The sequence below is a fragment of the Haoranjiania flava genome (assembly GCF_025631005.1).
Lineage (GTDB): Bacteria > Bacteroidota > Bacteroidia > Chitinophagales > Chitinophagaceae > Haoranjiania > Haoranjiania flava.
The window spans coordinates 1-57,671 of record NZ_JAOTPL010000019.1; the positions used below are offsets into that span (position 1 = coordinate 1).

At 43.4% G+C, this 57,671-nt stretch carries 53 protein-coding genes (1 of these 53 running past the window's edge); 34 read left to right on the forward strand and 19 right to left on the reverse strand.

The genetic code is table 11. The features are described from left to right. Positions 1-822, reverse strand: an 822-nt coding sequence (locus OD355_RS11435) for a hypothetical protein (RefSeq protein ID WP_263038617.1), incomplete at its 3' end; no start/stop codon positions are given. Between the two features lie 558 nt (positions 823-1,380). Then, positions 1,381-3,291 carry an acetate--CoA ligase gene (gene acs / locus OD355_RS11440; protein WP_263038618.1) on the reverse strand — a complete coding sequence of 637 codons (1,911 nt, stop codon included), beginning with the start codon at positions 3,289-3,291 and terminating at the stop codon, positions 1,381-1,383. A 178-nt stretch (positions 3,292-3,469) separates the two neighbouring features. Here acs and OD355_RS11445 point away from each other — a divergent pair, with 178 nt between their 5' ends. The 7 genes from OD355_RS11445 (at position 3,470) to OD355_RS11475 (ending at position 11,195) form a co-directional block, all read left to right on the forward strand. Continuing rightward, complete coding sequence (locus OD355_RS11445; protein ID WP_263038619.1) at positions 3,470-4,624, forward strand: hypothetical protein; 1,155 nt, start codon at positions 3,470-3,472, stop codon at positions 4,622-4,624. Positions 4,625-4,722: 98 nt separating this feature from the next. After that, entirely contained in the window at positions 4,723-5,826 is a 1,104-nt protein-coding gene (locus OD355_RS11450; RefSeq protein WP_263038620.1) for an acyl-CoA dehydrogenase family protein, read from the forward strand. A 104-nt stretch (positions 5,827-5,930) separates the two neighbouring features. Next, positions 5,931-7,472: a DUF6600 domain-containing protein gene (locus OD355_RS11455; RefSeq protein ID WP_263038621.1), complete on the forward strand. Its 1,542-nt coding sequence runs from the start codon at positions 5,931-5,933 to the stop codon at positions 7,470-7,472. A gap of 239 nt (positions 7,473-7,711) precedes the next feature. Next, positions 7,712-9,049 carry a signal recognition particle protein gene (gene ffh, locus OD355_RS11460; protein WP_263038622.1) on the forward strand — a complete coding sequence of 446 codons (1,338 nt, stop codon included), beginning with the start codon at positions 7,712-7,714 and terminating at the stop codon, positions 9,047-9,049. Between the two features lie 36 nt (positions 9,050-9,085). Next, positions 9,086-9,538, forward strand: a complete 453-nt coding sequence (locus OD355_RS11465) for a DUF4293 domain-containing protein (RefSeq protein ID WP_263038623.1) — start codon at positions 9,086-9,088, stop codon at positions 9,536-9,538. Between the two features lie 22 nt (positions 9,539-9,560). Next, a complete protein-coding gene (locus OD355_RS11470) occupies positions 9,561-10,355 on the forward strand; it encodes a S1/P1 nuclease (protein ID WP_263038624.1) in 795 nt (264 codons plus the stop codon). Between the two features lie 27 nt (positions 10,356-10,382). Then, entirely contained in the window at positions 10,383-11,195 is an 813-nt protein-coding gene (locus OD355_RS11475) for an SCO family protein (protein ID WP_263038625.1), read from the forward strand. On the opposite strand, the gene OD355_RS11480 is transcribed toward OD355_RS11475, so the two are convergent. The 4 genes from OD355_RS11480 to dusB all read right to left on the reverse strand — a co-directional run bounded on the left by OD355_RS11480 (position 11,192) and on the right by dusB (position 13,836). After that, on the reverse strand, positions 11,192-11,608 hold the full coding sequence (locus OD355_RS11480) for a hypothetical protein (protein WP_263038626.1): 417 nt from the start codon (positions 11,606-11,608) through the stop codon (positions 11,192-11,194). The genes OD355_RS11475 and OD355_RS11480 overlap by 4 nt on opposite strands. Before the next feature lie 84 nt (positions 11,609-11,692). Then, positions 11,693-12,340 carry a Spy/CpxP family protein refolding chaperone gene (locus OD355_RS11485; protein ID WP_263038627.1) on the reverse strand — a complete coding sequence of 216 codons (648 nt, stop codon included), beginning with the start codon at positions 12,338-12,340 and terminating at the stop codon, positions 11,693-11,695. A gap of 152 nt (positions 12,341-12,492) precedes the next feature. After that, entirely contained in the window at positions 12,493-12,825 is a 333-nt protein-coding gene (locus OD355_RS11490; RefSeq protein ID WP_263038628.1) for a DMT family transporter, read from the reverse strand. Positions 12,826-12,846: 21 nt separating this feature from the next. Then, positions 12,847-13,836, reverse strand: coding sequence for a tRNA dihydrouridine synthase DusB (dusB, locus tag OD355_RS11495; RefSeq protein WP_382303468.1), 990 nt, complete (start codon positions 13,834-13,836; stop codon positions 12,847-12,849). Between the two features lie 248 nt (positions 13,837-14,084). Here dusB and OD355_RS11500 point away from each other — a divergent pair, with 248 nt between their 5' ends. The 3 genes from OD355_RS11500 to OD355_RS11510 are packed head-to-tail and all read left to right on the forward strand — an operon-like array spanning position 14,085 to position 16,222. Then, complete coding sequence (locus OD355_RS11500; protein ID WP_263038630.1) at positions 14,085-15,014, forward strand: CPBP family intramembrane glutamic endopeptidase; 930 nt, start codon at positions 14,085-14,087, stop codon at positions 15,012-15,014. Positions 15,015-15,072: 58 nt separating this feature from the next. Next, complete coding sequence (locus OD355_RS11505; RefSeq protein ID WP_263038631.1) at positions 15,073-15,345, forward strand: putative signal transducing protein; 273 nt, start codon at positions 15,073-15,075, stop codon at positions 15,343-15,345. Next, entirely contained in the window at positions 15,335-16,222 is an 888-nt protein-coding gene (locus OD355_RS11510) for a phosphatidate cytidylyltransferase (protein WP_263038632.1), read from the forward strand. Before OD355_RS11505 ends, OD355_RS11510 begins: the two co-directional genes overlap by 11 nt. Before the next feature lie 280 nt (positions 16,223-16,502). Here OD355_RS11510 and rsmI read toward each other — a convergent pair whose 3' ends face one another. Further along, entirely contained in the window at positions 16,503-17,171 is a 669-nt protein-coding gene (gene rsmI / locus OD355_RS11515; RefSeq protein WP_263038633.1) for a 16S rRNA (cytidine(1402)-2'-O)-methyltransferase, read from the reverse strand. Between the two features lie 129 nt (positions 17,172-17,300). Here rsmI and OD355_RS11520 point away from each other — a divergent pair, with 129 nt between their 5' ends. Next, the gene (locus OD355_RS11520; protein ID WP_263038634.1) at positions 17,301-18,179 is read left to right on the forward strand and encodes a phosphatase PAP2 family protein; all 879 of its coding nucleotides are present in this window, start codon (positions 17,301-17,303) and stop codon (positions 18,177-18,179) included. Further along, positions 18,176-19,303 (forward strand): hypothetical protein, encoded by a 1,128-nt coding sequence (locus tag OD355_RS11525; RefSeq protein WP_263038635.1) that lies wholly within the window; start codon positions 18,176-18,178, stop codon positions 19,301-19,303. Before OD355_RS11520 ends, OD355_RS11525 begins: the two co-directional genes overlap by 4 nt. A 125-nt stretch (positions 19,304-19,428) precedes the next feature. Here OD355_RS11525 and OD355_RS11530 read toward each other — a convergent pair whose 3' ends face one another. Further along, positions 19,429-20,028 carry a NifU family protein gene (locus tag OD355_RS11530; RefSeq protein WP_263038636.1) on the reverse strand — a complete coding sequence of 200 codons (600 nt, stop codon included), beginning with the start codon at positions 20,026-20,028 and terminating at the stop codon, positions 19,429-19,431. Between the two features lie 94 nt (positions 20,029-20,122). Between OD355_RS11530 and OD355_RS11535 the strand changes: the two genes are divergently transcribed. The 4 genes from OD355_RS11535 (at position 20,123) to OD355_RS11550 (ending at position 24,092) form a co-directional block, all read left to right on the forward strand. Continuing rightward, entirely contained in the window at positions 20,123-21,334 is a 1,212-nt protein-coding gene (locus tag OD355_RS11535; RefSeq protein ID WP_263038637.1) for an S-adenosylmethionine:tRNA ribosyltransferase-isomerase, read from the forward strand. A gap of 73 nt (positions 21,335-21,407) precedes the next feature. Continuing rightward, positions 21,408-21,905 carry a thiol peroxidase gene (gene tpx, locus OD355_RS11540; protein WP_263038638.1) on the forward strand — a complete coding sequence of 166 codons (498 nt, stop codon included), beginning with the start codon at positions 21,408-21,410 and terminating at the stop codon, positions 21,903-21,905. Positions 21,906-22,052: 147 nt separating this feature from the next. Then, positions 22,053-23,318 carry a class A beta-lactamase-related serine hydrolase gene (locus tag OD355_RS11545; RefSeq protein WP_263038639.1) on the forward strand — a complete coding sequence of 422 codons (1,266 nt, stop codon included), beginning with the start codon at positions 22,053-22,055 and terminating at the stop codon, positions 23,316-23,318. A gap of 51 nt (positions 23,319-23,369) precedes the next feature. Next, complete coding sequence (locus OD355_RS11550; RefSeq protein WP_263038640.1) at positions 23,370-24,092, forward strand: 3-keto-disaccharide hydrolase; 723 nt, start codon at positions 23,370-23,372, stop codon at positions 24,090-24,092. Positions 24,093-24,196: 104 nt separating this feature from the next. Here the strand turns inward: OD355_RS11550 and uvrB are convergent, their stop codons facing one another. Continuing rightward, entirely contained in the window at positions 24,197-26,248 is a 2,052-nt protein-coding gene (gene uvrB / locus OD355_RS11555; protein WP_263038641.1) for an excinuclease ABC subunit UvrB, read from the reverse strand. A 142-nt stretch (positions 26,249-26,390) separates the two neighbouring features. On the opposite strand from uvrB, the gene OD355_RS11560 reads away from it, so the two are divergent. The 15 genes from OD355_RS11560 (at position 26,391) to OD355_RS11630 (ending at position 44,590) form a co-directional block, all read left to right on the forward strand. After that, complete coding sequence (locus OD355_RS11560; protein WP_263038642.1) at positions 26,391-27,248, forward strand: phosphodiester glycosidase family protein; 858 nt, start codon at positions 26,391-26,393, stop codon at positions 27,246-27,248. Positions 27,249-27,276: 28 nt separating this feature from the next. Further along, a complete protein-coding gene (locus tag OD355_RS11565) occupies positions 27,277-28,365 on the forward strand; it encodes a DUF4421 domain-containing protein (RefSeq protein ID WP_263038643.1) in 1,089 nt (362 codons plus the stop codon). 426 nt (positions 28,366-28,791) lie between these two features. Then, positions 28,792-31,734 (forward strand): ligand-binding sensor domain-containing protein, encoded by a 2,943-nt coding sequence (locus OD355_RS11570; RefSeq protein ID WP_263038644.1) that lies wholly within the window; start codon positions 28,792-28,794, stop codon positions 31,732-31,734. Positions 31,735-31,755: 21 nt separating this feature from the next. Beyond that, positions 31,756-32,394 (forward strand): response regulator transcription factor, encoded by a 639-nt coding sequence (locus OD355_RS11575; protein WP_263038645.1) that lies wholly within the window; start codon positions 31,756-31,758, stop codon positions 32,392-32,394. Between the two features lie 158 nt (positions 32,395-32,552). Then, positions 32,553-32,999: a hypothetical protein gene (locus OD355_RS11580; protein ID WP_263038646.1), complete on the forward strand. Its 447-nt coding sequence runs from the start codon at positions 32,553-32,555 to the stop codon at positions 32,997-32,999. 337 nt (positions 33,000-33,336) lie between these two features. Next, positions 33,337-33,678, forward strand: coding sequence for a zinc ribbon domain-containing protein YjdM (locus OD355_RS11585; protein ID WP_263038647.1), 342 nt, complete (start codon positions 33,337-33,339; stop codon positions 33,676-33,678). Between the two features lie 78 nt (positions 33,679-33,756). Then, positions 33,757-34,497 carry an MBL fold metallo-hydrolase gene (locus OD355_RS11590; RefSeq protein WP_263038648.1) on the forward strand — a complete coding sequence of 247 codons (741 nt, stop codon included), beginning with the start codon at positions 33,757-33,759 and terminating at the stop codon, positions 34,495-34,497. A 307-nt stretch (positions 34,498-34,804) separates the two neighbouring features. Beyond that, the gene (locus tag OD355_RS11595; RefSeq protein WP_263038649.1) at positions 34,805-35,509 is read left to right on the forward strand and encodes a phosphoadenylyl-sulfate reductase; all 705 of its coding nucleotides are present in this window, start codon (positions 34,805-34,807) and stop codon (positions 35,507-35,509) included. Between the two features lie 82 nt (positions 35,510-35,591). Next, a complete protein-coding gene (gene cysD / locus OD355_RS11600; RefSeq protein ID WP_263038650.1) occupies positions 35,592-36,497 on the forward strand; it encodes a sulfate adenylyltransferase subunit CysD in 906 nt (301 codons plus the stop codon). Positions 36,498-36,600: 103 nt separating this feature from the next. Continuing rightward, a complete protein-coding gene (locus OD355_RS11605) occupies positions 36,601-37,842 on the forward strand; it encodes a sulfate adenylyltransferase subunit 1 (protein ID WP_263038651.1) in 1,242 nt (413 codons plus the stop codon). A 68-nt stretch (positions 37,843-37,910) separates the two neighbouring features. Beyond that, a complete protein-coding gene (gene cobA / locus OD355_RS11610) occupies positions 37,911-38,744 on the forward strand; it encodes a uroporphyrinogen-III C-methyltransferase (protein ID WP_263038652.1) in 834 nt (277 codons plus the stop codon). Between the two features lie 12 nt (positions 38,745-38,756). Continuing rightward, complete coding sequence (locus tag OD355_RS11615; protein WP_263038653.1) at positions 38,757-40,439, forward strand: diflavin oxidoreductase; 1,683 nt, start codon at positions 38,757-38,759, stop codon at positions 40,437-40,439. A gap of 134 nt (positions 40,440-40,573) precedes the next feature. Continuing rightward, positions 40,574-42,232, forward strand: a complete 1,659-nt coding sequence (locus OD355_RS11620) for an NADPH-dependent assimilatory sulfite reductase hemoprotein subunit (protein ID WP_263038654.1) — start codon at positions 40,574-40,576, stop codon at positions 42,230-42,232. Continuing rightward, entirely contained in the window at positions 42,225-43,079 is an 855-nt protein-coding gene (gene epsC / locus OD355_RS11625; protein ID WP_263038655.1) for a serine O-acetyltransferase EpsC, read from the forward strand. Before OD355_RS11620 ends, epsC begins: the two co-directional genes overlap by 8 nt. An 11-nt stretch (positions 43,080-43,090) precedes the next feature. Then, positions 43,091-44,590: a TSUP family transporter gene (locus OD355_RS11630; RefSeq protein ID WP_263038656.1), complete on the forward strand. Its 1,500-nt coding sequence runs from the start codon at positions 43,091-43,093 to the stop codon at positions 44,588-44,590. Positions 44,591-44,963: 373 nt separating this feature from the next. On the opposite strand, the gene OD355_RS11635 is transcribed toward OD355_RS11630, so the two are convergent. The 4 genes from OD355_RS11635 to OD355_RS11650 all read right to left on the reverse strand — a co-directional run bounded on the left by OD355_RS11635 (position 44,964) and on the right by OD355_RS11650 (position 47,187). Next, the gene (locus tag OD355_RS11635) at positions 44,964-45,170 is read right to left on the reverse strand and encodes a CsbD family protein (protein WP_263038657.1); all 207 of its coding nucleotides are present in this window, start codon (positions 45,168-45,170) and stop codon (positions 44,964-44,966) included. A 137-nt stretch (positions 45,171-45,307) separates the two neighbouring features. Further along, positions 45,308-46,093 (reverse strand): TPM domain-containing protein, encoded by a 786-nt coding sequence (locus OD355_RS11640; RefSeq protein ID WP_263038658.1) that lies wholly within the window; start codon positions 46,091-46,093, stop codon positions 45,308-45,310. An 18-nt stretch (positions 46,094-46,111) separates the two neighbouring features. Then, a complete protein-coding gene (locus tag OD355_RS11645) occupies positions 46,112-46,576 on the reverse strand; it encodes a TPM domain-containing protein (protein WP_263038659.1) in 465 nt (154 codons plus the stop codon). Beyond that, a complete protein-coding gene (locus tag OD355_RS11650) occupies positions 46,576-47,187 on the reverse strand; it encodes a LemA family protein (protein WP_263038660.1) in 612 nt (203 codons plus the stop codon). Before OD355_RS11650 ends, OD355_RS11645 begins: the two co-directional genes overlap by 1 nt. A gap of 284 nt (positions 47,188-47,471) precedes the next feature. Here OD355_RS11650 and ggt point away from each other — a divergent pair, with 284 nt between their 5' ends. After that, on the forward strand, positions 47,472-49,184 hold the full coding sequence (gene ggt / locus OD355_RS11655; protein ID WP_263038661.1) for a gamma-glutamyltransferase: 1,713 nt from the start codon (positions 47,472-47,474) through the stop codon (positions 49,182-49,184). A gap of 511 nt (positions 49,185-49,695) precedes the next feature. Here the strand turns inward: ggt and OD355_RS11660 are convergent. The 5 genes from OD355_RS11660 to OD355_RS11680 form a co-directional block, all read right to left on the reverse strand. Next, positions 49,696-50,742 carry an Atu2307/SP_0267 family LLM class monooxygenase gene (locus tag OD355_RS11660; RefSeq protein WP_263038662.1) on the reverse strand — a complete coding sequence of 349 codons (1,047 nt, stop codon included), beginning with the start codon at positions 50,740-50,742 and terminating at the stop codon, positions 49,696-49,698. Between the two features lie 544 nt (positions 50,743-51,286). Next, a complete protein-coding gene (locus tag OD355_RS11665) occupies positions 51,287-51,835 on the reverse strand; it encodes an REP-associated tyrosine transposase (RefSeq protein WP_263038663.1) in 549 nt (182 codons plus the stop codon). Between the two features lie 807 nt (positions 51,836-52,642). Further along, entirely contained in the window at positions 52,643-53,293 is a 651-nt protein-coding gene (gene nth / locus OD355_RS11670) for an endonuclease III (protein ID WP_263038664.1), read from the reverse strand. 38 nt (positions 53,294-53,331) lie between these two features. Continuing rightward, positions 53,332-53,649, reverse strand: a complete 318-nt coding sequence (locus OD355_RS11675) for an FtsB family cell division protein (protein WP_263038674.1) — start codon at positions 53,647-53,649, stop codon at positions 53,332-53,334. A 35-nt stretch (positions 53,650-53,684) separates the two neighbouring features. After that, positions 53,685-54,851, reverse strand: a complete 1,167-nt coding sequence (locus OD355_RS11680; RefSeq protein ID WP_263038665.1) for an RsmB/NOP family class I SAM-dependent RNA methyltransferase — start codon at positions 54,849-54,851, stop codon at positions 53,685-53,687. Positions 54,852-54,935: 84 nt separating this feature from the next. Here OD355_RS11680 and OD355_RS11685 point away from each other — a divergent pair, with 84 nt between their 5' ends. Together OD355_RS11685 and OD355_RS11690 are read left to right on the forward strand one after the other, a co-directional pair. After that, positions 54,936-55,652 carry a copper homeostasis protein CutC gene (locus OD355_RS11685; protein ID WP_263038666.1) on the forward strand — a complete coding sequence of 239 codons (717 nt, stop codon included), beginning with the start codon at positions 54,936-54,938 and terminating at the stop codon, positions 55,650-55,652. A gap of 468 nt (positions 55,653-56,120) precedes the next feature. Then, positions 56,121-56,852, forward strand: coding sequence for an SIMPL domain-containing protein (locus OD355_RS11690; RefSeq protein WP_263038667.1), 732 nt, complete (start codon positions 56,121-56,123; stop codon positions 56,850-56,852). Positions 56,853-56,983: 131 nt separating this feature from the next. Here the strand turns inward: OD355_RS11690 and OD355_RS11695 are convergent, their stop codons facing one another. Beyond that, positions 56,984-57,671, reverse strand: the 3' portion of a protein-coding gene (locus OD355_RS11695) for an MFS transporter (RefSeq protein WP_263038668.1). Its footprint extends 593 nt past the window's final position; 688 of the gene's 1,281 nt are visible here — the last part of the coding sequence; its start codon lies off the right edge, out of view; its stop codon occupies positions 56,984-56,986.

Below are 57,671 nucleotides of genomic sequence, written 5' to 3' on the forward strand. Positions count from 1 at the left end.
GTCGCTGTCTACTACGATCCTGACAGCCACTCTTGCATTCTGGTTAAAATTATCTGTAAACGAGGGGTAGCCGATGATTTTCCTTCCGGAAAGTCCTTCCCGGATGCTAACCCCGGATCTGCCGGTGCCGCCATTGCCTGTATAGCTGTCGGAAGTAAGGTTGCCGCCGGCTCTGCCCTGGTCGCCTCTGCCGCCTGCTATTCCCTGGCTGGTTACACCATTATAGCTGTCTGCATTGTTGCCTCCTGTGCCCGCACCACCGCGGTAAACGGCTTTTGGCATAGCAGTTCTTGCAGTGCCTGTAGCAGCGGTTTTATCAGAAGCAACAGTTTTTTTATTAGTAACCACCGCTGTGGGTGCGGCAGCAGCCTTCTTTTTAGTTTCCGAAACGGTTAATTTCTCAACAGGGGCTGTAGTTTTTGCTACAGATTTTGGCTTTGCTGTTGTACGAATGGCAGCAGCCTTTTTATCATCGTTCTTAACCACCTCTTTATGTACGGCTACTTCATCAGACGCGGTATTGTTGGGTAGTGTGCCTGCTTCTGAAACATCTTCTTCTATCGCCGGTGCTGCGGCATCTTCTGTAGAGGCAGCCACATCAGGTGCTGGCTCACCCGGCACAAGGGGAGCAACATCACCAAAACCTTCATCGCCAAAGCCAAGGTTTACCTCGATGCCATTATCTGCTACAGGCTGGGGCGTACGCTGCATTTCCCAGTGTGTAAAAAAGAATACCAACCCTACCAGCGTACAGGTTGCTGCCGTGAGTAGTGAAGCTTTTACGTTTTTTGTTGTTTCTTCCCGGATGTGTAAATGAGCCATAAGCAACTGTTTTACTTACTTTCGAATGGATGTAGTATTCCAGATTGATCAAAGTAAAGAATTAAAGTTTAAAACCAAAGCGTATGTTACTAAGTTTTGTTATCATGAGAAAGATATGCAGATATGCCCGGATTATAAATCCGGAGATAGGGGTTCGGAATTACAAATTCCGAACAGCAAAGACAAATTCCAAACAACAAAGTATAGATCCTGGGAGAGTTCAGAATAGCAATGTTCAACAGTAAGCTTGGATGATAAAATCCTCGATAAGCGTTCGGAATTACAAATTCCGAACAGCAGAAAACAAATTCTGAACAACAAAGTATAGATCCTGGCAGGTGCGGAATAGCAATGTTCAACAGTAAGCCCGGATTATAAATCCGGAGATAGGGGTTCGGAATTACAAATTCCGAACAGCAGAAAGACAAATTCCGAACAGCAAATACAACTTCCGAACAGCAGAAGACAGCTATTTTAAACTTTGAGATCGGTAATCACCGGGCACGGCTGCAAACAACAGTGCCCGGAAGTTTTTCAGCTTATGTTAAACAACAATCCTTATTCTATTCTGCCGGCTTTTATTTCTTCTACCACTTCAGGGTTCAGAAGTGTAGAGGTATCGCCAAAGTTATTAAAGTCGCCTTCAGCAATTTTTCTCAGGATGCGGCGCATGATTTTTCCGCTGCGTGTTTTAGGCAGGCCGGATACAAACTGTATTTTATCAAGTTTGGCAATGGGCCCGATGGTGTCTGCGATCAGGAAGTTGATCTCTTTTGCCAGGTTTTCCTTTATCCTGGTTTCGCCTGTTTCCTTAAGAATTACAAATCCATACAATGCATTGCCTTTTACATCGTGCGGGTAGCCTACAATGGCGCTTTCTGCCACAGCGGGATGCAGGTTAATGCTGTCCTCGATCGGCGCTGTGCCCAGGTTATGGCCCGATACAATAATTACATCATCTACCCTTCCGGTGATCCTGTAATAACCTACTTCATCGCGCAAGGCGCCGTCGCCGGTAAAATATTTTCCGGGAAATGCTGAAAAATAAGTGTCTATGTACCGCTGGTGGTCGCCCCAGATAGTGCGTGCAATGCCTGGCCAGGGAAAGCGTATACAAAGGTTGCCATCAACCTGGTTGGCGGTGATCTCGTTGCGTTTATCGTCCATCAATACCGGTTGTATGCCGGGTAGCGGCAGCGTGGCGTAGGTGGGCTTTGTGGGCGTTACAAAAGGAACGGGTGATATCATGATGCCGCCTGTTTCCGTCTGCCACCACGTATCTACCACAGGGCATTTTTTCTTGCCCACATGATCGTTGTACCAGTGCCATGCCTCATCATTGATAGGTTCACCCACCGACCCGATTACGCGCAGGCTGCTGAGGTTTCTTTTTTCCACCCAATCGGCATTTTCTTTGGCGAGGCTGCGGATAGCGGTAGGAGCTGTGTAAAACAAAGACACCTGGTGTTTTTCTATCACCTGCCAGAACCTGTCCGGGTTGGGATAGTTGGGCGTGCCTTCAAATATCACCGTAGTTGCGCCGTTAGCCAGCGGGCCGTAGAGAATGTAAGAGTGCCCTGTGATCCACCCTATATCTGCTGTGCACCAGTAAATGTCATTTTCCTGGTAATTAAATACATTTTTAAAAGTATAGGCACAATAAACCATGTAGCCGGCGCAGGTATGCAGCATTCCTTTGGGCTTGCCTGTAGAGCCGGAGGTGTATAGAATAAATAGCGGATCTTCGGCGTCCATGATGGTGGGAATATTGTCAACAGGTGCATTATCCAGCAGCTCCTGCAGCCACATGTCTCTTCCTTCTTTCATGGTTACTTCGTTATTGGTACGCTTTACTACCAGCACTTTTTCTACTGTAGGGCATTTTTCCAGTGCATCATCAACGATGCTTTTCAGGTCAAGCACTTTGTTGCCCCTGTAGCCGCCGTCTGAAGTGATCACCAGCTTTGTCTCACTGTCATTGATGCGCGAGGCAAGCGCTGAGGAGGAAAAGCCCGCAAATACTACCGAGTGTACCGCGCCGATCCTGGCGCAGGCAAGCATGGTAACGGCCAGTTCGGGTATCATGGGCAGGTAAACAGATACACGGTCGCCTTTTTTAATTCCCTGGTCGCGGAGTACATTCGACATTTTGCCCACCCTTTCATAAAGCTCGTTGTAAGAAATGTGTTGTGCCGGTTCGTCGGGATTGTTGGGCTCCCAGATAATGGCGGTCTTCCTGCCTCGGGGCGCCAGGTGGCGGTCAATGCAGTTTTTGGTGATGTTGAGTTTTGCATTCAGGAACCATTCAATCTTAGCTTCATGCATATTGTAGTTAAGGACCTTTTCCCATCGCTGGTACCATACGAAGTTTTCATCAGCAACTTTGTCCCAGAACTTTTTGGGATTTTTGATAGATTTCTTATACTGCTTAAAGTAGTCAGGCAGCGACTCAATCACGTAATTCTTCATGTACAATTAGTTTTTATTTATCCTGATAGGAATAATAAAAATAAAACAAACATTGGTAATGCCCAAACTAAAAAATATTTTTCAGACACAAAGTATAGCCATGGCATGAGTTGTTTATCTTTATTATACGCTAAATGGGATTTAATAATTAATTTACTGGATAGTTCCAGCATAAATTATGAAAAGTATATTATTTACACTTTGCTTATTGCCATTAATTGTTCTTTCACAGAAGATGGACAAGGAATTTGTTTTATTTCTCAATCAGCAGAAAACGTCTGCTAAAGATTACGTCATTAATCAATTTAAAAAATATGATATTGTAATTTTGTGTGAACGAAACCACAAAGAATTTACACAATACGAATTAGTGAAGGAGATTTTAGAAGACCCTTATTTTATAAAAAACGTAGGGCATATATTCACTGAATTGGGATGTGTAAATATGGATGCACGTCTCAATAAATTTTTACAAAGTAAAAACACCACTTCCATAGATTCTGATAATAGATTACTTGCAGTTTACAGAGACATTTTTGATCAGCCATATTGGGAGCCGCATAGCTATCCATGGCTGATAAATACAGTATTTAATATGAATCAAAGGCTACAACCTGCTTTAAAACTTCAGATGCATCCTATAGACCAATCATTTGATTGGGCACAAATAAAGTCAGCCGCAGATTATAGAAGATATTATACGAATAGATCCCACAGAGATAGTTTAATGGGTATAAACGTTGCAGAGAAATTCGACAAATTAAAACTAAAAAAAGCATTGGTTATAATGAACTATAAGCATGCTTTCTTAAAGAGCCATACCTTCTTAAATGAAAAATTACATAATACAGGTGAATATTTGTACAATCGCTATAAAAACAGGGTAGCCGGGATTTATCTGATGGGTTTGGCTATACCACAGATAAACAATTATACAATCGTTCAAAATGGAAAGTGGGATTTTTACTTAGAATCGTTAAATAAAAAAAGTGTTGGTTTTGACTTGAGTAATACACCTTTCGGAAAAGCTGCCTTTGATGTAATTCCTCCTGACAACAATGGAAAATATGAATATAAGTATGAGGAAATGTTTACAGGGCTACTTTATTATAAGCCTTTGAAAGAACATTGCTTAAAAACTGGCTGGAAGGGCTTTGCCTCCAACGATTTCTTACCTGAATTACGCAGACGTATTGAGATTTTTTCTGAAGCGATGGATATGAATTTGTCTTCAGAGCAAAAAGAGCGATTGATGTACGAGCATAACAAAATTGTTTGTTCGAAATATCCCAACTTAAATTCTTTTATGGAAATGATTAATCAATGGAAGTAGTAGCATTTTACAAAACTTATCTTAAAACCAATGCGCACTACTTTTTTTTCTGTAATCTTGTAGAATATTCTAAATCAACTATTACGGCAGCTTAATTCATGTATCTCAAAAATCATCCGTCGGGTCTTTTAAAACAGGAGTGGGTCAGAAACCTGCGTTTATATGCACATGTAGCCGAAGAGAAAAAAGAACTGCGTTATAACCAGCTGAAGCTTTTTCATACAGAAAACTGGTTCAAGGCATTGGTGCCAAAACGCTATGGCGGCGGGGAATGGCCGCTCACGGAACTGGCAGCGTTTGAAGAGGCCGTGGGATGGGCTGATGGCAGTGCAGGCTGGGTGTTTACACTTTGCAGCGGTGCCGGCTGGTTCGCAGGGTTTATGGATGAAGCATTTACACGCCAGTTGATTGAAAACGAAAAATTCTGCATGGCAGGCAGCGGCGAGGTTGGTGGTACGGCTGAGCTGTGCGATGACGGCTCCTACCTGGTGTCCGGCTTGTGGAAATATGCTACCGGTGCACCATATGCAACCTATTTTACTGCCAACTGCCTGATATTGAAAGACGGCATCCCGGTAACCAGCGCATCTGGCGAGCGGTTGATAAAGCCTTTCTGTTTTTTAAAAGAGGAAGTAGAAGTGGTAAATTCGTGGAATACACTGGGATTGCTGGCTTCGGCGAGCCATTCTTTTGAAGTACATGAAAAAAATATCCCTGCCGTAAGAACTTTTGAGATAAACGCAGTAAACACTCCCGACGGCGCTTTGTACAATTACCCTTTTCTGCAATTCGCAGAAATAACACTGGCTGCCACGATCAGCGGCATCTGCATTCACTTTATGGAAGAGTGCCTGGAACTGTGGGAAGAAAAAAAAGATAGGAGCGGACAGAAACTATCGCAAAACTTTATGCTGAAAAATATTTTCAAGAAGCAGATGACCAATCTTGAAAATGCCCGTGAAAACTTCAGGATCACCACACGGATGAGCTGGGATGTATGCAAGGCAGGCAAACCTCTTTCTCAAAACCAGCTTTCACAAGCCTCGTACAACGCCCAGTATCTTGTAGCTACCTGCCGCAAGGTTGTCAACGAACTTTACCCGTACACGGGGCTTACCGGTGCAAATGCCAACTCTTCCCTAAACCAGATCTGGCGCGACTTTCAGACGGCCAGCCAGCATGCCTTGTTTACAAAACTTTAGAAGAAAGGAGATAGCTTATCTTAAAGAAACATTAAACCTTTTGTCATCATACTGTCTTATATACAAGAATGGAAATTCGATTTTAAATCTTTAAAATATATAAGATGAAAAGACTTTTATACATCCTGGCAGTTACCGTATCATTCGGTTTGCTGGTTTCGGGTTGCACTACGCAAAGGATCTATGGCCAGGATGATTACGGATACGGTTACCCTAACAGGAACCGCGACAATGGTTATTACGATGACGGCTACGAAAATTACGGTTATGGAAACGACCGCTATCGCAATGACCGCTACGGTAATGAGCGTTATGGCAATGACCGCTACGGCAGGGTTACTTACGATGATTTCTATAGGGAGTTAAGCCCGCACGGTACCTGGAGAAGACATTCCACTTATGGCAATGTATGGACTCCGCGGATCTCCAACTTCAGGCCTTACGCTACCAACGGCTATTGGGTTAATACCAACTACGGGTGGAACTGGGTTTCCAATTATGATTGGGGATGGGCGCCGTTTCACTATGGCCGCTGGGACTACGACCGCTACATGGGCGGATGGTTCTGGGTGCCCGATTATACCTGGGGCCCTGCATGGGTAAGCTGGGGCAATGGCCCTGATTATTACGGATGGGCGCCGATGAGTCCGGGCGTGAGCGTAGGCGTAAGCATTAACATTGGAAGGATACCTGTGCATTTCTGGAGCTTCCTGCCTCACAGGTACATGGGCTACCGCAATATGTACGATTACTATCTTCCCTACTCACGCAATAATTACTATGTACAAAATACAACCATTATAAATAATTATTATGGCAATGGCGTCAGAGACCGTTACTACACCGGGCCAAATGTCAATGAAGTGCGCAGGTACAGCGGCAGAGACATCAGAACATACAATATTGTAAATACCAACGACCGCTCTTACAACGGCAGAACCACCAACGACAGGCTGGCTGTATACAGGGGTACAAGTGACCGCACTTATACACCAGACAGGGGTTCAGGAGAAAGCGTAAACCGCCAGGGTAGTACACCTTCAAGAAGTTACACTCCTTCCAGGAGCGGCGATGACTATAACAGGAGCAGTTCTGCACCCGGCAGAACCTATACGCCTTCGAGAAGTTCATCAGAGTATGAAAGAAGCAATTCAGCTACAGCGCCCGGCAGGAGCTATACTCCCTCCAGGAGCAGCAGTGATGACAGCTATAATAGGAGCAACGCTGCACCGAGCAGGAGCTATACCCCATCCAGAAGCAGTGCACCCAGTATGGAAAGATCAGGTGCAGCGCCAAGCAGAAGTTATACTCCCTCCAGGAGCAGCAGCGATGACAGCTACAATAGGAGCAACGCTGCACCGAGCAGAAGCTATACCCCAGCCAGAAGCTCATCAGAGTATGAAAGAAGTAATTCCAGCACTTCGCCTTCAAGGAGCTATACTCCATCAAGGAGCAGTGCACCCAGTATGGAAAGGTCAACCACAGCCCCTGCCAGGAGTTCCATGCCTGCGCCTTCTGTAGAAAGAAGTGTAGAGGCTTCGGCCACGGGCAGAAGTTATACGCCTTCCAGAAGTTACACACCTTCCAACAGCAGCGAATCCGGCGGATCAGCAGCACCAGGCAGGAGTTATACACCAAGCAGGTAATAAAAAATAAATTTAATGATTATAACAGAGCCGGTCTTTTACAGGGCCGGCTCTCTTCATGATGGCAGGTTGCAGCGGTTAAATGAAACTGATGCTATTAAAGAGCGCTTCTAAAAAAGCATACAGATTTGCAGCATTTCTACACCAGCTGGCCTTGCCAATACTGTGTCAAATACTTGCGCTATAACATTTACCTAAGCAATATTTTGTGTAATTTCGCAATTCAAAATATGTAAGGAATGTTTAATAACCTGAGTGATAAATTAGAAAGTGCGTTTAAGAACCTCAAAGGCGAGGCGCGGATAACCGACCTCAACATTGCTACCACTGTAAAAGAAATCCGCCGCGCATTACTGGATGCCGACGTAAACTATAAGATTGCCAAAGAATTTACCGACAAGGTAAAAGATAAGGCGCTGGGAGAGAAAGTGATCAACTCAATCAATCCCGGTCAGCTGATGGTAAAGATCGTGAAAGATGAGCTTGCCGAACTGATGGGCGGTACAGAGGCTACTTTCAGCCTTGCCGGCAATCCTACGGTGATACTGATTGCAGGTTTGCAGGGTAGCGGTAAAACCACTTTCAGCGGAAAACTGGCCTTATACCTTAAATCAAAGAAAAATAAATCTCCTTTACTGGTAGCAGCCGACGTTTATCGTCCCGCTGCCATTGACCAGTTACATGTGCTGGGCTCGCAGATAGGCGTGGATGTGTATTCCGACAGGGAAAGCAAGGACCCGGTGGCTATTGCCGAAGCCGCCATAAAAGAAGCCAGAGCCAAAAATAAAAACGTGGTGATCATAGATACCGCCGGCCGTCTCGCTGTGGATGAGGTGATGATGACCGAGGTAAAAAATATTAAGGAAACCGTAAACCCGCAGGAGATACTGTTCGTAGTGGATTCCATGACCGGACAGGATGCCGTAAACACCGCTAAGGCCTTCAACGACAGGCTCGACTTCACCGGAGTGGTGCTTACCAAGCTCGATGGCGATACAAGGGGCGGTGCTGCACTCACGATCAAGTATACCGTAGACAAGCCCATTAAATTTGCCAGCTCGGGAGAAAAAATGGATACGCTTGATGTATTCTATCCCGAACGTATGGCACAGCGTATCCTCGGCATGGGCGATATTACCTCGCTGGTAGAGAAAGCGCAGGAGCAGTTCAACGAAGAGGAAGCAAAAAAGCTGGAAAAGAAGATCAGGCAAAATAAATTCGACTTCCAGGACTTCTACGACCAGTTGCAGCAGATCAAGAAAATGGGTAACCTTAAAGACCTGATGGCAATGATACCGGGTGTAGGCAAAGCCATGAAAGATATTGATATCAGCGACGATGCGTTCAAAGGTGTGGAAGCCATGATCAGCTCTATGACGCCGCAGGAAAGAGCAGACCCCGACCTGATCAATCAATCGCGCAAGCTGCGCATTGCCAAAGGATCGGGCAAAGACCTGAATGAAGTAAATGCCTTTATGAAACAATTTGAGCAAATGCGACAGATGATGAAGCAGATGAATAAAATGCCCATGGGCATGGGCCGCGGCATGATGGGCGGTAAAATGCCTAAAATGTAAAAGCCGTTCTCCAAATAAATTTACAACTACTAAACTATGATACAAAGAATACAAACGCTGTGGATGCTTATTGTAGCCTTGCTTGCCGGCCTTACATTCCAGTTCCCCTTTTTTACGGGCATCAGCAACGAAGCCAACCAGGGCATTACCGATGTGGCCACCACCGCTGCACTTATTACCTCCGGGAAACTCTACGCTTTGAGCAATATGGCACTTTTGCTGGTTACAGCAGCCATTATGGTGCTGGCGCTGGTAACTGTTTTTTTGTATAAAGACAGGAAGAAACAGTTACTGTTGTGTTACATCAACTTAGTATTGTCTTTCGGCTTGATTGGCCTGTATTTTTATTACAGGAATACAGAATTCGTTAGTGGCACCATTGCAATCTATTCTATCATTACCTTTTTAATTCCTGTATTTGTGGTGCTGGCTATACGCGGCATCAACAAAGACATCAGCCTGCTGAAGAGCGTAGACAGGCTAAGATAAATTTAAAACCCATCTTGCTGATATGAAATTCGTCAAAGCTGTTTTGTTATTTGTTTGTCTGAATGTAAGCGCTGAGTCTGTATTTGCCTGGGGCACTACCGGCCACCGGGTGATAGCAGAAGTAGCAGAAAGAAATCTGTCTAAAAAAGCCAGGAAGCATTTGCACCGGCTTATAGGCAAGGAGAAACTTGCCTATTGGGCCAACTGGGCAGACTTTTTAAAATCTGACACTACGGGAAAATGGGATCATACTACCGGAAGCTGGCACTACATCAATATCCCGCAAAACCTGCCGAGGCCGCAGTTTGAGCAGGCGGTGGCCGCATTCCCGCAGCAATCTGTTTATACACAAATACCTTATCTAAAGAGTAAAGTTGCCACCAAATCACTGCCTGCGCAGGAAAGAAAAGATGCGCTGGCATTCCTGGTGCACATGGTTGCAGACATGCACCAACCCATGCACGTAGGCAGGCCCGAAGACCTTGGCGGCAACAAAGTACAGGTAAACTGGTTTGGCAAGCCTACCAACCTGCACACACTATGGGACAGCGAGCTGATCGATTTTCAAAAATGGAGCTACACGGAGTATGCCACTATACTGGATACCAAATCTGCCACAGAGAAAAAAAATATCCAGCAAGGCCTGCTGATCGACTGGCTGTATGAAAGCTACACGCTAACCAATGAAGTTTATGCACGCACCCCTTTCGGCGCTAACCTTAGCTATGATTACAACTATATTTTTGTTGATAAAATGAATGCCCAATTGTACCGCGGCGGGCTAAGGCTTGCTAAAATATTGAACGAAGTTTTATAATTTAGCTAATCCACACAAAAAAATATTATGTCAAAAAAAGCCGTATTTGCTATTGTTCTTGCGCTGTTTATTCCGCTGCTGGGATATTTTGCCATAAAAATTTTCGGCGAAAATGCGGTAAGTATGCCGCGCCACTACATTCCCGATTCAGTGAATACGTATGTGAAAGACGGTAAAACTGTGAATGATACTATGTGGCATACCGTCAGGAATATTACATTGACCAACCAGTTAGGCAAGGCTTCGAGCCTGCACGATTTACAGGGAAAAGTGAAAGTGATAGATGTATTTTTCACCAGCTGCGGCAGTATTTGCCCTAAGCTTACAAAGAACATGTCATCGCTGCAGAGATCGTTTTTAAAGGGTGGCAACACGCGCCAGAAAATTGACACCTCGCTAGTGCAGTTCATCTCACTGACCATTGACCCGAAACGCGATTCGGTAGCAAAGATAAAAGCTTACGCAGATGGCTTCGGTGTGGTGCATGATAACTGGTGGATGCTTACCGGCAATAAAGACAGCATTTATAATTTTATTTTTGAAGAATTAAAAATTGATAAGTACGATCCCGAAGCTGAGATCAGTCCTGATTTTCCCCATACCGGGCGCTTTGTACTGCTTGATAAACACAATTATATCCGCGGGTATTACAACGGGCTTGATACGCTGAACGACATTCCACAACTGGCGCGGGACATTGGTTTGCTGATGTTGGAAAAAGACCGGAAGAACCCACGGCCCCTGCCGTTCGACCCTGTTGTTATGGGCGTGGCATTCCTGGTAGCCATTGTAGTGATCATCGTGATCGCACGGAAATTATTTGCTAAAAGGAATAATTAGCGCTGCTGCTTTTGCCTGGCCTCGCTTCTGTGTATAAAAGCCCTGAACCTGTCCAGGTCATAGATAGACAGGAAGGAGCCGAGAATGGCGTCCCTGTCGGAATCGAGCATGCCGTAGTGAATGGCTTTTTCATCTTCCGGAATTTCTTTATTCAGCATCACGTTTCTTTTCTTCAGCATAAAGTCTTTTTCAATCCTGGCCACAGAGTCTGCAACGGCAGATGCAAAACCAAGCGAATCCTGGAATACTTTTTTATAGCTCGCATGAATTTGTGCCAGTTGCAGTTCTGTGAGTTCGATTTTGTCTTTTTTCTTCTTTTTCTGGGCAGAGGCAGAAGTAGCAAATGCAGATACAACTAAAAATAAAAGCAGGTATTTAAAATTCATGGGTTGTATTTTTCTAACTATTTTCAAAGATAAAGATTTTTGTGTGTATGTATGTGTAAAAACACAGCAGACCGCGTATGCGATCTGCTGTGGGGAGATTTGAAAAAACTTTTAGCTTACCAGGTTTGGCCTGTTCTTATTGCTTCTCCTGTCCGGGTTGTTTCTTTTTTCTTTGTTGCCGTTTTGCATATTTTGTTTCTGCTCGGGTGTGAGTATGTTGTCCATAGCCTTTCTTTTCTGGTTCTGCAATTCACGCAACTGCTGCTGCTTGGCATCTTTACTCAGGAAAGTATTGTCTTTAATTTCCTTAGCTTTGTCATTGTACAGTTCGTTGAGGTCGCGTACCTGGGCCTGCTGTGCAGGAGTGAGTTGCTGCCAGTTGTTGGGAGCTTTCTGTCCGCGGGCGCTGTATTCCTGCATTCTCTCGTCAAGCCGGGCACGCTGGCCGGGCGTAAGAATGGCTCTGTGCTGTTCCATCATATTTTTCTGGAGGTCTTCCAAAGCCTGCATCTTTTGCTGCTCTGTAAGTGATTTGTCTGCCCTGATCTTATTTCTTTGTTCAATGTGGGTTGCCCTTAGTGCATTCAGTTGTTTCTGCTGGGTTTTAGTAAGGTCCAGGTCTTTGAACATTTTGTTTCTCCGCATTTCCCTGGTTTCCTGCCCGTCTCGCATGGGCGGCATTTGTTTCTGGCGTTGTTGTGCAGTTGCGGCTCCTGCCAGGAGCACGGTTGCCAGCGCTGCAAATAATATTTTTTTCATATTTATCAGTTTAAAAATTTATGGATATGCTTTATAGATACAAATCTAAAACACAGGTTTAGAGTATGTGTAAACTTTTCGGTAAAGCAGTAGTTTTTACAGGCGAAAAACCAATTTTAAACACGGGTTCCGGCCAGTCAGATAAACTTTATTTACGAAACAGCTTTCAAACCGATGACAGAGCCGATAAGCGTAAGGATAAAAAAAGCTTTCCAGAATGTAAAAGGCTCCTGGAAATAAAAGATAGCCAGCAATGCGGTGCCAACGGCACCAATGCCCGTCCATACAGGATATACAACGCCCAGCGGCAGCATCTGCGTACATTTATACATCAGGTACATGCTGATGGCCAGCGTAATAAGAAAAAGCAATAACCAGAAGTAAGAAATACTTCCCGTAGCAGTACGGTACTCTTCCGCCTTTCCGAGGCAAAAAGCAAAGGCAGTTTCAAAAATTCCGGCTACGATCAGTATCAACCAAGGCATAATTTGAAATTTTTAAAGTAATTATTTCGCTGTTTCACAATTGGGTGCGCCTTCAGCAAATGACCAGAGATTTTTTTCAGCAATAAAGCCGTCGTAACGTATCAATACCTGCTTCAGTATGTCGTCTATTTCTTCATAAGTATTTAGCTGCACTAACTTGCTGCGAAATTCCTTAATGTTTGGAAATCCTTTTAAATAGTTGGTGTAATGCCTGCGCATCTCCAGGATGCCATATACAGGTCCTTTCCATTCCAATGATCTTTTCAGGTGATGGCGTATCACTTCCACGCGCTGTTGAATGGTGGGCAGGGGCAGGTGCTCTCCTGTTTGCAGAAAATGTTTTATTTCGTTGAATATCCAGGGGTAGCCGATGGCGGCGCGCCCGATCATGATGCCGTCTACGCCGTAGCGGTTTTTATATTCCAGCGCTTTTTCCGGTGAGTTGATGTCTCCGTTGCCGAATATCGGGATTTTTATTCTGGGGTTTTCTTTGATCCGGCCGATGAGTGTCCAGTCGGCTTCGCCTTTATACATCTGGGCGCGTGTTCTTCCATGTATAGCCAGCGCTTTGATGCCTACGTCCTGCAGGCGTTCTGCAACTTCTTCAATGTTGATGCTGCTTTCGTCCCATCCGAGCCTGGTTTTTACAGTCACGGGAAGTTTGGTGTTTCTAACTACGGCTTCTGTAAGCCTTACCATCAGCGGTATATCTCTCAATACGCCTGCACCGGCTCCTTTGGTAACCACTTTTTTTACCGGGCAACCGAAATTGATGTCTACAAGGTCAGGGTTAACGGTTGCTGCAATGGCAGCGCTCATGCCCATAGCTTCTTCATCGCCGCCAAAGATCTGTATGCCCACCGGTCGCTCCTCTTCAAAAATATCCAGCTTGCGGCGGCTTTTTATTGCATCGCGGATAAGGCCTTCGCTGCTGATAAATTCCGTGTACATCATATCCGCGCCATTGGCTTTACATACCGAGCGGAATGGCGGATCGCTAACATCCTCCATCGGTGCGAGCAACAGGGGAAATTCCGGCAGAATTATCTGTTCAATTTGCAAAAGCGGTTAATTTACGGTCAATATGCAAACGTGTGTGTTAAACATTTTGTTTGCGGTATATTTATTTAAAATCTTAATATATTTGGCGCGAAATTACATCATTTTTACCTATTTACTTAAATGACGGGAGAGAGATTTCGTAAAAAAGCTAACTGTATACGTCCTCAAAAACCGGAAAACAACATACAACATTGAGCATGAAAAATAGTGAAGTATCAGCGGCACAGCCTGTTTACTGGATCAGCAATGCCGGCCAATTCGGTCTATTGCTGGCGCTTTCCGGATGCGGCATTTTAGCAGGCGCCTTCGTAGTGGCAGGTATATTTTTGACAGATTCAAACGGGTCTTTATCAAGTGTTGTGGCAGATGTATCCAGCGTACAGCCATCCCTGTTGCGGTTAGCACAGGTCTCAGGCACATTTCTGCAGTTTGCATTGCCCGCCTGGGTATTTGCTGTAATACTGAAACAAAATCCATGGTCATTCTATTATTTAAATAAAAGATCTTCAATAAAATTGTGGCTGCTGGTAGTGGCTATTGCTCTTTCTGGTGTGGCATTTAATGACCTGTTGGCGTCGCTGAATGAGCAAGTGCCGGTGAGCCAGGAAATATATGCAAGCTTTATGCAGAAAGAGAAGCATTACATAGAGCAGATCATGCACATGATAGACCTGACTTCTCCCGTAGGGTTATTGCTTTCCGTAACGCTTATCGCCGTTTTCCCGGCGGTGTTCGAAGAGCTTTTGTTCCGCGGTGCCCTGCAACCCATTCTTGTACGCTGGACAAAAAGTGTATTCTGGGGCATTTTTATTACTTCCTTGTTTTTTGCACTGATGCATTTCTCTTTCCTGGGATTGCTTCCCCGCCTGTTCTTAGGCATGGCATTGGGCTATGTTTTTTATTTCAGTAAAAATCTCTGGCTCAGCATTGTTTTCCATTTCATAAATAATGCTGTTGCTATTTTTAGTTTTTACAGTTTGTACCGCAGCGGCGAGCTGAATTTTGAAACCGCCACGCAGCACATGCCTTTGATGTACCAGGTTGCGGGCAGCACACTTTTTGTGGTGCTGGTTTATCTTTTTTATAAAGAATGCAGGAAGATGCAGCCCGGCCTGCGTTTCTTTTAAGGCAACGCCTTATTTTAATTATTAATTATTGTACCTTCATAATATAAAACTTAATGCTATGAACTGGGAATTGATTTACAGCAGTGATAGTCCTGTTACGGCAGACATTATCAGGGACATGCTTGAGGTGAACGGCGTAAACGCGGTGATCATGAACAAGCAGGACAGCGCTTATACGGTTTTGGGTCATTTTGAAGTGATGGTACCTGAAGAGCAGGCTGCACAGGCCAAACAACTTTTAATAGACCACGGCGACCACGTAGATGAAAACCGTGTGGAAGACAGGCAGGGCTTGGAAGATGAAGAAAGCGATACAGACAATGGCAATTAATCCTGGGGCTTTAAAAACGCGGGCCTTATCATCGGCTGTTTTTGTTGCGTTGATGCTTGCAGCAGTACTGTGGAGCCAATGGAGCTTTTACCTGCTGTTCCTGGTGATCCATTGCGGCTGCTGGATAGAATTGCAAAGACTTTTTGGAAGAACTACGCCCGAATACATGTACGTAAAGACTGAACTAAGGTCGATGCCGGTGATCTTTGGGTTTGGCTTTATGCTCTATTGTATACAGCCGGAGTCTAATTTCTACAATCAGAACTATTTCCTGAAAGGGTTTGCATTTGGTTTGATGATCACTGCTTTTGTGGTATGGTTGTTTCGTTTTCTTCAATTAAAAAGTTACAAAAAAATCGTATCCAGGTATACTTTGCTGGGTTTCCTGTACCTTTCGCTGACGTTTGGTTTGTTGTTTCACCTGCGCTCTTCATTTCCTGCGGACAACCGCTATTTTGAAATAGATTTCGGCTTACGGATCGTGCTTGCACTGATGTTTTCCATCTGGATAAACGATACCATGCAGTACATTGTAGGCTCACTCATCGGCAAAACACCTTTCTCAAAAATATCGCCCAAGAAAACCTGGGAAGGCACGGTGGGAGGTATTTTGATGTGTGTGGTTGTTATCAGCGTTACAGGCTATTTTACCGGCTTTCTTCCGTTGACACTGTTGATGCCTATCGCGGCAATAGCAGGCATTTTCGGCACGATGGGAGACCTGCTGGAAAGCAGACTCAAGCGTAATGCCGGCGTAAAAGACAGCGGCAATATACTTCCCGGGCACGGAGGGTTTCTGGACAGGTTCGACTCTTTTATCTTTTCAATACCGTTTGTATGGATGGCTGTTTTCCTGTGGCTGAAGCTGCATCATTGATCTGGCAGGAAGCTGTAAAAAGATAATGCATTCACTGGTCTCACCTGGTGTGATCTTCAATAATAATTACATGTATATATTAAGCATGAAATCCTGGGTAAATTTCATACACAGCCTTGTCTCATCAAAGAAACAGATGAGGAAAAATTTCAAAAGAAGGGAGAAATATTTACATAACACATCAAAGTAGAAAGGTAGCGCTCACAGTTATGCGTATACGAACAGAATAATCACAGCAAGTAAGCTATATACGGAGTTAGTTCACCGGTGTTTCTGTTCATCAGTCTTTTTTTCCTTCAACTACAATCACTATTTCCCCTTTGACTGTTCTGGAAGCAAAATATTCCGCAACGCTTTGCAGTGTGCCGCGCTTGTTTTCTTCAAACATTTTGCTGAGTTCCCTGCTGACTGAGCACAATCTTTCAGCGCCAAAATAAGTTGCCAGGTCTGCCAGTGTTTTTTGCAGGCGTACAGGGCTTTCATAAAATATCATGGTGCGCTGTTCCTCTGCCAGTTTTTTCAGCATGGTCTGCCGGCCTTTTTTGAGCGGCAGGAAGCCTTCGAAGCAAAAGCGTGTTGCCGGTAAGCCGCTGTTTACCAGCGCCGGCACAAAAGCAGTGGCGCCCGGCAGGCATTCTACTTGCACGTTGTTTTTTATACATTCCCTCACCAGTAAGAAGCCGGGATCTGATATGGCCGGCGTGCCTGCATCTGTGATCAATGCCATGTTCCTGCCGGAGGCAATTTCATCGGTGATAGGCTGCAACACTTTATGTTCATTGTGCTGGTGAAAAGGCAATAGCGGCTTGGATATGCCGTAATGAGATAGCAGTCTCCCGGAAGTACGGGTGTCTTCACAAAGGATAACATCGCATGCTTTCAGCACTTCAAGTGCGCGCAGGGTAATGTCTTTTAAATTGCCGATGGGCGTAGGAACAAGGTATAACAATGTATGAAGTATATGTCTGTTGCAAAGCTAATTAAAAAAATCAGCTCACGCTATCTTCCTGAATCCGTAAGACCATTAGTTCGTAAGCAATGAGTGGCAAATGGATTACTTTTGCACTAAACAACTATTTTGAACATCCCCGGCAAATTTCACGGCATTTCAAAGATCTGGTTCGCTGTATTGATTTATTTCCTCATCATCAGCGTACTGCAGCTTATTTTTGATCCTGCCGGCATACTGATACCTGAGTTATTGATCAACAGGACAATCTATCTGGCCTTGTTTTTTGTATTGATATTTTTTAAAAAACACTTTTCAGCCAAAATATTTCACCTGCTCAATGTGGCAGGCATATATGCATTGCTTACCTTTCTGTATAAAGAGACAGCAACCTTAAACACACTTATCTTCCCTAAAATTGATGCGCAGCTATCGCTTGCAGATGAGGCGCTGTTTGGCTTTCAGCCGGCGCTTTATTTTTCGCGCTGGTGCAGCGGTTGTTTCTGGAGCGAACTGTTCTTCTTTGGTTATTTCTCATATTACCTGATGCCATTGATCATTTTATTTTTACTGTATAAATATTATCCACATAAAATAGAAGCGTTCGGTTTTGTGGTTATCAGTTCGTTCCTGGTTTATTACGTTTTGTTTATTTTATTCCCGGCAGCAGGGCCGCAGTTTTATTTTACCTACCCGGATAATGCTATAGATGCATGCGGTGTTTTCGGCCATGCAATTCAACTGATACAGAAACATGGCGAAGGCCCTACAGGTGCATTCCCGAGCTCACATGTAGCCGTAAGTTGCATCATGCTTCTCTGGTTGTATGCACATTGCAGGAAATGGATAAAATATTTTTTACCGGTTGTGATAATTTTAATATTTTCAACCGTGTATATCAAAGCGCACTATGTTGTTGATGTAGTTGCGGGCATTGTCACCGCGCCGTTGATCTATTGGGCGACTTTACGGTTTTATAAAAGTTTATTAAACAGGATGAGCGCATGAGCATAACAATTAAGGAAGTTATTACAACGGCTGAATTGGATACTTTTATTTACCTGCCTGAAAAGATCCACCATGGACACGCCAACTGGTTGTACCCGCTATATATCGATGAAGAGAAATTTTTCTCCAAAGAACGCAACCCGGCATTTAAACACAACGCAACCATATTATTGCTGGCATATATAGACGGTATTCCGGTAGGGCGTATCATGGGCATTGTGCCGCATTCGTTTAATAAGCAGAACCAGGTGCAGACAGCAAGGTTCAGCTATTTTGAATGTTATGAAAGCAAGGCTGTTTTTGATGTATTGCTGCACGCTGTAGAAGCATGGGCAAAGCAAAACGGCTGTACTAACCTGGTAGGGCCTATGGGCTTCTCTGATAAGGAGCCTCAAGGCTTTGTAACCAAAGGATTTGATGCCCCCACGATGATGGTGACCAATTGCAGCTATGAGTTTATGAAGCATTTCATACTTGAAAATAATTACGACCCTTACGTGGAGCTCTGCGAGTATGACGTGCCATTAACGCCGGAAGTGGCAGACAGATATAAGAAGTTTACACAGCGTGTGGAGCAGAACCATAAGATAGTGGTGCATGAATTTACCTCAACAAGGCAGGTGAAAAAATTTGTACGGCCGGTGTTTAATTTGATCAATGAGACTTATAAAAATATTTACGGATTTACGGCAGTTACAGAAGCTGAAATGGATGAATTTGGCAAGCGTTTTTTGCCACTGCTTAATCCCGCGCTTATAAAAATAATTACCGATGAAAGCGGCGGGGTCATTGCATTTGTTATAGGTATGGCCGACCTGAGCGAAGGCATACAAAAAGCCAGGGGCCGGCTGCTGCCTTTTGGCTGGTATCACATTTACAGAGCCTCTAAACGGTCTGACAGGCTGGTGCTGTTGTTGGGCGCTGTTGATAAAAGAATGCAGGATAAAGGCCTGAATGCCGTGCTGGCCAGCAGGCTTTTGACTTCTGCACTGGCATCAGGATTTAAGGTGATGGACAGCCACCTGATTATGCGTACCAATACAAAAATGCGCGGCGAAATAGAAAGGCTGGAAGGCCATAAGATGTATAAAGAGTATACCATCTATACCAAAGACCTGGTATGATTTCTTTGTTGCCACAATAGAGTTATTATTTCCCAATAAAAGCTATATGCCTGTGCAAATTCTCATTTCATAGCAATAAAAAAGAACGCGCCGCAGGCGCGTTCCCACAACAAATTCAAACACTTTTATTCGGCATCTGCCACCACTTCTTTCACTTCAGGGATCATGCGCTTCATCATGCCTTCAATACCTGCTTTCAGCGTGATCATGGAAGAAGGACAGCCGCTGCAGCTCCCCTGCAATGCAAGGTTCACCACGCCTTCATTATAACTCTTGAACTGGATAGCGCCACCGTCCATTTCTACCGCAGGACGTACATAGTTGTCAAGCATTTCCTTGATTCTCTTCACCACGTCATCATCGTCTGCTGAAACCTCGTTGGAAGAGACTACTTTCACTTTTGCTGCTTCCTCTTCATTTACTATCGGGCTGCCGTTTTCAATATACTCTTTCAAAAATTGTTTTACGGTAGGTATTACATCCTGCCAGTCAATATTGCTGTCGCTTTTGGTAAGCGTGATAAAGTTAGAGGCAATAAAAACACTTTTTATAAAAGGAAAACTGAACAACTCTTTGGCCAAAGGCGAGGGGCCTGATGCCGTCTCATCAGGAATATCAATGCTCTTGCCGGGATACAAAAGTTTGTTGGCAACAAATTTCATGGTCTCGGGGTTAGGCGTCATTTCCGTATAAATGCTGATAACCGGATTTCCTGTCTTAATCATAAGCTTGTAATTTCTTAAAGGCAAAGATAGCCAACTACAGAGAATTAATTGTTGAAAGCTTTTTAAATTTGTAACTTATATGTAATATTTGAGCATGAATATAGCAGCAAAAAACATCAACATACAGGATTATACTTACGATCTCCCTGACGAGAAAATAGCGCGGTATCCTTTAGCAGAAAGAGACAAAAGCAAACTGCTGGTTTATCAGAACGGACAAATTTCAGAAACGCAATATGCGTATATTGCGGATCAACTCCCCGAAAACACGCTGCTGGTTTTCAACAATACTAAAGTGGTAGCTGCACGTTTGCTTTTCCAGAAAATAACCGGCACCACTGTAGAAATATTCTGCCTGGAACCCGCTGAAAGTTATGCAGACATTACTTCGGCCATGATGCAGAGAAATGCTGTAACCTGGAAATGCCTGGTTGGCGGCGCTAAAAAATGGAAGGAAGGAATCCTGCAAAAAGAGTTGCTGCACGAGGGAGAAAGAATTGTTTTTTCTGCTGATAAAAAAGAGAAACACAATGATTATTTCCTGGTAGAATTCCGATGGAGCGGCGGCCATTCCTTTGCGGAGATATTGAGTATTTACGGAAATATTCCTTTGCCTCCCTATCTCAATCGTATGGTTGAAGAGGAAGACAAACAACGCTATCAAACCGTTTATGCGGCTTACGAGGGTTCTGTAGCAGCGCCGACCGCCGGTTTGCATTTTACGCATGAGCTTTTAGAGCAGCTGAACAATAAAGGTATAGCACAGGCCTACGTAACATTGCACGTTGGCGCAGGCACTTTCCGCCCGGTAAAATCTGCAACTATGGAAAACCATGATATGCATGCAGAGTTTTTTGAAGTGAGTAAAGAACTTATACGCCGGTTGGCAAATGAGGAAAAAAAGATCGTTGCTGTCGGCACCACATCGTTACGTACAATTGAAAGCCTGTACTGGATGGGGGTGAAGCTGTTGCAGGGCAAGGGCTTTACAGACCTTGCGCAATGGGAGTGCTATGAATTGCCGCAGGATATTCCTGTTACAGAGGCGCTACAGGCATTGCTGGCTTATGCACACGAAACAGGTGCAGATAAGCTTATTGCTAAAACACGTATTATCATTGCGCCATCTTACAAACTGCGTGTAGCGCAGGGCGTGGTCACCAATTTCCACCAGCCCAACTCTACTTTGCTCTTGCTGGTGGCTGCTGTAGTTGGAGACGACTGGCGGAAAATTTACGATCATGCATTACGAAACAATTACCGTTTCCTGAGTTACGGAGATGGAAGCCTGCTGTGGCAACAGTAGTATTTTATCATTATCTAAACATATTTATGAGTAGATTTGAGTATTCAATCAAAACAACTTAAAACTGATTATTATGGCACAGGTATCATTCAAAGGCAACAATGTACATACAGCGGGCGACCTGCCGCAGGTGGGCGAGCACGTAAAAGATTTCACGCTTGTAGATGTGGATCTTAATGAAAAAAAGTTAAGTGATTATAGCGGCAAATATGTAGTGATGAATATTTTCCCCAGTGTAAATACGGGCGTTTGCGCTACATCAGTAAGAAAATTCAATGAGCAGGCATCTTCACTTAACAATACCAAGGTGCTTTGCATTTCAAAAGATCTTCCGTTTGCACAAAAGAATTTTTGTGCTGCTGAAGGATTAAACAATGTAGAGATGCTTTCGGATTTCCGTACAGACTTTGGCAACACTTACGGCGTACAATTGACTGACGGCCCGCTTCAGGGCCTGCTAAGCCGCGCTGTAATTGTGGTGGATCCGGAAGGAAAGGTTGTCTATACAGAACAGGTGCCTGAGATTACCACAGAGCCTGATTATGACGCAGCTCTGGAGTCGCTGAAATAGCTCTGTGCAATACAGATCTTTTGTGCCTGCCCGGTAATGCAGCTGCGGGTGTTCTGCCGGCGCTTGTTCCCGGGCATTATTAAAAATTTACAATGTAGTACGGAATGTATGAACAGGTTAGCTTTGGCAGTTTTTATTATCTTATGTATGGTAAAGAGTAGCTCTACAACTTTTGCACAGGCTAAGCATACTAAATGGTTTGAGGAATTGCTGGGAAAAGTTGATAATAAAAATTTTCAACAGGTACTTTCGCATCCGGACAGTTTCCGCGTACAGATTATTTATACACAAATCGACCGCGATAAAAACAACAACCCGCATTTTACCGATCATTATTTTAATGTAAACGACCAGGTTTATTTTAACCCGGCATCAACCGTAAAGTTCCCGTTAGCGGTGCTTTCGCTGGAAAAAATCAACCGCCTTAAAGTGCACGGTGTAAACAAAGACACCAGAATTGAATTCGACAGCGCATACAGCAAACAAACCCACATGCACAAAGATGCGACTGCCGAAAACGGCAGCCCGTCTGTTGCTCACTTCATTAAAAAAGCTTTGCTGGTAAGTGATAACGATGCATACAACCGCATGTATGAGTTTCTGGGGCAGCAGGAAATTAACCGTTCGCTGCACGAAAGAGGATATCACAACGTGCGTATCATGCACCGTTTTGTGCCCATGACCATAGAGGAGAACAGGTATACAAATCCTGTGAAGTTCCCGGATAAAAACGGCAAGCTACTGTACGAACAACCTATGCAGTATAACCCGGACAGCTTTGATCACAGCCGTAATGAGAAGCTGGGCAATGCATACATGGATGCCCATGATCAATTGGTAAACGGGCCTTTCGATTTCTCCAAGAAAAACAGGATAGCGTTGGAGGAATTGCACCATATCCTTCGCACGGTTATGTTCCCGGAAAGTGTACCAGAGCGCCAACGCTTCAATCTTACTGAGGAAGATTATACTTTTTTGTACCGTTATTTATCACAGTACCCGCGCGAAACAAATTATCCCAAGTACGATGGTGATAAGTTTTACGATTCGTTTGTAAAATTCTTTTTTCGCGACAGCACGCATAAAACGCTGCCGCCAGGTGTGAGAGTGTTCAATAAAACAGGCTGGGCCTACGGGTTTCTTACAGACAATTCTTATGTGGTAGACCAGGAGCAAAACATTGAATATCTTTTATCTGCAACCATTTATGTGAACAGTGACGGTATCATCAACGATGGTAAGTATGACTATGAAAATGTTGGTCACCCGTTTTTGTACGAATTGGGCAAATTGATCTACGAATACGAATTGAAGAGACATCGCAAATTTATTCCCGATCTCAACAGGTTTAAAATTTCTTATGAAAGCCGTATAGAAGATGATCGGCCAACAATTAAAGAAGTAGACAATTAATCGTTTAGCTGTAAAAATCATTAACTTTGGTTCTGTCAAAATCACATGATTATGTATAAAAATATTTTGTTCCTGGTGGTTTTCCTGGTAATGCTTAGTTCCTGTAATACTATGAATAAAATTACCCGCAAGGAAAAGCGCGAAGGCTGGGTGGCATTGTTCAACGGTAAAGACTTTAGCGGATGGCGTCAGGTAAACGGTAGCAAAATGCCCGCCAACTGGACAATTGAAGACCATGCTATGAAAGTATTTACAGCAGAAGGTAAAAAGCCGGGTTGGGGCAATGGCGGCGATATTATTTTTGCAGACAAACAGTTCCGGAATTACGAACTTTCCATTGACTGGAAAACATCTAAAGCCGGCAACTCCGGTATATTTTATAATGTGCGTGAGGAGCCCGGACAGCCCATTTATTATGCCGCCCTGGAAGCACAGGTGCTTGATAACCGTGATGCGAGCGACAACGTTATTGCCAGCCATTTAGCAGGTTCTTTATATGATATGCTTGCTGCTGATCCCGCAACTGTAAAGCCGGCAGGCGAATGGAATAATCTGGTGATAAAAGTGGAAAACGGTAATGTAACCCATACCCAGAATGGCGTACCTGTAGTATCTTACCAATTATGGACGCCGGAATGGGATATAATGGTGAAAAAAAGCAAGTTTAAAAATTTCCCGGGCTTTAAAAAAGGAATTTCCAAAGAAGGTTATATCGGTTTGCAGGATCATGGCTATCCTGTCTGGTTCAGGAACATTAAGATACGTGAGTTATAGGAAAGATTAAACATCTGTCATAAAAATTCATAACTCATAATCCCATCACTGGTAACTTCATAACTTGATAACTTGATAACTTCATAACACAAAAACCCTCAACATCACTTCATTTCTTTCAGCAATCCTTCCAGCACAAACATTTCATCTCTGAGTTTGGCTGCTTCCATGAAGTCCATGTCTTTGGCGGCTTTGCTCATTTGTTTTTTTACGCGTGCAATCTCCTTTTCAAGTTGTGCGGGCGTTTTGTTGGCAGTGTATGCAGCGCCGTCTTCCGCAGCACGAGATGTGGAAATGATATCCTGGTCGTAAGAGATAGCATTGGTTTTCCTTTCGTCAAAACCTTTAATATCCAGCACGGAAGTTTGAGCAAACACCTGCTCTTTACTTTTTGCCACTGTCTTCGGTGTAATGCCGTGGAGGGTGTTGTATGCAATTTGTTTTTCACGGCGCCTGTTGGTTTCATCAATAGTGCGTTGCATGCTTTCAGTCATGGTGTCTGCGTAAAAGATCACTTTACCTTCTGCGTTACGCGCAGCGCGGCCTGCAGTTTGCGTTAAAGACTTTTCATTACGCAAAAAACCTTCTTTATCCGCATCGAGAATGGCTACCAGCGAAACCTCGGGCAAATCAAGCCCTTCACGCAAAAGGTTTACACCTACCAGCACGTCAATTTCGCCCAAGCGCAACTGGCGCAATATTTCCACGCGCTCAAGCGTATGCACTTCGCTGTGGATGTATTTTGAGTTGATGTTGATCCGTTGCAGGTATTTATCCATTTCTTCGGCCATGCGTTTGGTAAGCGTGGTCACCAGTACGCGTCCGCCTTTTTTTACCTGTTGGTCTATTTCTTCCAGCAGGTCATCTATCTGGTTGTAGCTGGGCCTGATCTCAATCGGCGGATCTAAGAGCCCTGTGGGGCGTACTACCTGCTCTACCACAACGCCTTCGGTTTTTGCCAGTTCATACTCGCCGGGTGTGGCTGATACAAACACGGTCTGGCCGATCATGCTTTCAAACTCCTGGAAGTTAAGCGGGCGGTTATCCATAGCGCTGGGCAGCCGGAAACCATATTCTACCAGCGTGAGCTTGCGGCTGCGGTCGCCGCCATACATGCCTCCTACCTGTGGTATGGTCTGATGGCTTTCATCAATCATACAGAGGAAATCTTTCGGGAAATAATCCAGCAGGCAGAATGGCCTGGAGCCCGGCTGGCGCTGGTCAAAAAAGCGTGAATAGTTTTCAATGCCGGTGCAATAGCCCAGCTCGCGCATCATTTCCATGTCGTATTCGGTACGCTCCTTTATGCGTTGCGCCTCCATGAGTTTGTTGATGCCGGTGAAATATTTTATCTGTGCCTGCATCTCATCCTGTATTTCGTACATGATCTGCTGGAACTGGTCTTTCGGCGCCAGGTATAAGTTTGCAGGGAAAATCGCAGCATGGTCAAGCTTTTCAATGCGCTTGCCGGTGATTACGTCAATGCTTTCTATAGATTCAATTTCATCGTCAAAGAAAGTAATGCGGTAGCCGTAATCCACGTACGGTAAATTGATGTCGACCGTATCGCCTTTTACCCTGAATGTGCCTCGTGAAAATTCTACCTGCGTTCTGCTGTATAGTGAGTTTACCAGGTTGTGTAGAAATCCCTGCCTGGCTATTTTTTGATTTTTTGCAATACGAATGATGCCCTTCTGAAATTCGGTAGGGTTTCCCATACCGTAAATGCAGCTTACACTTGCCACTACGACGATGTCTCTTCTTCCAGAAAGCAGTTGTGCCGTTGCCTGCAGGCGGAGTTTGTCTAATTCTTCGTTAATGCTCAGGTCTTTTTCAATGTAAGTATTTGTTACAGGCATGAAGGCTTCCGGCTGGTAGTAGTCGTAGTAGCTTACAAAATATCCTACGGCATTCTCAGGGAAGAACTGTTTAAATTCTCCGTACAATTGCGCTACCAGTGTTTTGTTGTGCGTGAGTACCAGCGTGGGTCTTTGTACATTCTGTATCACGTTGGCCATGGTAAATGTTTTACCCGAGCCGGTAACGCCAAGCAGTGTCTGGAACTGTTCGCCGTTTCGTATGCCTTCGGTAAGCTGCTGTATGGCGGAAGGCTGGTCGCCGGATGGCTCGTAATCTGAATATAGCTTGAATTGCATATTGCAAAATTACTTCATTAATGAATAAGTAATCGTTAACGGTGATGAAGATGTTGAAATTGTTTTTGTGCTCCATCTTTAAATTTTGAATATTCCTTTAATATATTGCATGTTATTTGTTTACTTTGATAAAAATATTATTATGCAAAAGTCGCTGCTTTCGGTTGTTTTTTGTTTGCTGTCTGTTTTTGTTTTTGCACAGGATGCAGATTCTGTGTCATTTGTAAGCGCCGGGTGGCAGAAGCAGAAAATCAAATACAAAGTACAATTTTTCAAACATCATTTCAACGCAAAAGATCTGTTTGCCTCCAATCAGAACATTAGTTATGTAGAAGTAAAAGGTAAATGCTTTGCACCCAAACTGTCAATCGGTTATGAAAAGCAAGATCTGATCAGAACGAGCGATTTTGGTAAAAAGTACAACGCTGCCGTAGCTCTGAACGGGTCTTTTTTTAATGTAAAAAACGGCGGATCGGTCAATTATTTAAAGATCAATGACGTGGTGATAGATACCAGCGAATTGAGTGCAGGCAGGCTTGGCCAAAGGCAAACAGCCGCTGTAGCGATTGATAAAAAAGGCAGGCTGCATATTGTAGCATTTGATGCAGCAAATAATTGGGGAAAAGAGATCGGCTTTCCGGACGTACTGGCAACAGGCCCTTTGTTGTTGATGCATGGAGAATCATTAAAGCTCAGTGATGAAAAATTCAATACGGCCAGGCATCCGCGTACCGCAGCAGGAGTAAGGAAAGACGGTACCGCCATTTTGCTGACTGTAGATGGAAGGAATGCCAACGCCCAGGGCGCAGATATGTGGGAACTGCAGAAAATCATGCGCTGGCTTGGTTGTGTATCTGCCGTAAACCTTGACGGCGGCGGATCTACAACCCTGTGGATACGGGGCTTCCCGGACAATGGTGTTGTAAACTATCCCTGTGATAATAAACAATGGGATCATTTCGGCGAAAGAAAAGTTTCTAACGTGCTCCTTGTAAAATGATAAATCAGAAAACTTTACGAATTGATAAATGTTCTTAACTTCTTGTAAAGCATACAACATGCGTGCAGCCTTTACCGTTTATTGCATTTTATTGTTGAGTATAAAAGTAGCTGCTCAAACCGACTCGCTGAAGTTTGATCCAAACTACTATGAGCGCTATCCTTACAAACTGATCATATCGCCATTCCTTGTAAAAAGCTACAATGGCCTTGCGTTGTCTACTCCCGGTGCGAAAGAAGACATCAGCTATATCAGCAACTCTCCTGCAGGCGTTGGCCTGCGCGTGGGCTATGACTGGTTTTCGGTTTCCGCATCTTATGGTATCAGCGCCATAGATAAAAATTTTAAATCAAAAGGTAAAACCAAGGCGCTCAACCTGCAGACCAATTTTATGGCGCGCAACTTTGTGTTGGATGTATACTTTCAAAAGTATAGCGGCATGTACCTGCGCGCTCACAACCTGCCTGCTTATAATGCGCAACCATACTATGTACGGCCGGATATTGACAATAAACTGCTTGGTGTTTCTGCAAGCTGGGTTTTTAATGGTAAAAAATTCAGCATTCGCCCGCCGTTTAAGTTTGATGGCTGGCAAAAGAAATCAGCAGGTTCTTTCCTGGCAGGCGTTGAATACCTGATGGGATCTGCACAAAGCGACAGTGCATTTATCCCGGCTGCCTATAAGAAAGATTTTGCGCACAGCAATGTAAACATGGTGAAGTATACACTTTTCGGACCCAACGTGGGCTACGGGCACACCTTTGTGATAGGCAGGCATTTTTTCGTTTCGGCACTGGGCACTTTAAATGCAGATGTAAGCCATACACAAGAGTTTAGCCTGGATAATGCCGTAAACAGGCGCTGGAATTTTGCGCCCAATATATATTTCAGAGGAGGCATAGGCTACAATACACCGGCCTGGGAAGTAGCCTTCAGCTACTTTACCAAAAGGCTTTATCTCTCCGGCATGTCTCATGACAACCGCTACCGTAACTACAACGATGATTGCCGGCTGTCGTACACACGGCGTGTACATCCGGGAAAGCGCATACCTAAAGCAGTAAATTGGGCGGGTAATATTATTGAAAAGCTGGGCCTGGGATTTTTAATAAAATAAGTTTTTGTTATGCATATCTAAGTAATTTTATCCTTCACAGAGCTTATATACCTTGCTGCCCAACGGCTACAAAGTTTTGCCCAGAGCTATAGCCTGCATGCATTGTATAAGCGTTGCGGCAATGTTTTAGAAAAGCGCTTATTTTATGCAATCTTCAATTCTGTTGATGACACATGGCTGCCGCCGGCAGAAAAATATTCAGCTTTATAGGGCTATGATTCTTAATTTCAAATATCCCCCTAAAAGGGTGAAAGAAAAATTGTTCATTATCCATATTTTTGAATGTACTCCAGGTAAATTTTATAAGAATAGTTTTGAATATTTTTCTGATGTAATTTTAACTTTGAAAATCACGGCGCCCGCAATTTCAACTACTGTTATTTTTTTAAAATTATCCGTTAAGCATTCATACCAACCTTATCCATTATGAAGTTCCGGGATATCTTCAAATACAGTTTTACTACTTTATGTTTAGCCAGTAGCCATATAAAAACATTTTCCCAGAATTTACCTTTTGAAAATTTTAGCGTAGAGCGCGGTCTCAGCCAATCGCAGGTCTTTGCTATTACACAGGATCCCCAAAAACATTTATGGATTGGAACTTACGGGGGCTTAAACAGGTTCGATGGCTCTTCATTTAAATTATTTACCAAAAAAGACGGGCTGAACTCTAATGTAATAACAGCTTTATACAATTCACAACAAGGCGGTATCTGGGCAGGTACGCGCAAGGGATTGTCATATTATGACGGCAGAAAATTTATTAATTATCCTGTTAAAGGCCATTTCAGCGATTATGATTTTTTTTCTTTAGTAGAAGATGACCGGGCTACGATTTATGCTTTAGATCGCAAGGGTAGCTTTTTTAGGGTAAAGAATAAAGTATTGGAAAAAATATCGGTTTCAGAGGATAGCCGGTCGCCCGTGACATGTTTGTATAAAGACCGCGGCGGACAACTTTGGGTTTATGTATATGGCAAGGGGTTTTACACGTATAAAAAAGATGAATGGCAACAACAAAATGCATTTGATTTGCATTCTTCAAATGAAACCATCCGCTATATGTGTGAAAGCAATGGTGGCTTCTACGCCATTTCTAACAAAAAAAACGTGTACAAGATCTATCAGGACAGGGTAGCTTATGTATCAAATATTCAATCAGAATATATTTTTTCCGTGGAAGTAGCCTCCAATGGAGATATTTGGATGGGAACAGGACAGGGCATTAAAATCTTTGACGGAATAAATTTTACGCTGAAAAAAGAAATTACTTCTTCGAACGGTATAGGCGAAAATTTTATTATAGACATATTTAAGGATGCAGATGATAACATATGGCTTGGTTCCGACGGGCAAGGGCTTTTTAGATATAGCTATGGAGAATTTTTACAGTTTAATCAATCTCATGGATTGTTTGGAAATATTGTTATGGGCATCACAGAAGATAAAAGCGGAAACCTTTTAATCGGTACCAGGGAGGGCGGGTTACAAAAATTTAATGGTTCCGAAAATAATTTTTCCAAAATAGACTATTCATCGCTTAGCAGATTTGGTATCAACTGTATGGGCACTGATTCTAATAAAAATCTTTACATAAGTACAATGGATAGCAGATGTTTAATAAAAAAGGGTGCTGCTTTCCAGGAAATTTCATTGTTAAAAAAATACAGGCCGGGTATATTTTCTTTTACACCTTATAAAACAGGCGTAATTGCTAATACCACCATAGGGGCTTTTATTGTAGATGGCCATAAAGTTGAACAGGTTGCAGATTTGCGTTTAATGGTCACCGGTTCATTAGTCTGGGGAAAAAACGTGATTTTCGGCACTTCCAAAGGTGTGTATATTATGGGTGCAGATAAGAAAATTAAAACTACCGGTATCCCTATGCTGTCTGAGCTTGAAGTAAATACACTTACAAAGTATAAAGACTATGTCATTATCGGCAGTAATGATGGTGTCTTTTTCTGGAATACCAGCAATCAATCTCTGCATGTATGTAATATTGAAAACGGCCTGTCGGATAATAATATATTTGCTGTTTTATGTGATGGCCAGGGTAAAATCTGGATTGGCACCACTTCCGGCTTACATCAGATCTTGCTGAAACCCAATGGCGATTTTGAAGTAAAACGGTTTGCCCGATCCGATGGATATGAAAGCTCAGAAACAAACCTCAACGCAATATATGAAGATGCAAATGGGCATATATGGGTCGGAACTACCAAAGGTGTATTCGTATATAGCAGGCAGGCCGGCAACAATAAAATGTACAGGCCTTATGTCGTGATCCAAAGTGTGGAAATGTCAAACGTCAGGCACGACTCATTATCCAAAAAAGAATTTACGCTGTGGAATCACTTGCCATCAGCGCCCCAAATAAAGTATGCTAATAACAGCATTTCCTTCAAAGTAAAAGGCGTTTATTTAAAAGATCCCCATCTTGTAAAATATTCTTACCGTTTAGCAGGTTATGAAACAGCGTTTACCAAACCTGCCGCTCAATCCTTTTTAAGCTACAAAAACCTGGAACCGGGTAAGTATGTTCTTCAGGTTAAAGCATATATTCCTAACGGTATAGCATCTGAAAATACAGCAGAATACCCTTTTACAATTACCACTCCTTTTTATAAATCTATATGGTTTAAGATCCTGGCTATATCCATGCTTATCATGTCAGGAATAACAATAAACTATGTGTTTGTGAAGATAAGGATCAGGGATCGTAAAGAATCAGAGGCTTTAAGGGCAAGAGAGCAGGAAAGGCTGAGACAACAAACCGCCGAAGATTTTCACGATGAGTTGGGAAATAAGCTTACCCGCATTACCATTCTAACGGATGTATTACAAAGTAAACTAAACCCGGAAGATCTTGCAAACAATCATCTTGTAAGCCAAATTAAAGCGAATGCACTTGCATTATATACCGGCACGAAAGAAATTGTGTGGTCTTTGTCTAAGGAAAATGCCAACCTGTTAGAAGTAGTACAAACGCTGCGAAAGATCGGCAATGAACTATTTAACGACACGAGCATTGAGTTCCGGATTTTCGGAATTGAACATGTTGATGAAGGCGTCCAGCTGCCTCCGGGGTATAACAGAAATATTATTATGATCTTTAAAGAGTTGTTCAATAATAGTTTGCGGCACTCGGCATGTGATGCTATAACAATTGAAATAAGGCCCATTATCGACCGGGTAATTATTTTTCATTATTCAGATAACGGGAAAGGTTTTGATGAGGCAAACGTGACGAAAGGTAATGGGCTCTCCAACATAGAAAGACGCGTTCAGCGAATAAATGGGAGTTTTTCATTACGCTCAATTCAAAATAGCGGAACAGCCTGCCTGTTGAAAATTCATTTATAAACCAATATAAATTTTAATAAAATGAGTTCCAATCTTGACACGCTAATAAATGTATGCATCATTGAAGATGATGAAGTGATCCGGCAGGGTTATAAAACATTATTAGAAGAAGATCCCGGCTATTTCGTATCAGGCTCTTATGCATCCTTCGAAGAAGCATACCGATTATTGAAAGATGATTGTCCGGATATAATTCTTCTTGATGTTCAATTGCCGGGCATGCGGGGTGTAGATGCTATACCCCTGATAAAAAAGATATTGCCCGAAGTTTTTATTTTGATAATTACTGTATATGAAAATGAGGAAATTATTTTCTGTGCGTTGAAAAACGGCGCTTCAGGTTATATCACAAAAGATACTCCATTCGGAAAAATAAAAGAAAGTATTAGGGAAATAATAAATGGCGGAGGTGTAATGAGCGCCAATATTGCCAAACAGGTGATAAAATCTTTTGAAAGAAATTTGAATTCACCGCTTAGTAAAAGAGAAATCGAGATTTTAGAGCAAATATCCGAAGGAAAAAGCAGAACAAGAATTGCAGCACAATTATTTATTGATCTAGAAACGGTTAAGTCACACATTAAAAATATCTATAGCAAATTAGATGTTAATTGCCGGGAAGATGCTATCCGGATTGCGCGGAATAATAAATATATTTAAGGCTACGCTTGTAGCGACCTGCTCATTCAGCATTTAACCGGTTACTATTTATCCCGGCACTTTCATTTCCCCAAAAAATCACTCCTTCCGGGGGATATAAGGTTATTGTGAGGGGTTTACCTTTATAAAAATATTTCCCCACCTAAAAAAATACACAGATGAGAAAATTGTTCATTGCTTTTTCAATATTGTCGGCATTTTTCTTAATGGCCGCCATGCCTGCTCAAAATGTAAATAACAAAGCTATTGAAACCTTTAGCGCAATATTTAAAGATGCTTCAGAAATTCGCTGGCGCTCTTATAAAACATTCACAGACGCAGCGTTTATCCAGAACGACCGGCGTATAACAGCAACCTTTGATAATGCCGGCAATCTTATTCAGACTATAAGTTATTACAAGGAGGATAAATTACCTCCTATGATATTAAACAGGATTAGGAAAACATATGCATATCATGAGATATTTTATATAACCGAGGTTTTTAATAGCTACGGCCACAATTATAAAGTGCTGTTGCGTGATGATAAAAAGTATTATTATGTCAATGTTGCTGAAAGTGGACAAATGAGTCTGATGCAAAAATATAATCGTGCCGACCTTTAAATTAGATTGTTCCTAACTTCTGCCGTTTGTTGTCGTACTTATAAAGTTTGGTTCCCAACTGCTAAAAACCGGGGGCCATTACTTTGTTAAGTGCCTAAAAGCCGCCTGTCATCACAGCATTTCTTTTGTCATCCGGTTAATTTTGTGAGGATAAATTGACAATTATCTTCTTTTTTAAACAACCTTGTTGCCGGCAGCATGGCATTTTTAAAAGCAGAATACCGGCGTAACGATTGATATTGGGAAAACCCGCTTAGTCGCTTCCTTCGCTACATACTGTTTCTTATAACAAGCACAATCCCTGAAATATTGGCTATCTTCGCCAAAATAAATTTGTATGCCTGAAACAGTGAAGTGCCCGCAGTGTGGATCTGCATTTACTTATCCCAATGATAATTTGATGGTTTGCTCGCAATGTTTTTTTGAATGGGATCCTGAAGAGCAGGAATCTCCCCAGAACAGGTCCGGCAAAATCGTAGATGCCAATGGTAATGAATTGCAAAACGGCGATACGGTAATCATTATCAAAAACTTACCGGTCAAAGGCGCTCCCAAACCGATAAAAGCAGGTACCAAAGTTAAAAACATACGCCTTACAGATGGCGATCATAATATTGACTGCAAGATAGATGGTTTTGGCGCGATGGCATTAAAGTCTGAGTTTATAAGGAAAGCGTAATTTTTCAAGACCCTTCATTCTCCCGCTGAAGTAAAATGATTACTCTTCTTACATTTGCACCTCAAAAACAATAGTTTTATGAGAATAATTCCTTTAGAGGAAGGCACGTTTACCGTAGATAAATCTAAGCAGATGGTGCCTTTCAACAGTAAAGAAGATGAGCTGGGAGACAGGAATGCAGGCAGCCTGCTTGTTGCGGTTACCCCGTTTTTAGTGATCACTTCCAATGATGTAATTTTACTTGACACGGGCCTGGGGCTTAAAGAAGCTGGTACTTTGCAGCTATTGAACAACCTGCAAAAACACCAGCTAAGTGCGGGAGACGTTACCAAAGTTTGTATGTCGCACCTGCATACGGATCATATTGGAGGAATGAGTATTACTGATGCGCAGGGTAATCAGCAGATGGCTTTTCCGAATGCAACATACTACATCCAGGAAAAAGAACTGGAATATGCATTGTCAGGCGGCTCAGCTTCCTACAAACCAGAAAGGCTGGCATTTTTGCAAGGCCACCCGCAGGTAGAGCTGATCAATGGCGATGGAAATATTGACGATTATATTTATTACGATCTTACGGCAGCACACTCAAAGTATCACCAGGTGTTCTGGGTAGAAGAAGATGGCGATCTGGCATTTTTCGGAGCCGATGACGCGCCCCAGCTTGTGCAGATGAAAAGCCGCTTTGTTGCTAAGTACGACTATGATGGCAAAAAATGTATGCAGCTGAGGCAGGAGTGGTGGGAGACTGGAAATAACAATCGCTGGACATTTCTTTTTTATCATGATGTAACCACACCCGTTTATAAACAGGAATAACCTTAGTACTTTTAGCGGGAAATTTGCGTGCCTTGTGCGATCCTCGCGGCCCATATGTTTCAGAGCCATTAACCATAAAGTGCATCAGGAATGCACAGATCGCATAAATAAAACTTCGCGTAAGTGTAATAGTGCGCCTATGCTGAAGGCTGCACAGGCTTATGTTTCAAACAATAATTGATAAATATTTATACGTTTAAAACTTGTTTTAATAAAACACCCATTCATTATTTTATAAAATAACGAAATGAATATTTGTATATCAAAACAAAGCCTGTATATTTGTCCCCTAATTTAGTAGACTATTATGGCTGAACGCAGTGAGATATTATTAAACAGCATCGCAGAACTCAATGAAGTAGAGGCTTTGAGCTTTCTGGCCAATGAGTTCCCGGGTGCTGTTACTTTCTCCAGCAGCTTCGGAATGGAAGACCAGGTGATTACCCACATGATCTTATCCGGCCGTTTGCCAATCAGTATATTTACATTGGATACAGGCAGGATGTTTTATGAAACTTACTACACCTGGAGCCAGACCAACGAACGATATGGCACGCACATAAAACCTTATTACCCTGATGCTGCACATATTGAGGCATTCGTGGAAGCCAATGGCATCAATGCATTTTACGAATCACCTGCCATGAGAAAACAGTGCTGCTTTATCCGCAAGGTAGAACCATTGAACAGAGCGTTGAGCGGTAATAAAGTCTGGGTTACAGGACTGCGTGCCGAACAGTCATCGTCAAGGGAAAGCCTTCCTCAACTCGAGTGGGATGAAACACACGGCTTATATAAATTTCACCCATTGATGGATTGGACAACGGAGCAGGTAAGGGCATACATTAAACAAAACAACGTTCCCTACAATCCACTACACGATCAGGGTTTCATCAGTATAGGCTGTGCGCCCTGTACACGTGCCATAAAGCCCGGCGAAGATTTCAGGGCCGGCAGGTGGTGGTGGGAAGACAACAGTAAAAAAGAGTGCGGCCTGCACGTGCATAAATAACAGATCAGCTACACAGAAATAATTGCCGGTTGCTGTTAGAAGAAAAAAATCAGCCGTCAGGCAGCGAACAAAATATAAACGGATGCAATATCATTTAGATTATTTAGAAGAATTAGAGGCAGAAGCGATTCATATATTCAGGGAAGTAGGCGGGCAATTTGAGAAACCCGCACTGCTTTTTAGCGGCGGAAAAGATTCTATTGTATTGGTACACCTGGCATTGAAAGCATTTCGTCCCTGCAAGTTTCCTTTCCCGCTGGTACATATTGATACCGGTCACAACTTCCAGGAAGCATTAGACTTCAGGGATGAGCTGGTAAAAAATATCGGCGAAAGGCTTATTGTTTGTAAGGTTGAAGATACCATTCGGGAAAAAGGATTGACCGAGCCTAAAGGCAAGTTTGCCAGCCGCAACCAGCTACAGACCTACACTTTGCTGGATGCCATTGCGCAGTATGAGTTTGATGCGTGTATTGGCGGTGGAAGGCGCGATGAAGAAAAAGCGCGGGCAAAAGAAAGGGTGTTTTCTGTAAGAGATGATTTCGGCGGTTGGAATCCCAAACTTCAAAGGCCGGAGCTATGGCACACGTACAACGGTAAAATTCACAAAGGAGAGAACGTGCGTGTATTTCCTATCAGCAACTGGACGGAACTGGATATCTGGAATTATATACGCAAAGAGAATATAAAGCTGCCTGCTGTATATTTTTCTCACCAGCGTGAAGTAATAGAGCACCAGGGGCAACTGATAGCAGTATCGCCCTACATCAGGGTTGATGAAAATGACAAAAGAGAATGGCGAAACGTACGCTACCGCACCGTTGGAGATATGACCTGTACGGCAGCCGTAGAATCAGAAGCTTATGATATTGATGACATCATTAATGAGATTGCGGCTACAAGAACCAGCGAACGAGGTGAAACAAGAATAGACGATAAATTCTCCGAAGCGGCTATGGAAGACAGGAAGAAAAGCGGGTATTTTTAATTAATGGATAAGGGATAGTTGAGAATGGAAATGAAGTGGAAAGAGGAAAATTAATGGATTATAAATAAATGAGTAGTGTCTCACTATTCAACAATAAAATAAGATGGACATTTTAAGGTTTTTGACGGCAGGCAGTGTGGACGACGGTAAGAGTACGCTGATCGGCAGGTTGCTGTACGACAGTAAAAATATTCTCATAGACCAGCTTGAAGCTTTGGAGAGAAGCAGCAAATTGCGCGAAGACGGATCTGTAGACCTTGCTTTGCTCACTGATGGTTTGCGCGCTGAACGCGAACAGGGCATTACCATTGACGTAGCCTATAAATATTTTTCTACACCCAGGAGAAAATTTATCATTGCAGACGCACCCGGCCATATCCAGTATACCAGGAACATGGTTACCGGCGCTTCAAATGCAGACCTGATCATCATCCTGGTAGATGCGCGCAACGGCGTAATAGAGCAAACCCGCCGCCACTCCATCATTGCTTCTCTGTTAAATATACCACACATAGTAGTTGCCATCAACAAAATGGACCTGGTAGATTACGCAGAAGAAAAGTTTCAGACAATTGTCAGCGACTACAACAAAGTGGCTGAAGCCCTGAATTTAAAAGACATCAACTTCATCCCCATCAGTGCATTGGATGGTGACAACATTGTAGAAGCTTCTAAAAAAATGAATTGGTATCAAGGGCCTACACTCATGCATTTGCTCGAGACTATAGAGGTGCAGAGCTCTGTAAACCTTACCAATGCACGCTTCCCGGTACAATTGGTACTGCGCCCCCAAGTAGACGAACTGCATGACTACCGTGGCTATGCAGGAAAGATTGAAAGCGGCTTTTTCAAAAAAGGCGATAAGATAAAAGTTTTCCCTTCAGGCGTACCCGCAACAATTGCAGCCGTGGAAGTAAACAACAAAATAGCAGATGTAGCTTTTGCGCCACAGAGCGCTGTACTGCACTTAGATGAAGATGTTGACATAAGCCGTGGTGATATGATCGTGAAAGAAGACGATTTGTTGAAGGTGGCACAGGAAATAGAAGCGCTGGTTTGCTGGATGGATGAAAAACCTATGCAGGTGCGCAACAGGTATATTTTGCAGCACAACAGCAGAAGAGAAATTGTGATCATCAGAGACATAAAATACAGGCTGAACGTAAACACATTGGAAAAAGAGGACAATATTTCTTCAGCACAGCTAAATGAAGTGGTAAAGGTTGCTCTGAAAACCGCATCACCATTGGCTTATGACAGTTATAGAAATATCCGAGAAACAGGCGGCGCAATTTTAATAGATGAAACAAGCTTCGTTACGGTAGGCGCGGTATTGTTTCAGTAAACTATAAATTGTTTGTGTAAGACAAACAATTTTTTTGACTTATTAGTCCACCAAAATTATAGAGAATAATGCATAAAGGAAAAGTTATTATTGCCGGCGCGGGCCCGGGCGACCCGGAGTTGATCACATTGAAAGCAGCGCGCTACCTGGCTATGGCAGATGTGATACTTACCGACAGGCTGGTGAGTAAAGACATCATTGCCGCACATGCTTCTGTTTTTGCTAAAGTAATTTTAGTGGGTAAAGATGGTTGCAAAAATGGCCTGTCTGTAACGCAGGAGGAAATAAACCGTTTAATAGTTATGTATGCTAAGCAAGGCAACACGGTAGTGCGGTTAAAGGGCGGCGATGTAGCTTTTTTCTCGAATGTATTGGATGAATTACAAACACTGGCGCAAAATAATATTGCTTATGAAATTATACCAGGCATCACTGCAGCATCGGGTGCATCTGCATTTGCAGGCATGCCGCTTACTGCCCGTGGACATAGCCGTGGCGTGCGTTTCATGACATGGTCATCCGGTAAAAACAAGCAGGAAGATAATGTAGATTGGAAAGAATTAGCGCATACAAAAGATACGCTTGTGTTTTACATGGCAGGGGCGAACTGGAAAGAACTGGCCGCACATTTTATAGAAAGCCAGGTTGATGAAAATAAAAAGATTGCCATCATAGAGCAGGCCACCACACCTTACCAGAAAGTGCATATTTATCAATTCAATGACATAGATAAAATTACAAACAATAAATTTGTTTCTCCCTCGCTCGTTGTGATAGGCAGTGTTGTGAGCCTTCATCAGCAATTTGCGTGGAAGAAAAATGCTACCCTCTCCGGAAACTATTTTCCAGATGCTACAAGGACTGCGATCACCAACGATACCACCATCAAACAAACTGCTTAATAAAAAAATACGATGCTAATAGAACCAAAGCTTAACTTATTTAAAGAACTGATCTCAGATGCATCTTCCGATGAACTGGTGTGGATGAATGGCTTTTTGTCGGGAATTCTTTCTGCCAAAGACATAGCGCCAGGCAAACAAAATACAGCAACTGCGCGGCTTTCCGTGATATACGCTACAGAAACGGGTAATGCTAAAGCGCTGGCTACTAAGTTTGCTGCTGAAGGGAAAAAATCCGGAATTAAAGTAAAATTAGCTCCTGCGGAAACATACAAGATCAAGGATATAGAGAAAGAAGAGAATGTAGTGGTTGTCATCAGCACACAAGGTGATGGCGAGCCACCGCTTTCAGCAGCTAAATTCTTTCATGCACTTCACAATACTGCTTTACAATTACCTGATCTGAAATTTGGTGTATTGGCATTGGGTGATAGTTCGTATCCCTTGTTTTGCCAGGCAGGTATTGATGTAGACAGAGAACTTGAATTGCGCGGTGCACAAAGAATTTTCCCGTTACAAAAATGCGATACCAACTATGAAGCGGATGCAACGCAATGGTTTGCAAATGTCATAAGTGCGCTGAAAGGCAGTACTCATCAGGCTTCTGGCGTACCGGTCGCCAAAAAGCAGGCGAATGCAAGAAAGATTTACAACGGTATCATCACTACAAATATTAACCTCAATGATGAAGGCTCTTTAAAAGCGACCCACCATATTGAGATCAGCGCTGAAGATTTAGCTTATGAGCCGGGCGATGCCATTGGTATAGTGCCTGTAAACAGCAGGGAGCTTGTAGAGGAAATATTGAAGACAGTTGCTGTTGATAAGAACGAACAGGTTACCTGGCGCGACCAGCATACCGACATTGATACGTTGCTGGCCAAGAAGGTGCAGGTTGCTTACCTGCCGGAACGCGTGGTGAAAAAATACGCTGAGATCACGGGTAATAATATCCCCGCAACCCGTATGGATCTTAAGGATCTGCTGAAAATATACCCGGTGAGCGGACGGGAAGAATTCTTCCGGGTTGTAGAAATTTTAGAACCCATTACCCCAAGGCTATATTCTATTTCTTCATCGCTTGAAGCAGCTGCAGATGAAGTACATATCACGGTAGCGCTGGATAGATTCAGTGTGAATGACAAAGAAGTGTGCGGCCATTGCTCGGACTATCTCACCGGCCTTCCGGTTGGCACACAAGTAGATTTTTATGTACACAGCAATAAAAACTTCCGCCTGCCTGCCGCAGATGCAGATGTGATCATGATCGGCCCGGGAACAGGAATAGCGCCATTTCGTTCGTTTCTTTTTGAGCGTGATGCACAAGGAGCCGGCGGTCGCAACTGGCTCTTCTTCGGGGAGCAACATTTTACCACAGACTTCCTGTACCAGACAGAAATACAATCATTTTTAGATACAGGCGTGCTCACAAAATTCAACGGCGCGTTCTCAAGAGACCAGGAGCATAAGGTTTATGTGCAACACAAGATGCTGCAGCATGCCAAGGAGCTGTTTAGCTGGATAGAAAATGGCGCTCATGTTTATGTGTGCGGCGCACGCGAGCCAATGAGCATGGACGTTGAAAACGCTCTGCTGTCAATAATTTCAAGAGAAAAAAGTATTAATGAAAGTGAATCAAAACAATATTTCGAAAAGCTGGTTGAAGAAGGCAGGTATCATAAGGATGTGTACTGATAATTGCAGATTGCAGATTAGGGCATCTTAAAAATTACATTTCACTATTCACTATTCACCATTCACCATTTACCATTTACCATTCACCATTCACCATTCACCATTCACCATTCACCATTCACCAACATCACATCATGGAAAGCACCGTAGAGAAAATAAAGAAACAAAGTAAAGGTTTGAGGGGCTCGCTGCTTGAAGGCCTCAACAATGAAGTAACCGGAGCCATAAAAGAAGACGATACGCAGCTTGTAAAATTTCACGGTATGTATCAGCAGGACGACCGCGATAAAAGAGAGACAAGGGCTGAAAAAAAGCTGGAGCGCTTATACTCCTTTATGGTGCGGCTACGCTTGCCCGGCGGCTTTCTGACTGCTGCACAGTGGCAGGATCTGCACCACATCGCGGGTAAATATTCTACAGGTATCATCAAGATCACTACACGCCAGACATTGCAGTTGCACGGCATTCTGAAACGCCATGCACAACCAACGCACAAAGCTTTCAACCTGATGAAAGTAGATTCTATTGCGGCTTGCGGTGATGTCAACAGGAATGTAACAGCTACTGCGCATCCGCAGGTGTCGCAGGTACACGAAGAAGTTTACCGATACGCACACCACATCAGCGATATGCTTCTGCCAAAAACAAAGGCTTACTACGAAATATTTGTAGGCGATGAGAAGGTTGCGGAGAAAACAGAAGATGATCCCTTGTACCAGGAGCGCTACCTCCCACGCAAATTCAAAATAGGTATAGCCATACCGCCACTGAATGATGTAGATATTTTTTCAAACGATGTAGGGCTGATTGCTATTGTGAAAGACGGTGAACTTGCAGGATTCAATGTTGCTGCGGGCGGAGGCATGGGCGCTACACATGGCAACCCTGATACATATCCGCGGCTGGCAAGTATGTTGGGCTATATTAAAAAGGAAGATGCCGATAAAGTGATTTATGAGATAGCTACCACGCAAAGAGATTTCGGCAACCGGGAAGACAGGAAGTTTGCCAGGTTGAAATATACCATTGATAAAATGGGCGTGGATGTATTTAAAAAAGAAGTAGAAGCAAGGAGTGGTGTGGCTTTAAGCGATCCTGAAACATACTTTTTCAGTCAGCGAACAGATGATTACGGCTGGCACAGAAACCATGAAGGCAAATGGTTTTATACAGCTTTCGTTGAAAACGGCAGGGTGCTGGATGATGAAAAAGTACAATTCAAAACAGCATTCCTGGAGATAGCGGCTTCCGGCAAGGCCGATTTCCGTTTTACCTGCAATCAGAATATTGTACTCAGCAATGTGGCTGATGCAGATAAGGATTTTGTTGGAAGCATCCTGCATAAATACGGCATTATACAAAATACAGAACAGTCATCGGTTGTAAGAAAAGGCGCTATGGCCTGTGTGGCGCTCAACACCTGCGGCCTTGCGCTTGCGGAAGCGCAACGTTATATGCCGGCATTTTTAACCAAAGTTGAAGCATTGCTTGACAGGCATGACTTATTGAACGAGCATATATCTATCCGCATGACCGGCTGCCCTAATGGTTGCGCGCGTCCTTACATGGCGGAGATCGGGCTGGTGGGCACTGCTCCGGGGCATTACAACCTGATGATAGGAGCCGATGTGATCGGTCAGAGATTGAACACGTTGTTTAAACCCAATATTGACGAACAGCAAATATTGGCTACGCTGGATGCGTTATTCCTTCAATTTAAAAATGAAAGAAACGAAGCAGAGCCGTTCGGGGATTTCGTACATCGCAAAATTTTAAATCAAACATATGCATAATAAAGATTTCAAACAAAGCCTGTACAGGCATCACAATACTATACAGGCGCATTTGCCGGATAAGGAACTCAGCCAGCAATTCATAGATCATTTATACAATTTTCTTTTTATTCCCAGGCAGGGCATTAACAGTAAGGAGCACGAAATAGAAAAAACGCTTCACGCTTTAAAAAATCATCTTTCTACGCTCATCTACGAAGTAACCCACGACGTGCCTGCGGCACAGGAAGCCGCCGAAAAATTCTTTAGTGAATTGCCCGGACTTTACGAGGAACTGCTCAATGATGCCAAGTCCTTTATTGCCAATGATCCTGCGGCTTTAAACCTGGCAGAGGTGCTCAATGCATACCCCGGTTTTTATGCTATCAGCGTTTACCGTATTGCTAACTCATTGTGGAAGCAACATATAAAAATACTGCCGCGCGTATTTTCAGAATATGCCCACAGCAAAACAGGCGTAGACATACATCCCGGCGCTACCATCGGCAAAGAATTTTTTATTGATCATGGTACAGGCGTGGTGATCGGTGAAACTGCTGTCATCGGCAATGGAGTGAAAGTTTACCAGGGTGTGACTGTCGGCGCATTTAATTCAGAAAAAAATAAGCGTGCTGAAAGAAGACATCCGAAAATTGAAGATAATGTAATTCTATATTCGGGAGCTACAGTGTTAGGCGGAGATACGGTTGTCGGGCGCGATAGCATCATTGGTGCAAACGTGTGGCTCACACACAGCCTGCCACAGGCCTCGCTCGTTTTTCACAAAAGTGAAGTAGTAAGGCGCGGCAAGGATTCTGTGGCTACCCTACTTATGCAGGTGGCGGATGATGAACTTTTACAGGATTAAAAAAAATGCTGATGCACCCAACCGAAGAAAACTGCAGAACTGCTAATCATCTTTTCCCTGTTTTCCTGAAGCTTGAAAACCTGCGTGTATTGCTGATAGGCGGCGGAAACGTAGGTGTGGAAAAGCTTTCAGCGATCATGAAGAATGCGCCATTGACTAAGGTGACAGTAATAGCAAAGGAAATTGATGACCGCATTTTACAGATGCAACGCAGGTACAGCATAGAAATTATTCAAAAAGAATATGAATATACCGACCTTGAAGGTTATAATATTGTATTCGCAGCAGTGAATGATTTGCAGCTTTCGGCCCAGCTTGCACAAGATTGCAGGCAGCAGCGTTTACTGGTGAACGTGGCAGATAAGCCGGATATGTGTGATTTTTATTTAAGCTCTGTTGCCGCTAAAGGAAGTTTAAAAATAGCGGTTTCTACCAATGGCAAATCTCCCACATTTGCCAAACGGCTCAAGGCCATTTTGGAAGATGCAATTCCTGATGAAACAGAGTGTGCGTTGGACAACCTCGAAGCTATAAGGAATAAAATACACGGCAACTTTACAGAGAAAGTGCACACGCTGCATCAGGCTACTTCATCACTTTCGCTGCATAACGGCTTGCCGGGGTCACAACAATCGGTATCTGAAATAAAGTGGAAGAAAATAGCCTGGCTGAGCCTGGGGGCCTTCTTCTTTATGATATTTGGATACATCATTATTTCGCTGATACCATTGAAAGAGATCGGTGTTTTAGCTTCTACACTGGATAAGACTTTTTACTGGATGATAGCCATCGGTTTTGTTGCTCAAATGGTGGACGGTGCGCTGGGCATGGGTTACGGAGTTACTTCCACAGCTGCATTACTCAGCGTAGGCGTACCTCTTCCTGCTATCAGCGGCAGTATTCATACCGCAGAAATGTTCTCCAGTGGCGCTTCGGGTTTCAGTCATTATAAGTTTGGCAACATCAACAAAAAACTGTTGCGTACGCTCATCATTCCCGGCGTTGCGGGATCTATTGCTGGTGCAGTTTTGCTGTCTGTGTTAGGCATTAAGCACGCAGACTACATCAGGCCATTGCTTGCGGTGTACACCATGTTGCTTGGTTCAAGAATTTTATACAATGCATTCAAAAAAAGACGGCGTTCAAAAAAAGTAAAGCGCGCCGGTTGGCTGGCGCTTTCAGGCGGCTTCCTGGATTCATTCGGAGGCGGAGGTTGGGGGCCGCTGGTTACCAGCACGCTGATATCAAAGGGAAAGACGCCGCGCTACGTGATAGGCACAGTGAGCCTGGCAGAATTTTTTGTAACATTCGCCAGCGCACTAACCTTCTTTTCATTTTTAGGCTTAAGCCATTGGCAGGTGATCCTGGGATTGATCCTCGGCGGCATTTTAGCAGCACCCATTGCTGCACGCCTTGCCGGAAAACTTCCTGTAAAAACAATGTTCATCGGTGTAGGACTGTTGGTAATTATCTGGTCGCTGAACATTTTACTGAAAAGTTTTTGGGGATAATGAACAGGGCAATATTGCCGCTAAGTTTTTTTTGGATTGTATTTCCTTTGCAAGCACGGTGGTTAAATAAATCATTTGAAACACAAGGGCCACACGGCTGGCACAAGGTGCACTATTATTGCCGTGAAGATACTGAGGCGCTAAGTTTTTTTTGGATTTTTATTTGCCGGGCAAACATCCTTAATAAATCATTTGAAACACAAGGGCTACAAGGTTGGCACAAGGTACACTATTATTGCCATGAACATACTGAGCCGCTAAGTTTTTTGCATTATATTTCTTTATCTTTTTTGATCAATCTGCCTATTTGCCTATTGGCAGCAAAAAAATAGCGTCCCGCTTTGGAACGCTATTTCATCTGGTGTTGTAAAGACTAATATTCATCAAACTTAATATCATCAATAAAAGAATTGATGTTTTCTTTGGTTTCACCAGTTTTCCTTTCCAGTCTGCCTAACAATTCATCTTCCTTTCCTTCTTCGTATAAAAGATCATCGTCAGTCAGGTCTGCCCATTTTTGTTTAAGGGTGCCTTTTACAACGTTCCAGTTTCCTCTTACTTTTTCTGAAAATGTGCTCATAGTTTTCTGTTTTAATAGTTAACGAATTGCCATAGTATATGGCTGGTAATGAAATATTTATATGCAAAATCAAAGCCAAATCGTATGCAGAAAATAAAGTTTGGAAAAGATTATGCTTTGTGTTAGCAACACTATAATTACCATCCGCCGCTGGCGCCTCCGCCGAAGCCGCCTCCACCGCCGAACCCTCCGAAGCCTCCGCCTCCGCCGCCAAAGCCGCCTCCGCCCCAGCCGCTGCCGCGGCTGCCGGTATCTATCCAAATGGGTGGAATATAGTTGCCATAACCTCTGCGGCTAACCATGCCGCCGCCCCTGCCGCCTTTTCCGCCGCCACCGCGGAATGCACGCATGATAAATATAAACACCAGCACGAGAAAGATAATGGAAGACAGGCTGATACCTTTTGATTTTTTTTCTGCCTGACGCGGTTCCCGGTATTCACCTATGGCTGCTTTCGCCAAAGCATCGGTTGCTTCGTCGATACCACGATAGTAGTTTCCTGCACGGAAATTCGGAGTAATATGGTTATCTATAATGCTTTTGGCAGTAATGTCAGGGATAGCGCCTTCCAGCCCGCCGCCTACTTCAATCCTTACCTTCCGGTCGTTGAGTGCGATCAGTAAGAGTATACCGTTATTTTTTTCTTTGGCGCCTATGCCCCAGGTCTTTAGAACCTTGTACGCGTAGTCTTCTATCGGATAGTCGTTCAGCGTAGGGATTACCAGTACTGCGATCTGGTTAGATGTGCTGTCGTCTATCATCACCAGTTTTCTTTCCAGTATATCAGCCTGTTCGGGCAGGAGCACATTAGCATTGTCCACCACTAAGCGGTTTGGCCTGGGCGGGATGTTTTGCGCATGCAATTGCATAAAGCTGAGCAAGGCAACCAGGAACGATAGTAAAAATTTATTGGTACGGTACAAAATGTTGAATTAAAAAGATTAAGACCCGAAGATAATATCATCCGGCAGTTCGTTTTTGTTGTTTTCTGCCGGTGCAGGAAAATGTGTCTTCAGTACAGCGCCTATATCGTTGATCACATTTACAATGCCGGCAACAAACTGATCACTCTTAAATTCCGAAATAATCTTCTGTAATTCTTTATCCCAGAATTCTTTTCCTACACGCTGATGAATGCCTTCATCGCCGAAAATAGCCAGCTGCTTATGTTTCAAAGCTATGTAAATGAGCACACCGTTCCTGTTGGCAGTCTGGTGCATTTGTAAGTGTTCAAAGATAGCTACCGCTTTATCAAGTGCATTTACATATTGGCACTTGCTTTCCACAAAAAGCCGCACCTCGCCACTCGTATGCATCTCTGCCTGCTGGATGGCGGATATGATCTGTTTCTGTTCTTCTTCGGTAAAGAAGGCGTTTTTGGATTTTGTCCTGAAGAATTTTATCATTATCTGCTGGTATCTGTTGCCGGGTTGCTGAAATCTACGCTCGGAGCATTTTGCGAACCGGGATCTGCTTTGAAACCTTCTTTTGGTCTGAAGCCAAACATGCCGGCGAAAATATTGCCCGGGAACCTTCGTGCCACGTTGTTGTATTCCTGCACTGCAGTATTGAATTCATTTCTTGCCACGGTTATGCGGTTTTCAGTTCCTTCCAGTTGAGTCTGCAGGTTTCTGAAGGCGTCGTTTGCACGTAAGGTAGGATAATTTTCGGCAACCATCAATAAGCGTCCCAGCGCCTGTGACAATTGTCCCTGTGCATTCTGGTATTGCTGTACCGCTTCAGGCGTGAGGTTTTCGGCATTTACTTTCATCTGCGTAGCAGAAGCACGCGCATTGATCACATTTTCCAATGTAGATTTTTCAAAGTTGGCTTCACCTTTTACAGTAGCTACCAGGTTAGGGATAAGGTCGGCTCTGCGTTGGTACTGGCTCTCTACATTATTCCATTTGTTCCTTACATTTTCATCCTGGCCTATCAGCGTGTTGTAAGTATTGCAACCGCCGCATCCTGCCAGAACCAGTACGAGAACAATAATAATTAATAAAGCATTTCTCATTTTTAGTGTTTTAAATTTAGTAATAGGTACAAAGCTAAGATTTATATCAAATATCTTACCAACTTAAACAGTTACGTATGCAAGAATGAAACCATCAGTAAGCGTAGGATTGTTAGTAATAAAAAACTATTTTTGGTATAATAAAGATTCTTGTGCATTAGCCATAAGCACATTAAAAGCATAAAAAATACACACATAAAATAGCCATAAGCAAAGTTGCATACCAACCGCGAATGAATAAAGGCTATTCCATGTGGCAAACAGAAAAAATTAATTATACACACATGAAACAACTGCTTCTCTTTTTCGCTTTCATATCTTTTTCCGCTGTAGCAATGTCTCAAAGTAAGTATGTGGGCAAAGAAAAAGTGATAGACCCTTTCAGTTACCGCATTACCAAAACAGGGACTTACCAAAACGCAGCAGTTGCCACAGCGCACCCGCTGGCGTCTGAAGTGGGCGTGCAGGTATTGAAGCGGGGCGGCAATGCTTTTGATGCAGCCATTGCCGTGCAGTTTGCACTCGCGGTGGTTTATCCGCAGGCGGGTAATATTGGCGGAGGAGGGTTCCTGATGGCAAGAACTGCTGCCGGCAAACAGGTAGCTATTGATTACAGGGAAACAGCGCCCGCTAAAGCATACAGGGATATGTACCTGGATAAAGATGGTAAGCCTGTTGAAGGATTGTCTGTAAACGGGCACCTCGCATCCGGCGTGCCGGGTACGGTAGCAGGGCTTGCAGCAACAGCAGCCTACGGCAGGTTGCCGTGGAAAGACCTGGTAGACCCTGCTATCTCACTGGCACAATATGGCTTTGCCATCACCAAAGAAGAAGCAGCTAATCTTAACGCTATCAAGCAAGATTTACTGAAATACAATACCATGCCCACAGCGTTTACCAAAGACCGGAAGTGGATGGAAGGCGATGTGCTGATTCAGGCTGAGCTGGCAGAAACACTGAAACGTATCCGCGATCACGGCGCCAAAGGATTTTATGAGGGAAAGACTGCAAGGCTGCTGACAGAAGAAATGCAAAGAGGCGGGGGCATTATTTCAGCAGAAGATCTAAAAGCCTATAAAGCGAAGCACCGCAAGCCTGTGGTTTTTTCATACAGGGGCTATGAAGTCATCAGCTTTCCGGCGCCCAGCAGCGGAGGCATATTACTTGGGCAGATGTTGAAAATGGCTGAGCCTTTCCCTTTGCAGTCCTATGGCCACAACAGCGCAAAGGCAGTGCATTTGCTTGCTGAGATCGAGCGGAGAGCTTATGCTGACAGAGCTGAATACATGGGCGATCCCGATTTCTATAAAGTGCCGGAGAAAGAACTATTATCGGCTAAATACCTTACCGGCAGAATGAAAACATTTGATTCCCGAAAAGCATCAGTCAGCAAAGAGATGCAACATGGCAACGTGTATGAAAGTGACCAGACTACACATCTTAGTATTGCAGATAAAGCCGGAAATATGGTAGCTGTAACCACTACGCTCAATACGTCTTACGGTAGTAAGGTAGTGGTAGGCGGCGCCGGTTTCTTTACGAACAATGAAATGGACGATCTCAGCATTAAGCCCGGAGTGCCCAATGTTTACGGAGCTGTGGGCCGGGAGGCTAACGCAATCGCGCCCGGTAAAAGAATGCTCAGCTCTATGACTCCCACACTGGTGCTTAAAAATAAAAAACCTTTCATGGTGGTAGGTACACCGGGAGGTACTACTATTCCCACATCTGTTTTACAAAGCATAGTAAATGTAATTGATTTCAGGATGCTGCCACGTGAAGCTATTGATGCGCCTAAGTTTCATCACCAGTGGCTGCCAGACCGGATTGATGTGGAGAAAAGTTTCCCGAAATTTGTTGTTTCCGAATTAGAGAAAAAAGGCCATACGGTAAACCAGCGCGGGCAAATAGGAAGAGTGGAAATGATCTTGTTTGAAAAGCGCGGCCTGAACACAGCCGCCGATTCACGCGGCGATGACAGCGTAGCCGGGTATTAAAGTTGAGGAATGCTGGTCTTTATAGAATTTGCATGTTTACACCTCATCCCGCTGATGCTGGGTGCACAGTTTATTGTTTACAACTCAAAAAAATATTAATTTTAATGAATAACCATAAAGATTAAGCATTGGTTGAAAGCGCCTAAATCTAAAAGTTCCGATAACTATCGGCACAAGTGGAAAATAATAAAAGCATACACATCAACAAAGCTATGTGTTGGTCAATAATTTATGATGGTCAGCTGCTCTTTGCGGTTGTAATCCCGAAGCCGTATCGGGAGAGTTCAAATCTCCTGTTAGCTTAGACATTGCAAATGCCGCATAGCCGTTGCTGAATTTTTTATTAGTTATACTACTTATCAGAATTTAAGATATGAAAGCGCAAAGCATTTAAGTGGCATTCATTAATAAAAAAATCAGGATGGATCCTTAAAGAGCATGCTGATTCTTTCGGGCAGAGTACTCCGGCTTCCAGCCGTACTGTTTTTGATAAACTAAACCGCTTTGTAGTCTATCTTATGCCAATCCTTCTCTTTACTTGCGGCACTACTTCCTTCGCATATAGTTCTGTGGATTTCTGTACCAGTTCGTGAGGTACGGTTCCCATGCTGGAATGCGCCATAAATCTCGTGAAGCCGAACATTTCATGTTCCATCACAATTTTGTTCACTACTTTTTCTACGCTTCCTACCATCAGCGAACCGCGTTCGCTGCGCATAAATTCGAATTGCTGTCGTGTCATCGGCTGCCAGCCGCGGTCTTTGCCTACGCGATCCATCATCCGGGCATAATGCGGGAAGAATGCATCGGCAATTGCCTCGTCATCTTCGCCGATAAGCACGTGGTTGTTGATGCCCACCTGGAGTTCTTCTGCTGAAGTTCCGTTTTCCCAAGCAGTCTTTTTATACAAATTAATAAACGGGATAAAATTTGACGGCATTCCACCGATGATGGCAAGCATTAAAGGGAGTTTCAGTTTCGCTGCACGTACCGCTGAAGCCGGAGTTCCGCCCGCAGCCAGCCACACAGGAATTTGCCCGTCCAAAGCTCTGGGATAAACACCCAGGTTGGAGATCGGTTTTCTCTGGCTACCGCTCCACGACACTCTTTCCGATCTGTTGATGGCGAGTAGCAATTCGAGTTTTTCTTCAAAAAGCTCGTTGTAATTAGATAAGTCGTAGCCGAACAGCGGGAAACTCTCAATAAACGAGCCGCGGCCGGCCATAATTTCTGCTCTTCCGCCGGATATAAGATCTACCGTTGCAAACTGCTGGTAAGTGCGTACCGGATCGTCGGAACTTAAAACGGTTACAGCGCTGGTGAGTTTAATATTTTTGGTGACGGCCGCCGCAGCTGCCAACACCGTTGTGGGCGATGATACTGCATAATCTTCCCGGTGGTGCTCGCCGATGCCGAATACTTCTATACCGAGTTCATCTGCCAGTTTTATTTCTTCCAGCAGGTGCTGTATTCTCCGGTGTGCGCTGATGCCTTTTCCCGGGACTGTTTCCGGCGCCATATCTGCAAAAGTCATCAGTCCGAATTCTATTTTTTTCATCAGTATTTTTTATTTTGCCGCTGTTGCGGCTGTTAAAATTGTCATATGGAATAGCCTTTATACACCAATAGTTGGTATGCAGGTTTTGCTTATGGCTATTGCATTGCGTATTATTTATGTACAAAAATATGATATAGAAGGTTCTGAAAAATTAATGTATATTAATGGTTGCAGATATTTCTTTTAAGTACCGGCACAAGCGGACGCTTGCGCCTGGGAGTTGATGGTTGCAGAGCTTACACGTAGTGTTAAACCGTAGATATAACTACACGCTTGCGCTGGTAGTGGCTTATCTTTATTAAGCGGCACAAGCGGATGCTTGCGCCTGGGAATAAATACCACCATACGCTTGCGGCTGCGAATGAAAAGTTAATGTGTATTAATGGTTGCAGATATCTCTTTTAACACCGGCGCGAGCGGACGCTTGCGCCTGGGAGAGAAAACTTATCTCCATCTCTTTTAAATACTGGCGCAAGCGTCCGCTTGTGCCTGATTATTTCAATTTGAAAGCTCTTCGGTTTCAAGCAATTGCTTTGCAATCGAATCATTGTATATAACATAAATCTACTAGCCCTTTTCTGTTATGGAAATCGCGTGCACTACTATAGTAATAGTCTTCTGCATGTTCAACAAAACCTTCCTTTACAGGATTTTGATGTATATAATACAACTTTTGATAAAACATTTCATTATCCAATATTTCTAATGGATGGTTGTGCTGCTGCCATAATTGCCATTGATGGTTATTTGTATTTTTCATTCCGGCTCTTTTCATCATCCATATCATCCATTCTTTTCTACTTTCATAGGGATTATCTTTTATTGCTGTTTTTAATTGTGTTGATGTATAAGATTTCATGTCACGAACTATATCAGTCAATTTATTTTTGTTGCTGGCAATTATCATATGGATATGACTAGGCATTATTACCCATCCATATATTTCTAAACCTTTTTGTGCCTGGCAATATTTCCAACTCTCGATTATAATGTCTTTATATTCTTTTCTAATAAATAAATCTATCCAGTAAACTATGGCGTAGGTTATGAAATATAGTTTATCGTTATCTCCGAATTTATATTTTGTGCTCATAATACATAGGTTGTTATACAAAGATAGCAACGTAATGCCCCAACCACAAGTTGAATCTGTAAGCTTGACAGCTTTTAGATGTCTGCAATCTTTGATCCAGCCACAAGCGGCTTCTTGGAATAGACGCTATTTTTCATCTCTATTAAGCACCGGCACAAGCGGACGCTTGCGCCTGGGAAGAGAATCTGTAAGCTTGACAGCTTTTAGATGTCTGCAATCTTTGATCCAGCCACAAGCGGCTTCTTGGAATAGACGTATTTTTCAGCTCTATTAAGTACCGGCACAAGCGGACGCTTGCGCTTGGGATAACGCTTTCGACTAAGAGTAGACTTATCCTATCTTTAATTAAACACCGGTGTGTTAACCAGCAAAATATACCACGCGTTTTTGACTAAGAAAGACTTATTTTAAGCACCGGCACAAGCGGACGCTTGCGCCTGGGATAACGCTTTCGACTAAGAGTAAACTTATCCTATCTTTATTAAACACCGGTGTGTTAACCAGCAAAATATACCATGCGTTTTCGACTAAGAAAGCCTTATTTTAAGCACCGGCACAAGCGGACGCTTGCGCCTGGGATAACGCTTTCGACTAAGAGTAGACTTATCCTATCTTTATTAAACACCGGTGTGTTAACCAGCAAAATATACCACGCGTTTTTGACTAAGAAAGACTTATTTTAAGTACCGGCACAAGCGGACGCTTGCGCCTGGGAGAGAAAACTTATCTCCATCTCTTTTAAATACTGGCGCAAGCGTCCGCTTGTGCCTGATTATTTCAATTTGCAATTTCTATCTATCCACATTTCTATTTAACCTGCTTTAGCTGCTTTTGATAGTATTTACACACAGGCCTCAGCCCACAAATCTCACATTTGGGCTTCCGGGCAATGCAAATATACCTGCCATGTAGTATCAGCCAGTGATGGGCTTTGTGTATAAGCTCCAACGGAAAATTTTTTGTCAGTTGCCGCTCTGCAGCCAATGGCGTTCTGGCATTTACCGTAAGGCCTATTCTGCCTGCAACCCTGAATACGTGCGTGTCTACGGCCATGTTAGGCTGTTTGTCTACAACAGAGGTAATTACGTTAGCTGTCTTTCTGCCAACACCGGGCAAAGTAATGAGTTCCTGCACGGTGAGCGGTACTTTGCCCCCAAAATTTTCCTGTAGCATCCTGGCCATACCGATCAGGTGTTTTGTTTTGCTGTTGGGGTAAGAGATGCTTTTGATCAATGGAAACAGTTCATCAATAGTTGCCTGGCTTAATTCTTTGGGTGTAGGGTATTTGTGGAAAATAGCAGGTGTGGTAAGGTTTACGCGCTTGTCGGTACATTGGGCAGAGAGTATTACTGCTACCAGCAGCTGATATGGATCGTCGTAAATTAGTTCCGTTTCTGCATCGGGAGAATTCTTTTCAAAATATTCTATTACAAAAGCATATCTTTCTTTCTGCGTCATTGCACCAGGCTGTTTTTTCAAAGATAGCAACTAAAGAATTATTTTTTGGCTGTAGAATCTTTTGCAGGCTCTACAATAAAAATATCTTCATCAGCTTTTTTCATAAACAGGTTTTCGCGTGCGTAGGTCTGCAGGTTTGCCGGATTGGCTTCCAGTTCATTCAGTTGCTTTTGCAGTTTGGCAATTTCTTTCTCATAAAAAGCCTGTCCTTCTTTGAGTTCCTTGAGTTGCTTCTGCCTGTCCATTTGCACAAAAACATCGTTCTTGTCGTAGAAAAGCATCAGTACAATAAATACTACCGTAGCAATGAAAAATTTGCTCCTTATAATTCTGAATATGGTGTTGAGGATATGCACTAAGTGCAAAGTAAATTCATTTTTAAATAATAAAATTAAATTTTTCTTTTTTTCAGCAACGCTGCAAACAGGGTATCAGCACGTTGGTGATAGCCGCGAATGCTTTGCTGCTGTATTAACTCCATAAAAGGGAATGCCTGTTGTATAAAACGGACTGCATCTTCATTCTCTTTTATAAAAACAGAGCAGGTACTGTAGAGCAGATAGCTGTCTTCCGCTAAGTGAGGCAGTACATGTTGTACAATGCTTTTTTGCAGGCTGGCATAGACATCAATCTTTTCCCGGTTAAAAAAATATAATTGCTCCGGCGTACGCGCCCAGGTACCTGAGCCTGTACAGGGCACATCGCAAATGATGAGCTCAAATTTACATCCGGGATCTACAGGTTTGGTAAGGTCTGCCTTAAACATTTTTTCTACCGGCACACGCGCTTCTCTTAGTCTTTTTTTTAGGTTGTGAATGATGGAGGGACGAACGTCTGAAACTGTCAGCCTGATGGGTTTCAGCACATCGAATGCAAGGATGGATTTTCCACCGCTTGCAGCGCAACAATCCCACACAGAGCATATATTTTCCTGTTTCAAAGGCAATAAAAGATCCCCGGTTTTTTGCGAGCTGCTATCCTGCACCACCGCATCAGCATTCAGTTTCAGTATCCCGGCAATGTTTACAGCGGATTCCAGTGCAATGGCCCCGCCTTCATGCTCAAAGGGAATGGATGCACGTGTGAGTGCGTCTGTTACTGTTTTACTTCTTCCGGGCCTGATGCGTAAAAATGTTTTGGGTTGTACCAGGAAAGAACGGGCAAAGCTTTCACCGGCAAAACTCATTTCATCTTCAAAGGGGAAGATGTTTTTAGCAGAAAACCCGGGGTATATATTTGCAATAAACTTTATCCTTTCCTCTAAAACCGGAGAATGATTGTCAACAAATTCGTTACTAAAAAGCGATTTCCATTTACCAGGGTCGTTTTCACAAAGATAGAGAGCAGCCAACAGTCTTTCTCTAAAACTCAATGCAGTTAAGGCTTTGCCGGCACGGAAGTAAGTGTAGCAAAGGTGTGTAATTGTTTTCCTGTCTCTTGAACCATGCTTTTTATTTTGCGAAAAATAGTTTTTTAAATAATGTTGCAGAGGCATAGCGCCATCGTAAACGGATAAAATCTTTTCTGCTGTAGCTATATATTTTTCCAACCATTGCATTGCACAAATATAAAGTTTAAGTAAATGTCAGTCGCAGTTTTGTGTTCGTTGGAATCCATAGTACTTTTGAAAAAAATTACAAGTATGATTTTAGAAGTAGCAGTATTTAATATTTCTTCCGCCATACAGGCAGAGCGTGCAGGCGCCGACAGGCTTGAACTTTGTGAAAACCCGATGGAAGGCGGTACTACACCTTCTTACGGTACGCTCAAAACAGTTCGGGAGAAAATCGGCATTCCAGTGTTCCCCATCGTCAGGCCGCGTGGCGGAGATTTTTTATATAATGATGATGAGTTTGAAGTAATAAAAAAAGATGTAAAGCTGTGTAAAGAGCTGGGCTTTCCCGGCCTGGTGCTTGGCCTTCTGAAAGCAGACGGCTCGGTAGATGTGGAGCGTACTAAAGCGCTGGTAGAACTGGCTGCTCCGCTGGAAGTAACGTTTCATCGGGCTTTCGACAGGACAAACGATCCGTTAAAAGCTTTAGAAGATGTGGTAGACACCGGCTGCAAACGCATCCTCACCAGTGGCCAGGTGCCCAATGTAGGCGATGCGACACCATTGATAAAACAACTGATTGAAAAAGCCGCAGGGCGTATTATTATTTTGCAGGGCAGCGGCGTGCGCTCCTCTAATCTTCAAAGGTTGGTAGAGGAAACCGGCGCAACAGAATACCACTCTTCGGCAAGGAAATCAGCAGAAACAAAAATGAAGTTCACAGTAGCTTCCATGAATGAAAATCTTACGGGCACAGAGGTTGACCAGGAAGAAGTAGGACGTATGCGGGCAATTCTGCACGGCTAAGCATATCGCTGCCGTTGTTGTTTATAAGCAATGTGCGCAAATGATGATTTTTATGATATATATTTTGTAGTTTTATGTTTTCAAATTCATAATACACATGAAATAGCCATAAACAAATTTGCATACCAACCGCGAATGAATAAAGGCTATTCCATGTGACCATAAAGAAAAAATAAAAAATATACACATGAAATAACCATAAAAATTAGGAATCTATACCAACCGCGAATGATAATAAAGAATGAAGGTTTTGGTTATTCCGTGTAGCAACCAGAAAAAATTAAATATATACACATGAAATAGCCATAAAGATTAAGAATCTATACCAACCGGGAAACAGAAAAAATTAAATATTAACACATGAAATAGCCATAAAAATTAGGAATCTGTACCAACCGGGAATGATAATAAAGAATGAAGGTTTTGGCTATTCCATGTGGCAACTGAAAAACAAATAAATATACATACATGAAACGGGTTGTCATTGCATTGATCGCTGCCATAGCTGCCATCATTTGTTTCGTGGCTATTGCCAACGCTTACAAATACAAATTCCGTGCACAGGAAAATATTTCAGTTACAGGCTCCGCCGAAATAGATTTTGAAAGCGACCTGGTAGTATGGTCTGCTTCTTATTCGCGCAAGTCTATGAATTTACAAGAGGCCTATGCCGCCCTGAAGCAGGATGAAGGAGCCATAAGAAGGTACCTTGCCGGCAAAGGCATTGCAGCAGCAGAGATTATTTTTTCTTCTATCAACATCAATAAAGAATACAGCTATACCTACGATGCAGAAGGCAACCAGCGGCAAAGTACTTTTAGCGGTTATAATCTTACTCAAAACGTTACGGTAACTTCTAAAGATATCCCGAAAGTAGAAACTATTTCACGTGAGGTGACCGAACTGATCCAAAGCGGCATTGAGCTTAACTCCCAGCCACCTTCCTACTACTACTCCAAACTGTCAGACCTTAAGCTGGATCTCCTGGCCAAAGCTAGTGCCGATGCCAAAAAACGCGCAGAAACCATTGCCGAAAATGCAGGGAAAAATATGGGCAAGCTTAAGAAGGCAACCATGGGTGTGTTTCAGATAGTAGGTAAAAACAGCAATGAAGATTACAGTTATGGCGGGGCTTTCAATATATCAAGCAAAAGCAAAACAGCTACCATAACCGTGAAAGCAGATTATGCTGTAAAATAAATCTCAGCCAAATTCCTTCACAATCAACATAAACAACCAGGGCTTGTTGATGTTGGAAGGCACCCGATTCAACGATTACACAAATACACAACTTAACTTCATCACACCTTCACCACAGCACATCATAATACTTACTCCTGCCCCCTGAACTGGAAATTCTTGAGTTTCGGGTTGTAGAAAAAAGTTGTAATAACCACGCCAAGAGTCAGGCATCCGCCAACAACAATGGCGCGTGAAGTGCCCAGCCAGTTTGCCATCACCCCGCTTTCAAAATCGCCCAGCTCATTGGAGGAGCTGATGAACATGGTGTTTACAGATGCAATTCTGCCGCGCATGTCATCGGGTGTTACCAGTTGAAGAATGGTGCTGCGAATCACTACACTCACAGCATCAAAGATGCCTGAGAGTATCAAAATGAAGAAAGACAAATAAAAGTTGCGCGAGAGCCCGAAAACAATGATAGAAATACCAAAGCCTGCAACGGCAATAAATAGTTTTTTACCGGGGTGTGTTCTCAGCGGGAAGAAAGCGATCATCATCAGGGACAGCAAAGCACCAATGCCGGGCGCGGCACGCAGGAATCCGAAAGCCCGCGCGCCGGAAAAGAAAGCTTCGGTCTGCGGAAAAAATTCTGCCTGCACCGCCGGAAGCAAAGCAACTGCGCCACCGAACAAAACCGAGAACATGTCAAGTAATTGTGCGCCGAGCAACTCGGGAGTTTTTAAAATAAACTTTACACCTTCGCCGATGCTCTGAAGCACAGGCTCACGCGTAGTTTTCATAACAGGCTTTTTAGCGATGCGAAACACAAGCGCCAGC

Bases quoted from the DNA above. Each gene is read 5' to 3' on its own strand.
- OD355_RS11650 (WP_263038660.1), bottom strand. From the start codon at position 47,187: ATGAGAAATGCTTTATTAATTATTATTGTTCTCGTACTGGTTCTGGCA.
- OD355_RS11630 (WP_263038656.1), top strand. From the start codon at position 43,091: ATGCACCCAACCGAAGAAAACTGCAGAACTGCTAATCATCTTTTCCCT.
- nth (WP_263038664.1), bottom strand. From the start codon at position 53,293: ATGACGCAGAAAGAAAGATATGCTTTTGTAATAGAATATTTTGAAAAG.
- OD355_RS11445 (WP_263038619.1), top strand. From the start codon at position 3,470: ATGAAAAGTATATTATTTACACTTTGCTTATTGCCATTAATTGTTCTT.
- OD355_RS11615 (WP_263038653.1), top strand. From the start codon at position 38,757: ATGCTAATAGAACCAAAGCTTAACTTATTTAAAGAACTGATCTCAGAT.
- OD355_RS11680 (WP_263038665.1), bottom strand. From the start codon at position 54,851: ATGCAATGGTTGGAAAAATATATAGCTACAGCAGAAAAGATTTTATCC.
- OD355_RS11665 (WP_263038663.1), bottom strand. From the start codon at position 51,835: ATGAGCACAAAATATAAATTCGGAGATAACGATAAACTATATTTCATA.
- cysD (WP_263038650.1), top strand. From the start codon at position 35,592: ATGCAATATCATTTAGATTATTTAGAAGAATTAGAGGCAGAAGCGATT.
- OD355_RS11525 (WP_263038635.1), top strand. From the start codon at position 18,176: ATGAGCATAACAATTAAGGAAGTTATTACAACGGCTGAATTGGATACT.
- ffh (WP_263038622.1), top strand. From the start codon at position 7,712: ATGTTTAATAACCTGAGTGATAAATTAGAAAGTGCGTTTAAGAACCTC.
- OD355_RS11530 (WP_263038636.1), bottom strand. From the start codon at position 20,028: ATGATTAAGACAGGAAATCCGGTTATCAGCATTTATACGGAAATGACG.
- uvrB (WP_263038641.1), bottom strand. From the start codon at position 26,248: ATGCAATTCAAGCTATATTCAGATTACGAGCCATCCGGCGACCAGCCT.
- OD355_RS11690 (WP_263038667.1), top strand. From the start codon at position 56,121: ATGAAACGGGTTGTCATTGCATTGATCGCTGCCATAGCTGCCATCATT.
- OD355_RS11470 (WP_263038624.1), top strand. From the start codon at position 9,561: ATGAAATTCGTCAAAGCTGTTTTGTTATTTGTTTGTCTGAATGTAAGC.
- OD355_RS11505 (WP_263038631.1), top strand. From the start codon at position 15,073: ATGAACTGGGAATTGATTTACAGCAGTGATAGTCCTGTTACGGCAGAC.
- OD355_RS11645 (WP_263038659.1), bottom strand. From the start codon at position 46,576: ATGATAAAATTCTTCAGGACAAAATCCAAAAACGCCTTCTTTACCGAA.
- OD355_RS11595 (WP_263038649.1), top strand. From the start codon at position 34,805: ATGGCTGAACGCAGTGAGATATTATTAAACAGCATCGCAGAACTCAAT.
- acs (WP_263038618.1), bottom strand. From the start codon at position 3,291: ATGAAGAATTACGTGATTGAGTCGCTGCCTGACTACTTTAAGCAGTAT.
- OD355_RS11535 (WP_263038637.1), top strand. From the start codon at position 20,123: ATGAATATAGCAGCAAAAAACATCAACATACAGGATTATACTTACGAT.
- OD355_RS11570 (WP_263038644.1), top strand. From the start codon at position 28,792: ATGAAGTTCCGGGATATCTTCAAATACAGTTTTACTACTTTATGTTTA.
- OD355_RS11635 (WP_263038657.1), bottom strand. From the start codon at position 45,170: ATGAGCACATTTTCAGAAAAAGTAAGAGGAAACTGGAACGTTGTAAAA.
- epsC (WP_263038655.1), top strand. From the start codon at position 42,225: ATGCATAATAAAGATTTCAAACAAAGCCTGTACAGGCATCACAATACT.
- OD355_RS11580 (WP_263038646.1), top strand. From the start codon at position 32,553: ATGAGAAAATTGTTCATTGCTTTTTCAATATTGTCGGCATTTTTCTTA.
- OD355_RS11500 (WP_263038630.1), top strand. From the start codon at position 14,085: ATGAAAAATAGTGAAGTATCAGCGGCACAGCCTGTTTACTGGATCAGC.
- OD355_RS11510 (WP_263038632.1), top strand. From the start codon at position 15,335: ATGGCAATTAATCCTGGGGCTTTAAAAACGCGGGCCTTATCATCGGCT.
- cobA (WP_263038652.1), top strand. From the start codon at position 37,911: ATGCATAAAGGAAAAGTTATTATTGCCGGCGCGGGCCCGGGCGACCCG.
- OD355_RS11450 (WP_263038620.1), top strand. From the start codon at position 4,723: ATGTATCTCAAAAATCATCCGTCGGGTCTTTTAAAACAGGAGTGGGTC.
- OD355_RS11660 (WP_263038662.1), bottom strand. From the start codon at position 50,742: ATGAAAAAAATAGAATTCGGACTGATGACTTTTGCAGATATGGCGCCG.
- OD355_RS11620 (WP_263038654.1), top strand. From the start codon at position 40,574: ATGGAAAGCACCGTAGAGAAAATAAAGAAACAAAGTAAAGGTTTGAGG.
- dusB (WP_382303468.1), bottom strand. From the start codon at position 13,836: ATGGAGGATGTTAGCGATCCGCCATTCCGCTCGGTATGTAAAGCCAAT.
- OD355_RS11590 (WP_263038648.1), top strand. From the start codon at position 33,757: ATGAGAATAATTCCTTTAGAGGAAGGCACGTTTACCGTAGATAAATCT.
- OD355_RS11455 (WP_263038621.1), top strand. From the start codon at position 5,931: ATGAAAAGACTTTTATACATCCTGGCAGTTACCGTATCATTCGGTTTG.
- OD355_RS11605 (WP_263038651.1), top strand. From the start codon at position 36,601: ATGGACATTTTAAGGTTTTTGACGGCAGGCAGTGTGGACGACGGTAAG.
- OD355_RS11685 (WP_263038666.1), top strand. From the start codon at position 54,936: ATGATTTTAGAAGTAGCAGTATTTAATATTTCTTCCGCCATACAGGCA.
- OD355_RS11560 (WP_263038642.1), top strand. From the start codon at position 26,391: ATGCAAAAGTCGCTGCTTTCGGTTGTTTTTTGTTTGCTGTCTGTTTTT.
- OD355_RS11585 (WP_263038647.1), top strand. From the start codon at position 33,337: ATGCCTGAAACAGTGAAGTGCCCGCAGTGTGGATCTGCATTTACTTAT.
- OD355_RS11465 (WP_263038623.1), top strand. From the start codon at position 9,086: ATGATACAAAGAATACAAACGCTGTGGATGCTTATTGTAGCCTTGCTT.
- OD355_RS11475 (WP_263038625.1), top strand. From the start codon at position 10,383: ATGTCAAAAAAAGCCGTATTTGCTATTGTTCTTGCGCTGTTTATTCCG.
- tpx (WP_263038638.1), top strand. From the start codon at position 21,408: ATGGCACAGGTATCATTCAAAGGCAACAATGTACATACAGCGGGCGAC.
- OD355_RS11485 (WP_263038627.1), bottom strand. From the start codon at position 12,340: ATGAAAAAAATATTATTTGCAGCGCTGGCAACCGTGCTCCTGGCAGGA.
- OD355_RS11550 (WP_263038640.1), top strand. From the start codon at position 23,370: ATGTATAAAAATATTTTGTTCCTGGTGGTTTTCCTGGTAATGCTTAGT.
- OD355_RS11545 (WP_263038639.1), top strand. From the start codon at position 22,053: ATGGTAAAGAGTAGCTCTACAACTTTTGCACAGGCTAAGCATACTAAA.
- ggt (WP_263038661.1), top strand. From the start codon at position 47,472: ATGAAACAACTGCTTCTCTTTTTCGCTTTCATATCTTTTTCCGCTGTA.
- OD355_RS11575 (WP_263038645.1), top strand. From the start codon at position 31,756: ATGAGTTCCAATCTTGACACGCTAATAAATGTATGCATCATTGAAGAT.
- OD355_RS11490 (WP_263038628.1), bottom strand. From the start codon at position 12,825: ATGCCTTGGTTGATACTGATCGTAGCCGGAATTTTTGAAACTGCCTTT.
- OD355_RS11565 (WP_263038643.1), top strand. From the start codon at position 27,277: ATGTTCTTAACTTCTTGTAAAGCATACAACATGCGTGCAGCCTTTACC.